Origin of the sequence: Methanohalophilus sp. RSK (assembly GCF_003722075.1) — an archaeon.
Taxonomy (GTDB): domain Archaea; phylum Halobacteriota; class Methanosarcinia; order Methanosarcinales; family Methanosarcinaceae; genus Methanohalophilus.
The window spans coordinates 114,024-169,388 of record NZ_RDSK01000009.1 but is presented as its reverse complement, the minus strand read 5'-3'; the positions used below and the strand labels follow the sequence as shown (position 1 = coordinate 169,388).

The following is a 55,365-nucleotide window of genomic DNA, read 5'->3' as shown; positions in this document are numbered from 1 at the left end:
CTTGACTGAAAAGGACAACTTTTCCACTGTTTTACCCAACATTTCTAGATTGGATCTTGTGGAACCCAACTTGTTGTTATAAACTGCTTGTATATGATTTCGTTCATCATTTAGCCATTTTACATCTTCAGATACTTTTTCATCTACATCATTTATAGATTGTTTAATTAAATCCATTAAAGATTTGTACTCATATTCAATCTCTTTTTTATGTTCATCAACATGTGTTTTAAATTCATCAGCTTTTGATCTTACTGATTCAATGGATGTTAGTTGATCATTTTTCATAAATATTCACTATTAATTTGAGATAATATTAATTAATATCTAATGTAATAATATAATACACGATATAAATTTATTGTGCCACTACTCCCGCACCCATCTAGACTAAACATAATGTTATTTGACATATTTAGAGTCAAAATGCGACTTTATAGTCAATAAACCAAGCGTAGCAAATGGATTTTCACCATGTGCCCTAACACAGAATCCGACTTCCGTATTTAAACAAATCGATAATTGTTAACATTTTTCACCAATCTGTACGTATCTATTGCTATCGAAAATATTACTTTATAGTCAAAGGGTGTACTTTATGGTCAAATAGCCGAGTTTGTGGTCAAGTGGACTTTAGAGGCAAACCCCTTTTTTACCACCCATGATTCTTAAATAGCTTCATTACAATATGACTACCGATACTGATATATCGAAATTTTTGATTGTAATTCAGGTGAAGCAATGTACTCAGACAGAATAAATGCACTACCACCGTATTTGTTTGCAACGATAGATGAAGCCAAAGCCAGGGTCAAGGAAAAAGGTGTGGATGTAATAGACCTTGGTGTGGGTGACCCTGATCAACCTACTCATCAGCATATCGTCGATTCCATGTGCGAGGCAGTCCGCGACCCCTCAACCCACAGGTACCCATCCTATTCTGGCATGCCGGATTTCAGGGAGGCAGCAGCCCGTTGGTGTAAGGAGACAAAGGGAATTGACATCGATCCGGCCACTGAAGCCCTCACAATGATCGGTTCCAAGGAAGGTGTAGCACACATCCCTCTTGCTTTCCTCAATCCGGGAGATGTAGCCCTTGTGCCTGATCCCGCATACCCGGTGTACAAGATAGGCACCCAATTTGCAGGTGGGGTACCTCATATTATGCCTCTGCTTGAGGAAAATAATTTCCTTCCGGATCTGGATTCGATTCCAAAGGATGTACTTGAGAAAACCAAACTCATGTTCATGAATTACCCCAACAATCCGACTTCAGCCACGGCAAGCCTCAAGTTCTTTGAAGAGGTTGTGGATTTTGCCCGGGAAAATGATGTTGTGATCGTCCATGATAATGCATATTCTGACATGGTGTATGACGGTTACAAGGCTCCCAGTTTCCTGAGTGTTGATGGTGCGATGGATGTTGGTGTTGAATTCTATTCCCTTTCCAAAACTTACAATATGACAGGCTGGAGGATTGCCTTTGCCGTGGGTAACAAAGATCTAATCACCGGTTTTGGAAAGGTCAAGTCCAATATAGACTCAGGCGCATTCGAGGCGGTCCAGAAGGCAGGAATTACTGCACTGGACAGTTCCCAGCAGTGTGTCACAGATATGAATAATGTCTACAAAGAAAGGCGGGATGCGCTCCTGAAAGGGCTTGATGCAATGGGTCTTGATGTGAATCCACCAAAGGCCACCTTCTACGTATGGGCTCGGGTTCCTGAGAAATACAGTTCAATTGACTTTTCTTCCCTCCTGCTTGAAGAACCCGGAATTGTCGCAACTCCGGGTGTAGGCTTTGGCGACTATGGTGAAGGCTATATCAGGTTTGCTCTTACCCAGACAGTTGAACGTATAGAAGAAGCCGTAGGAAGAATGGAAAAACTGGATTTTTAATCCTTTCCTTTCTTTTTCTTTTCTTTTTCATTTTCAGGCAGTATGCTATCCGGATCTATGCGGCCGCTCTGTATCATATGATCGGCCAGTACAATTGCCATCATGGCTTCGGCGACAGGTACCATTCTCGGCGGGATAGTCGGATCATGTCGCCCCTTAATTTCTATAATTTCTTCTTTTTTTGTCAACATATCTGCCGTATGCTGGGGTAATGAGATTGATGGGGTGGGTTTTACAGCACAGCGGCAAACTATTGGCATGCCTGTGGTAAGTCCTCCGAGCACCCCGCCTGCGTTGTTGGTAAGAGGCTTTATTGTTTCATTGTCAACTTCAAAGGCATCGTTCATCTCACTGCCCCTCATTCGGGCTGCCTTGAATCCTGCACCAAATTCAATCCCCTTGACTGCACCGATACCCATCATTGCAGCCGCAATATCTGCATCGATCTTATTGAATACCGGTTCACCAAGTCCTGCAGGTACACCTGTGGTAAGGATTTCCACGATTCCTCCGGTGCTTTCTCCGCGGCTGCGCATTTTCTCAACCATCTCAAGCATTTTTGTTGCAGCTGAAGGGTCTGCGCAGCGTACAGGATTTTTTTCGATTGCAGTTTTGATATCCGGCTCGATATTTTCTGCCCGGATTCCTCCGAGTTCGATTACATGTGCAACTACTTCGATACCGAATGCTACAAGTAATTTTTTTGCAATTGCGCCGGCTGCTACCCTGCCAAGGGTCTCACGGCCCGACGAGCGTCCTCCTCCCCTGTGGTCTCTGTGGCCGTATTTTTCCATATAGCCAAAATCCGCATGACCGGGTCTGGGTTTATTGCGTAATTTGTCATAGGAACTGGAATTTGCATCCTTGTTGTAAACTATCAGTGATATCGGGGTGCCTGTTGTAATACCTTCAAAAACTCCCGACAGAATTTCGACCCGATCCTTTTCTTTGCGGGGTGTTGCAGCGGCACTTTGCCCCGGTCGGCGGCGATCCAGTTCCTTCTGTATATCTGCTTCATCAAGGGGCAACCCCGCAGGCGTCCCGTCAACAACTGCTCCCAGGGCTTTTCCATGGGATTCTCCCCAGGTGGTTATCCTGAATGAATGGCCAAACGTGTTTCCTGCCATGCTAATATGTTACACACTCCGTTATTTATCAATTTGCTTCAATCCTGCTTTTCATGTGGCTCCATGTGTACAACCACATCCTTTACACCCTCTATACAATGTTTGATTTTATCGCCCACCTGATGGGATATGTCATGTGCCTGATCAACCGGCATTTTTGGGTCCACCTCTATATGCAGATCGATATAGTATTCTCCTTTTGTTCCTCTTGTGCGTATCCGGTGGCATTCCATGACCCCCTCTACTTCAAAAGCGATGTTACATACTGTATCCTCATCAAGTCTTGATTCGTCACATAGGGTTTTGCTGTTGCTTTTGAGTATATTTATAGCCGCACGTATTATGAACAGGGAAATAATGACAGCTATTACCGGATCGATAAGAGGGTATCCACCTTTTACAGCAAGCAGGCCTGCGATGACTGATACCGATACGTAGATATCACTTCTCGTATGCATGGAATCTGCAATCAGGATGTCACTTTTCAGTTTATCCCCTTCCCTTTTTTCGTATATTGTTACAAAGAGGTTGATTGCAATGGTAAGTAGCATTACAACAAAACTTAAAAAGGTGATTTCAGGAGTGGATGGTGAGAAAAAACGATCAACTGATTTGGAGATTATTTGCACCGCCACTATGAACAGCAATACTGCAATAAAAACCGAAGCCAAGGATTCATATTTTTGGTGTCCGTAAGGATGCTTGCGGTCAGGCGGCCTTGCTGCGATTTGGATTCCGAGAATACCTATTATGTTCGAAATACCATCAAAAAGGGAATGATAACCGTCGGATTCCATACTTAAGGTGTTAGTAAAACCACCATAGCCGATTTTAGCAAAGGATACTATCAGGTTAAGTACAAGTATCTTAACAAGTATCGATCTTATTATCCGGTATTTATCTGTAGGGGAATCCATCATAATAATTTAAATCCTGTTTGTTATATTTAGATACTACTTTAATGAAGGTGTATATTGGCTTTCCGTTATTTCGTTAACAGGGTGACTAAGATGTTCAAAGTTGCGATTACAGGCAAAGGCGGTGTGGGAAAAACCACCATTTCAGGTACAATTGCACGTTTGCTTGCCAGAGACGGGTATGATGTACTGGCAATAGATGCGGACCCGGACATGAATCTGGCTTCCTCACTGGGTATAACCGCTCCTCCCAAACCATTGACCGAATACAGGGAAATGATCGAGGAGCGTGCGGGGCAGACAGGTGGCATGTTCAAATACAATCCTAAAGTGGATGATGTAGTTGAGAAATACGGGGCAGTGGGTCCGGATAATGTAAAAATGCTTGTCATGGGTACGGTGGAAAGAGGTGGAAGTGGCTGTATGTGCCCTGCATCAGCATTTTTGCGCGCCCTGCTGCGACATGTGGTACTCAAGGACAGCAGTGCTGTCATAATGGATATGGAAGCCGGCATAGAACATCTGGGTAGGGGGACCACAAAGGGTATTGATTTAATGCTGATTGTTGTTGAGCCGGGCAGACGTTCCATTGAAACCGCATCACGCATAAAGAAACTTTCTGACGAGATAGGTATCAGGCATATTGCTGCGGTTATTAACAAGAGCAATGAAGCCGACATGTCCGCTGTGCTGGAGGACATCGATGTCCCGGTAATTGGCGAGATTCCTTTTTCATCGGATTTTATAGAAGCCGATCTGCAGGGTCTGTCACCCATTGATCTGGGTGGGGATGCATTGGAATCTATCAAAAATGTCAGGGACAATATGGTGGATATGATCTCATCTTTTCATGATGATTAAATGAAGTAAAGGATCACAGGCAGCAAAATCACTCCCATAAGATGGCTCCTCCGGACTTTCATGAAAGGCGGAAGCATGCCTATTGTGGTGGCTGTCAAAAAGAGCAGTATTCCGAAAATCCCCGTGAAAAGGGCTACCATTATAGTGAGTCCGGCTATGACAGCAAAACAGAGTTTCCTGTATTCTATTCGCTTCAGGACATGATGGACATTGTTTCCAATAGTGATGGTGGATAGGTAGGATAGCAGGGCTGCTGCAACGATTGCTATCAGGAAAAGAATTATTGAGCGGCTATCAATGGTTGCAGTATCAAGCAAACGGTTGACTGCTACCATAGCACCGCTTCTTGTTTTACCGATCATCGCCAGGGCAAAAAGGCCAAAAATAGAGTTTGCTGTATTAACTCCGGATATGGATACTATAAACTCCTTTGAATCTTCCAGTTCATCTTCAATATCATCCCTGTCAATTTCTTTTGGAATAGTAAATCTTGCAACCACTGTGGCAATTGAAGCCGAGATCCCGGGCAGCCACGCAACAATCGAGCCAGCAAAACTGCCGGATATTATGCCACGTAATATTCTCTTTGCTGAAAGTTGCATGCGGGATATATTTTCAGAAGGGATGTGCGAGTCTGACATCAGGCTGATTGCTAGTTGGGAGGCACCGAATAATCCGCTCAAAATAGGTAACAGGACGGAAGTTTCACCAAATTTTAAGATTGGTGTTGCCAGGTATTCCATTTCAAATGCAAAATATCCCAGCAATCCGCTTAGTATAAAGAGACAAAGAGCATAACCTTTGTATCTAAATGAAGCAAGTGATCCCTGTCCTGTTACATATTCTCCTTTCTCGGTCAGGATAAGTATGGCTGATATGGCTATGAGTATCCAGGCCATATTTTCCTGTATGGTATCATAGGCGTTTGTGAAGAAAAATACCAGGGGATATGCCATTATCAGGGCGAAGGCAACAGAACCTGCACTTCCCAGGGCAGAAAGTCTGACAGCTTCAGCCCCATACCCATCCAGGAGCAACCTGTGGCCGGGCAGGACTGCAAGGGCCATGTCATCGTTGGGTGCGCCCAGAAAGATGGCAGGTATTATATCATGAAAAGTGTGAGATATGGAGTTGGATAATACAATTATTGCTACATAAAGAGGTTCGATTCCCTGATTCAAAAGAATGGGACTTAATCCTACCAGTATCAGGGCAAAATTGTTTGTATGGATGCCCGGGATAAGGCCGGAAACAATACCCAGCAGAAAGCCTGCCAGGATTGACAACAGTATCAGGGATATTTCAACTGTCATGATTGCCCGTTATTCATTCATAACAATATTTATATTTTTGTTTATGATAATATATTGTTCGTTTGCTATTTTTATTTGTATTCAATGTGTAACGTAAGTATTTATACGAGATCAAATTGAATGTGGTCACATGCCCGAAGAAAAAACCAGGTGTATGAAATGCAATCATGAAGCTATCATTTACCAGCCATATTCCGGTATGCACCTGTGCAAAAAACATTTTACAGAAGATGTAGAGCGCAAGGTCAAGCTTACGATTCGCAAGAAGTACAATATAGGTAAAAACGAAAAGATTGCAGTTGCCTTGAGTGGTGGTAAGGATAGCTGTGTGGCCCTGTATATTTTGAACAAGATTTTTGGCAAACGTAGGGACCTGGAACTGGTTGCAATTACAGTAGATGAAGGTATTTCTGTTTACAGGGAACGCTCAATAGGCTATGCCAAAAAGCTGACTTCTGAGATTGGTGTAAAGCATCTGATCTACAGTTTTGGTGATGAATACGATACCTCACTTGATGAACTGGCAGCAAAGGAAAGGGTACATGGTGCATGCAGTTATTGTGGTGTGCTGCGCAAATCCCTGGTGAACAGGATAGCTCTTGAGATCGGGGCAAAACGACTTGTGACGGGGCATAACCTTGATGATGAAGCCCAGACGATAATGATGAATCATCTGGGGGGTGATGTGGAGCGGATGATACGTCTTTCTCCACCAAGAGAACTCGAAGGGCTGGTCCTGCGTGCCAAACCCTTACGCAAGATCCCTGAAAATGAAGTGGAATTGTATGCAAAGGTCAATGATATTCCTGTAGATATAAGCCTGTGTCCTTACAAACATGAGGCCCTGCGTAACGAAGTAAGACTGATGCTTGATGATTTTGAGCAAAAACATCCTGGTACGAAATATTCACTCCAGAAGGGTTTTGATAAAATGATAGGAATACTTGCAAAGGAATTGCCTCAGGCGGAACTTAAAAAGTGCACAATTTGCGGACAGGCCTGTACTGCCGATGTCTGTCAGGCCTGCCGGCTTCTTGGCAAGACCTAATCAACGCTGAAATTTCAGATAGTCATCAATATCATAAAATTGTGTGCTTTTACCGCTTAAATACATCCTTGTCCACCACAGTACTGTCAGGGGCTGGATTACTGCAAAGGACAGGACAAAATCTGCAAAGGACCAGAATGTGCTGAGTATTTCTATGGAACTGAGGACTTCCCCTGCTACTCCTGTGAGTATTGACAGGCCAATCAGAATCAGCCAGAGGACGACTGTATCAAGTTTATTGTTCATGAAAAAGGAGAACCCTTCATCCAGGGCTTCCAGGGGTTCCAGTCCACCAACAACCAGTGCATATTCTGCAAAAGTAAAGATCAGTTTGACCACAATAGCATAGAATATCCAGACAAATATTCCAAAAACAAGGATTAATGTTCCCGAGAGTGCTTCTTCAGGGTTTTGTATCAATATGCTCAGATCCCCGATTGCCAGTATTCCGGGTACCATGAAGATTATTCCTGCGAGGATAATCAGCATTACTATGAACCTGGTAAGGAAGAGGTTGATCAGGTTCTTTTTTCCGGATGTAAACATCTCATTGATGCTGGTGGATCCGTCTTCAAGTGCTTTTTTTGCCATTCCTATGGCTCCGCCGTAAAAATAGGAACTTATCAGGGTGGATACTACAAAGGCTGTGATAAACAGGAGTATGAACAATCCCATATTATCATAAAAGGCAGCTGTGAGGACTCCAAATGCCATTTCAGGATTGATATTTGTGGGGTCTGTTGTAATATCCTGCATTGCAGGCATAACAAATATTATGACCGCAACCATGAAAGTAACAAACATTGCAAATATGCCTGTAAATATGTTCAAAAAGAAGGGGATGCAAATATTGAGATTGTGTGTCCAGGTCTGAAAACCTTTTCTCAGAACCGTATTTATATTTTCCATTAAATATTATCTCCCGATTACCATGTCGTGATAGTTATATGGAAGTTTCCCTATGGATATAACTGCGTTCCCATAAGTCTTCTTATTGTATAAAGATTCTCATGCAGGTGATTCAATGGATGCCGAAAATGATAAAATCATGGTAGTTTCCCACTGTCTTCTCAACCCTGAGTCGCGTCTTGCAGGTATTAAAAAACCGGGAAAGTTTTCTCCTGGAAAAGATAATGTAATCCAACTCCCCTGTCCGGAACTGATATATTTTGGTTCAAGTCGCCGGGAAATTACCAGGGACCAGTTAATTCATTCGGCCTACAGGAAATTCTGCAGACAATTATTCACTCCTTTTGCAGATATGCTCGAGGAATTTTATCGTAGGGGTTTTTCAGTTGAATTTGTGGGGGTAGGAAAAAGCCCCTCCTGTGCTGCAGATCTCACAACAGTGAGTGGTCCTGCCGGCAGGGTGTCAAACTTTACACATGAACATATTGCTGGTAGGGGTGTTTTTTTTGAAGAGATCGAGATGGAACTTGTCAGGCGTGGAATATGCTATAGTATGCAGGATTGTCACAAACCGTAATTTATATATAATATGTAGTCATCACGGGGGTTGCTGACGGGTTGTCTTTCTTTTCCTAAAACCCCCACTCCCCAAATATTAAACCCCCCCCTTAAAACCCGTCAGCTTTTCCCCATTAGTAATTCTCAATAGGGTAATCTATATCCTTTGTGTATCAAATAGTTGTAGAATAGTTTATACTGTTTTGTCTTATAATAAAAAGAAAATGAAGGTCAAGAGACCTTCAGAATATTCCTCCCCCGATAAACAGGGAGGAGAACAGGATTGCAATCATGTTGACTACCTTAATAAGGGAGTTCAGTGCGGGTCCTGCTGTGTCCTTGTAGGGGTCACCGACAGTATCTCCTACAACTGCTGCTTTATGAGCTTCGGACCCCTTTCCGCCATGGTATCCATCCTCGATAAGTTTCTTGGCATTATCCCATGCTCCTCCGCCATTGTCCATTGTAAGGGCAAGGAGAAGTCCTGATATGATAATTCCTATGAGCAATCCTCCCAGGGCAAGTGGTCCGAGGATATAGCCTACAAGCAATGGAGTTGCGATTGCAAGAATGCCTGGAATTGCCATCTCGCGGATTGCAGCGGCAGTTACGATATCCACACATTTTCCATACTCGGGTTTGGTGGTACCTTCCATGATACCCGGAATTTCCCTGAACTGGCGCCTGACTTCATTGATGATGCCAAAAGCAGCTTTTCCGACTGCCTGCATTGTGACAGCACTGAAAATGAATGGCAGGAGGGCACCTATGAACAATCCGACAAGTACGACAGGGTTGTCCAGACTGAGTCCGCCGGTTTCAATGTTTACCTTGAGCCTGTAATCGGCAAAAAGGGCCAGTGCACCCAGTGCAGCGGATCCGATAGCGTATCCTTTTGTTACGGCTTTGGTGGTGTTACCTACAGCATCCAGGACATCTGTTATCTCACGCACTTCGGCGGGTAGGCCTGCCATCTCGGCTATTCCACCGGCATTATCTGTTATTGGTCCGTAAGAATCCAGGGTAACGATCATTCCTGTGGTAGAGAGCATTGCTGCTGCGGCAATTGCAATACCATATAACCCCATTGCAGGGCTTGCAGCCCCACCTGCAACGAAGAATGCGGCCAGGATTCCAATAACGATTGTTACAACAGGAAGGGCAGTACTTTCAAAGCCCATTGCAAGTCCTGAAATTACATTTGTACCGGCACCGGTCTCTGAAGCCTCTGCGACTTTCTTAACAGGTCTGTAACTCGTTGAAGTATAATACTCAGTGAAAACAACCATCAACACCATAATAGCAACACCTACCAGGGATGCATAATAAATGTTGATGTCTCCAATGAGTATGTCTGTTACGAAGTAGAAGGCAACAAGACACAATAATGCGGCTACAGCGACTCCCTTGTAAAGGGCTTTCATGATTTTGTTGTCGCTTCCGACGCGCACGAAGAAGATGGAGATGATAGAGGCAAAGATTGCCACGGCACCGAGGATTAATGGATAGATTATTGCATTGGGGTATGCCTCGAGAACCTGTGCACCAAGCAGCATTGCTGCAAGGACTGTTACTACATATGTCTCGAAAAGATCTGCACCCATACCCGCACAGTCGCCGACATTATCACCAACATTGTCAGCAATTACACCGGCATTTCTGGGGTCATCTTCGGGTATTCCAGCTTCAATTTTTCCTACGAGATCTGCTCCCACATCGGCTGCTTTGGTGTATATTCCACCACCAACCCTTGCGAAGAGACTGATTAGACTTGCACCGAATCCGAATCCTACTACCTGATCGACATTGCCGAATAATATGTAGAATATACTGGTACCCAGAAGGGCCAGTCCTACGACGGCAAGCCCGGTTACTGCTCCTCCGCGGACAGCGACCTGCATGGCTTCATGCAGTCCTCTGGATGCGGCGTTTGTTGTCCTGACATTTGCTCTTACAGATACATTCATTCCAATGTATCCGGCAATAGCTGAACTGGCTGCTCCTACTATGAATCCTATCGCTACTTTTCCGCTGTTTTCTCCCAGCAGGGCGTAGATTAAGAAAGCGAGGATTAAAGCAACTATGGCTATTGTCTTGTACTGTCGATTCAGATATGCCATGGCCCCTTCCTGTATCGCGGTGGCAATTTCCTGCATTTTTTCGTTACCGGTTCCTTCCTTGAGGATATGGGTTGCGAAAAATGCAGCAAATATCAGACTCACGATACCTGCCAGAGGGGCGAGGTATATTATATCCTGCATTATTGTTCTCCTAAATTTGTTTGATTTTTATGATAATGCTATGATGGTTTATCAGACAGATGGAAGTTCCAGCTGCCCTTTCCCTATAATTATTAATCTTTAGTGGTGCCACAAAGGCAGATTGAAATAGAACACACCTAATAATAAATTAACGTTTCAAAATTTTTAGATTGATGTGTGCCATGTTTGATTTGCCCTAACATATTTTTGTTAGTATTAATGTTTTACCTTTTATATACACCACAGATATGAATAGACATATTAATCATAGCGTATTATCCTATGCCAATGAGGATTTCAGGGCTTATACTCGTAATTTTGCTGCTTTCGTGCTCTGTAGCAGGGGCACTTGCGGCGGAGGATGGCGGGGATTATATACATATTTCAAGTATGCAGGTTCGATTTTCAGGTACTGATGCGACAGTTGATCTGTTCTATGATCTGGATTTTTTTGGGGACATGTATGTTTTTGCATTAGGCAGTCGCCATCTTAAACCTGAGTTTGAGGCCTTTTTTTATGATTTTGAAGAATTAAAGGTTGTAGAACTCGGAAGGGCCCATTCCAGATTCTTACTCAAGAATGTATCCCGGGAAAGTGATAATTTCTACCTTCATGATGAGAAGAAACTTGGCAGACAAGTTGATTCTCTTGTAGTTATTTATCCCGCAGGCCCTTCAAAGGCTATGGGTAGCGTGGATTCGATCCCCAATCTGTTTTATGAAAAACAATGACTCCTAAGTAATTAATTGTGTTTAATTTTGATGTCCGGTTTTACTTGTGTTTCGCATCCACTCTGGTCTGACAGTTAAATTTATATAGTTATGCATTATGATGCATTATTATGGTGCGTCCCAAGAAAAAGAGGATGGTGGGATACCGTCACAGGTGTCGGCGTTTCAGTCCTGATGATACGAATGAAAGTATGCCTGTTGTGGATGTCGGTGTGGATGAACTGGAATCCATGAGATTGAATATTTTAGAAAAATTGTCTCAGGAACAGGCAGCACAGAAAATGGGAGTCCATCAGTCTACATTTCAAAGAACCCTACGCAGGGGTCTTGAAAAAGTTACGGATGCACTGGTCAATGGAAAAAGTATCTTTTTAGAAGGAGGTGAACTCAATATGCCTGGAGGAGATGGCACAGGTCCGGATGGAAGTGGTCCGATGGGGACCAGGGGCCAGGGTCGCAAGGGTGGTGAAAATCGCCCGGGCCGAGGAGCTGCAGCTCCGCAGAATTGCAGGTGTCCTTCATGCGGACATCTTGAACCACACCAGCCGGGTGTACCCTGCAGTCAGGCCAAATGTCCTGAATGCGGTTCCCAGATGGTGCGTGGTTGAATTTATAGACTGAAAACAATGTATAAGAACAGAAAGGAGGTTGTATTAATGTGCCAGGTGGAGATAGAACCGGTCCCCGGGGAATGGGGCCTATGACAGGAAGAGGTGCAGGTTACTGCAGTGGAAATGAAGTGGCCGGATGGCAGAATAGTTTATTTGTTCATAATCCTGTCAGAGGAAGATTCCAGAGGTTTGGTGGTTTTTCGCGAGGCAGAGGTATGGGAAATTATGCTCGAAGACCTTCACACAACCCGTGTATGAATCCGGAACAAGTCCATCTTTAAAATTTGCATCTGCAAAAAGGAAACTTGAAAGTCTCTTGGGAAAGACAAGGAATGGATTTGTCAGCGCATAGAACAATTGAAAGAACATCTTACAGAAACAGGATCATTATCTGAGGATTAATGGTCCCTTTTTAATTTTTGATGGGATTTTAGATGACCAAACGCAAATCAAGGTTAATTTATGGACCAATCCTTTCACGAAGGTTGGGCAGATCATTGGGGATAGATGTCATAAGCAATCCTTCCAGTCGGAAAAACTGTAATTTTGATTGTATTTACTGTCAGCTGGGCTCTGTTGCAAACAAGATTCAATCTGTAGAGGATGTTGTTGGATGTGTCTCATCTCCTGAAATTGTTGAAGGGATAAAACATTATCATCGTAATATCGAAGATATTGACTACATTACCTTCTCGGGGACATGCGAACCGACACTTAATCCTGCACTGGGAAAAATGATCGAGGGTATCCGGCATATATCTTCTGTACCCATATGCGTGATAACCAATTCTTCTCTTGCGGGCAGGGATGATGTACGCCAAAGTCTTGCAAAGGCCGACCTTGTTGTTGCTACCCTGGTTTCAGGTTACGGTAAGACCTTTGAAAATATAAACAGGCCTGCTTCCGGTATACTGCTGGATGATATTATAGAAGGCCTTGCATCTCTTTCCCATATGGGCACTTGCAGGCTTTCCATTGAGGTCATGCTTGTTGACAGTGATAAATCTGGATACAACACATCGGATTCTGAAATCTCTCGTCTTGCTGACATTCTGGAATATATTAATCCGGATGAAGTCGAAGTACTTACCATAACCCGTCCGCCCGCTGAATCATCCTTAAGAGCTGTCGATGAAATAAGATTGAAGGAAATTGCCCGTTATTTTGACAGCAGGCTTGGCAGAGATAAAGTGCGCTTGGTACTGCGTGGTATCAGGAAGGGGCGCTCCACTATCAAGCATGAGAATATTGAAGAAGAGGTTTATGACTTAATCCTGCGTCGTCCCTGTACTACTGAGCAGGTGATTACCTCCCTTGGCCTTAATAGGGAAACCCTTATTCCTGTTCTTGAGAATATGGAATATGGGGGAAAGATTGAGTCGGTCCTGGAAGACAAAAACTGGTATTATAGAGTTTTGTGATTATTCTTTCCTGCGACCACTAAATTTATACATGAATAATCATTATAGATTCATGTGTATTTAGGGGATGGCATAACCTATGAAAGAAACAATAGAATCATCACTTGCAGAGGAACGTGTTTTTGAATCATCTGAAGATTTCAAATCCCAGGCCAATATGAATGACCCCGACATCTACAGGAAGGCTGAAGAGGATTTTGAAGGATTTTGGGCTTCAGTTGCAGAGGATATAGACTGGTTTGAAAAATGGGATAAAGTCTTAGAATGGAAACCTCCGCATAGCGAATGGTTCCTTAATGGCAGTCTTAACGCATCATATAATTGCCTGGACAGACATCTTTCTTCAAAGGGCGATAAGACAGCGATTATATGGGAAGGGGAAATGGGAAACAATCGCACCTTTACCTATAATGAACTCTTTTACTCCACATGTCGCTTTGCCAATGCATTGAAAGAATTGGGGGTGCAGAAAGGAGATATTGTAACAATCTATCTTCCGATGATACCTGAAGCTGTTATTGCCATGCTTGCCTGTGCCAGAATCGGTGCTCCTCACAGTGTGGTATTTGCCGGATTTTCCCAGGAAGCACTCGCCCAACGTGTTGAGGATGCAGGCAGCAATTTTGTAATTACCTGTGATGGTTACTATCACAAAGGTAAACTGGTTAACCAGAAGGAAAAAACCGATAATGCACTTGAAAAATCAGATGACATAGAACATGTGCTGGTTGTCAATCATGCGGCAAATTCTGTATTTTTCGCAGAGGGACGGGATGTGTGGTGGCATGACATTGAAAAACAGATGGATTATGAATGTCCGCCTGAACATATGGATTCTGAAGATACACTTTTCTTAATGTATACTAGCGGAACTACAGGCAAACCCAAGGGTGTGGTCCACAGCACCGGAGGTTATCTTGTCGGAACAGCGATCACTGCTAAATGGGTCTTTGATCTGAAAGATGATGATGTTTACTGGTGTACTGCAGATGTGGGCTGGATTACGGGTCATTCTTATATTACATATGGTCCCCTGCTGAACGGTGCAACTGTGCTGATGTATGAGGGAGCACCGGATTATCCAGAAAAGGACAGGTTCTGGAGTATAATTGAAAATTATGGAGTGACGATCTTTTATACTGCACCTACAGCTATTCGTACATTCATGAAATGGGGCGAACAATTACCTGCAAAGCATGACCTTTCCTCGTTGCGTCTTCTGGGAAGTGTCGGTGAACCCATCAACCCGAAAGCATGGCTCTGGTACTATGAGCACATCGGGGACAAGAAATGCCCGATAGTTGATACCTGGTGGCAGACAGAAACAGGTATGATAATGATCACGCCCCTGCCAGGCATTACTCCGATGAAACCCGGTAGTGCTGTCCGCCCGTTCCCGGGAATCGAGGTATCCATTCTCGATGAAGAAGGAAATGCGGTTCCAGAAGGGTATGGTGGATATCTTGCAATTGAAAAACCCTGGCCCAGCATGATCCGGACCATTTACGGGGATGAAGAACGCTTCATTGAAACTTACTGGAGTAAATGGGGTAATGATACCTATATGTCGGGGGATGGTGCCCGTACTGGCAGGGATGGTTATGTCTGGGTACTTGGAAGACTTGATGATGTGATCAAAGTCTCCGGTCACAGACTGGGTACAATGGAAATTGAAAGTTCCCTTGTATCCCATCCGGCCGTTGCAGAAGCTGCTGTTGAGGGGAAAGAGGATGAAATTAAAGGGGAGGTAATAGTTGGTTATGTTGTGCTTGAAGCCGATGTTCCTGTCAGTGATGAGCTGAAAGAGCAACTCAAGGGTCATGTTGTAGATGAAATCGGTCCGATAGCCCGTCCGGCGGCGATAGTTTTTGCAGAGGATCTGCCAAAGACACGTAGTGGAAAGATTATGCGTCGGGTCCTGCGCTCAATAACAAATAATACTGATCCCGGGGATGTGACTACTCTGCAGAATCCTGAAGTGGTTGAAGAGCTCAAAAGAAAAGTTAATCTATCAGATTAACATTCAAACTGCTAGAGGTTTAATTTTCATGGAAAGGAATACCGGCCTTATAGTTGCAATGGATGTTACGCGTATGGATCGCGCCGTCGAGATTGCCAGCGAAGTTGCTGAATGTGTGGATGCCATAAAGGTGGGCTATCCTCTGGTACTCTCAGAAGGTTTAAGTGTAATATCCCGACTTGCAGATTATGCTCCTGTCATTGCTGACTTTAAGGTTGCCGACATTCCAAATACGGATGAACTTATCTGTGAACAGGTATTCAAGGCAGGTGCCAGGGGTGTAATAGTACATGGTTTTACAGGTGAGGATAGCCTGCAAGCCTGTATAGGTGTGGCCCGACGTTATGATGGGGATATTTATGTAGTCTCTGAAATGAGCCACCCGGGTGGTGCGAAATATTTCCAGCCGATAGCCGATGAAATTGCTTCTATGGCGCATGAATTCGGTGCTACCGGTATTGTCGCACCTGCTACCCGGCCGGAAAGGGTAAAACACCTGCGTTCTATAATAGGTGATGGCCTTTCTATTATATCTCCCGGTGTAGGTGCACAGGGAGGTAAAGCATCTGATGTGATTGCAGCAGGTGCGAACTGGATTATTGTGGGTCGAAGTATTTATAATTCAGAAAACCCCAAAGAAACAGCCATGGAACTTGTAACCGGGATTGGTATCTAAGGAAAAAGCCAGTGATGATATACTCTTCTGAGATAGTGATGAGCCCTATGAGTTCTGAGGCTTTTACTTTTACATTCAGGTCCGGTGTTGATTTATATTCAGGAGAAGGTGCATGACCAAAAATGAGTTGACCGTAAATCGTCGGGATGGGGGTTGTGAACCTCTTCTTGAAACATCTGCCGGTGAAAAAGTTTTCAGGTCAGGCACAGATTCCGTTATAGTTACACTGCCAAAAGACAGGAGAATAATTTCCAATTCCTGGCTCAATGGGGGTATCCGTGATGATATCAATGTCCTTATCAATCAGCGGATAGCAAGACATGTTGGAAGTGAGGATGAGTTTAAGGAAGGAAGTGTTGAAGGCTATCTCGCCCATGTGGTGGAGCAACTTGGCTATTCTGCATCAAATGCAGCTGCATTGCTAACTGCTGCAAGTATGGAGAATGTTGCTTTTGTCACGCACTCTTTCCGTGGTCTTGAAGTAACAGCAATTGCAACCGCAGGCGTAGAAGTAAATGCATGCAGTCCTGCAGACCCTGCTTCCTATTATCAGGAAAATGGTAAATGGCAATCTCTTGGCGGAACAATAAATATGATTCTTCTAATAGATGCAAATTTGCCGTCATATGCTCTTACCAGGGCCTGGATGACTGCTACTGAAGCCAAATCAGCAGTTCTGCGTCAATTAATGATTCCAAGTCGTTTTTCAGAAGAATTGGCTACCGGAACCGGGACTGATATGATGGCAATTGTGTCCAATGATTCTGCTTATCTGCAATTGACTGACGCAGGTCCTCATTCCAAACTTGGTGAGCTGATATGCAAATGTATAAACCAGGTCCTTTTAAAAGCCCTGGATCAGCAATCAGGTATATCCGCTGTTTCCCAGCGGGATATGCTCGTAAGGCTTGATAGGTTTGGAATTGATGAAAAATACTTCTGGAAAGTTTCTACATCCCTTGAGGGAGATAACAAAAAAGGTCCATTTTATGACAATCTCAGGAATATTTCACATAATCCTGCTATGGTTGCATTGATTTCTTCTATTCTCCATCTTGTCGATGAAGTGAGATGGGGTCTGATCCCTGAAAACAGTGCAAAGAAAGTAGCTTTTTCCCAGATGGGTCAACTGGACAACGTTTTGAATTTGAGTGTAGATATCCCTTACGATTATTTGCTGGAGCCGAAAGAATCAATAATTGATAACTGGGTAAGAGTTACTTCCTGGATTGTAAAAAGAAATGTTTAATTCCTTCACTATAATATTAATATAAAAACGGTGTTTACCATGAATCTGAGAAATTATATAGCCACTTATTGTACCGATTCTAAGAAAAAGCCAACAGGTGTCATAGTTCATAGTGCAGAAATAGGAGACGAACTTCCTGAATTGCCGGATCGCTTTTTCTACATGGCCGAGTGGTCGGATGTGCCTTCCAGGCGTATATGGAAAAGTGAGCCTTATCAGTCAGTATTGATCCATGAAAATGGTCAACTCATCATACACGAACATCTCAGGAAAGCCAACTTCCGGATCCATCTGCTGGAGCTTGAAGAGAAATACGAGACCTCTTCACGAGCAGGGCATTACGTTCTCTCAGTACCTGAAGCTTTCGAGTTTGCCTATAATGCACACCGGGATACAGCAAGGCGATTTTCCAGGACGCCCTATATCTCTCATCCAATGGACGTTGCATCAATCCTCTTGAAGAACAGTGCCCCTGATATAGTTGTAATTGCAGGTTTGTTGAATTCGATCAAAAAAGAGTCTAAAATAGATATGGTTGAAGTGGAGAATCAGTTTGGTGAGACGGTTGTAAATTTTGTAAGAGCAGTATCTGAACTGGACCAAACAGATGATCCCTCCCTGTTATCTGTTGATAAAAATATGTGGAAGGAGCGCAATGAAGCCTGCCTGAAGGCACTTGAAGATGTTGGAAGGGATGTCAAACTCCTCTTCTGTGCAGACAAACTTGCCAGCATCAGGGATATGCGGGATGAGGAAAATATTCATGGTAATATAATATGGAACCATTTTATAGTAGGAAAAGAATCTCATAAATGGTATTATGGCCGATTGCTAAAGTCATTTGAATCCCAGCCTCACAGTATTATCGATAGCCCAATGTATAAACAATTGAAGGGATGTGTCGAACAGTTCTTCAGTGATACCTGATTTTTTTATTTTGTGGTACTAATATGGGTGTGTCTATAGTCGAGCTTGTATGTCGCTCGGAAAAACGGAAAAACTTGCTTGTCTATCTAAAAGATGGCTCCCGGAATCTGGCCGCTATCAAAAAGGCTCTTGATGTCACATCAACCGGTGTGCTTCCTCAGATAAAACTTCTTAAAGATAATGATATTCTTGTGCAGAAAGATGGTGAATATGAACTGTCTATTTTTGGTAATATTGTAGTGCAGAATATATTGCCGATTTTTAAACTGACCAATACGCTTGAAAAGAACCCTGTATACTGGTTTTCCAGGGATATTTCCGCTCTTCCAATGCAATTTATGGAACGGCTGGGTGATCTGGGTGATTCAAAGGTCATTGAACCGGATATCAATTCTCTATTTGATCCGCCTCAGGAATTAATAGACCATCTGCTTGTAAGTCGCCATGTTATAGCCATCACTTCTTATTTCCATCCTTATTATGTCAGGCATTTTTTGGAATTGGCTAGAAAAGGTGTGGAGATAAACCTGATTTTCACCAATGATGTCTATGAACGTATTGTTGAAGATCATGGGGAAGATGCAGAGGTTTTTTTTGGAATGGATAACACCAACATATATATCCACGAGGGTAATTTGCCGGTAGTTACTATGGTCTGTGCGGACGGGTTTTTCCTGTTGTCCCTCCTTAACCAGAAAGGAATATATGATCACACTAAACTTATCAGTACCAGTGAAGCAGCTATAAAATGGGGACATGATCTGTTTGAATACTGTTGCCTTGAGTCACAAAAGAAGGAATAATTACTATTGTCCTGCGTTCATTATTAATACATGAAACGAAATAGTATTTATATGATAACGGTGGACTTTAAGTTTGAAGAGTGGTGACTCGATGCCCAAAACCCTCGACATTGCAGAATTCAGGAATATGGTAGAAAAAACAAAAAAGTTGCACGAAGACCTTTCTTCCCTATCCCATAAGATGGATAATATGGATGATGAGGTGAAATGCAATAGGGATTATGGTTTGTCCCGACACTCTTCTGAATTATACTATGAATCTGATTTACTTTCTGCCGATAAACGCAAGGGTAAATAATCCTTGCTCATGTGCGGCTTTATGGCCAAATATCTCTAAGTGACAAGTATTTATTTATTTATGGAACGGGTCAATATGGCAGATAAAAAGAAAGGAAACAATCCGTCTGGTAGTGATGATTCTTTCAGTGATATTACTGATATGATCGAACAGATGATGCAGAGATTCGGAGTAGGTATAGAAGAATTCTCTGATGAGCCTTTCATTTATGGTTTTTCTATTACACAACGTGCTAATGAGGATCCTGAAATCAGGGAATTTGGCAATATCCCATCTGATTATAATGATTTTGAAGAAGAAATTGATCCTTTGGATGGTCCCATATCCATAGATGGGAAAAAGCCTCTGATAGACGTTCTTGAAATAGACGGGGAAGTGTATGTTACCGCAGAAATTTCAGGTATGTCCAGAGATGATATTTCTGTCTGTGCAACAGACCAGTACCTGGAGATCAATGCTTCCAATAAATATTATACATATTCCGAAACTCTCGAAATGCCTCTAAAAGTAGATCCTAATAGTGCAAAAGCAACTTTCCATAATGGTGTCCTTGAGGTAATATTTTCTGTTAGGGAAGAAGCCGGGAAAGTGGATATTAAAATCAATTGACTTTTCTCATTAATTTATTTTTGGGGTATATAGGATGGGTAGTTTTGGGAAGAAAGTACTTGTAGTGGATGACGAAGCACATTTACGTGACCTTCTTCAAAGTTTGTTGGAATTGAATAATATTTCTACATCGTGTGCTTCCAGCGGGGAAGAATGTCTTTTGATGCTTGAATCATCCCTGCCGGATCTTGTCCTTCTTGATGTTATGATGCCGGGCATGGATGGGTGGGAAGTTTTTCACCGCATTAAAGAAAAGTACGAACATTTGCCAGTTGTTCTTCTGACTGCCAGGAATCATGATTTTGACAAAATGATGGGATTGGATATTCTCAAAGCTGAAGATTATATTACCAAACCCTTTGGCAACGATGAACTCATAGAATGTGTTTGTAGCCTTCTGGATTAATCTTTTTCAACAAGTGGCTGGCATATAATCGCAGAATTGTCAGTAATATAGAGATGAATTGCTTTATCGCCATTTAATCCGTCTTCTATGCGATTACGGAAATTCCAGTAATCGTCAGGGTCAATTTTTCCTCTTATCAATGCATTTTTGGCATTTAGTTCTTTAAGTTTACTATTGATATCTTCAACAGATACCTTTGTCTCTGCCAGCACAACATACTGATTTTTAAGCAAGGGGGAATTCAATTTTTCATCAGATGTCATTAATGCCCTTTTCGAATCAATTCGGAACAAATATGTTTTATTATCTCTCTTGCTCATTTTTTCTGCAAGTTCGGGCAGAATATCTGCTTTCACAACAGATGGTTCAGGTTCATATGCAAATTTTTTCATTATTTCTGATTCGGGGATTTCTCCTTTCCCGCTGCCACACAGTGATTCTTCGGAAGGCAGTGTAGTAGCGGACCTGTTACATTTTTTGAGATGGTTTAAGTATAATGTAAGGCGATTTATTTTACCATTTAGTGACAGGTATTCCATTTCACAATCAAAGGGGATCCTTTCTGGAGTTAACTGGGGAGGCACTTCAAAGGCGAATCCTTTAGTCCGGGATGAATAAGCATTAATCATATCTTCTATGGATGGTGTAATGCTGGAAAGTAGGCGCCTCTCCTCTTTTTGGGGCCTTGCAGGATCAGAAAACACGACATCGAGTTCAGGAAGTTTATGTATTATTTCGTGGTCAAGGGCGTCACCACAGATAAATTCGACATTGTCCACTCCATATAAATGACAGTTCTTTTTGGCATGTTCTATCTTTACAGGGTCTATCTCTATGGCATAGACTTTTTTGCACTCCTTTGCAAAGAAAATGGTCTGTCCGCCGATACCACAACTTATATCCGCCAGAACGTCACATTTAAGTCTCCTGGCCCGGTACTTTGCTACAATTTCAGGAGTAGCAAAGCGCAAGCCATCATGGTCAGAACTTATCGGTTTGGTGAATTTGTCTTTGTTTTTCATTGCATTCCAATGGTTGATTGGTGCTTTTAAAGGTGTTGTTTCCTGCATCACTGTTTTTGTTCCAAAGCATTTATATACCTAATATGACATCATACAGCCCAAGCTGAGAATATAGTATGTAGATGATACATACTTCGCAGGTAGGCAAAAAGTGTGGAAATGTAGGATTTAACATAGACCATCAGTGGGCCAATTCAATGAAAGCCCCCATGCATGCGCGTTGTGTATGTGTGGATGGTAGATGTGTAAATCTTTTTGTGATGATGTTGCAGTATTGCTGCTCCTATCCGCATAACGTAGAATATCCATGTTGAGCTCAAACCTTGATAGGTAGCCCAACACACTCTTTTGTTAATTCAACCTGCGTAAGCGATTGAACATAAAAAAATTCAAGGAGAATACAAGTGCCAACAATACACAGACCAAGGCGAGGTTCTCTAGCGTTCAGTCCACGCAAAAGAGCAAAGAGCCACATCCCAAGGTTCAGGTCATGGCCTGAGGCTGAAGGTGAGCCAAAATTGCAGGGATTTGCAGGTTACAAGGTCGGAATGACCCATGTAATTATGATTGACGACGCCAAAAACAGTTTGACTGAAGGCGCTGAGATTGCCGTACCTGTTACTGTTATCGAAACACCGCAGATTGGTATTGCAGCAATACGTGCCTATAAGGACACTCCTTATGGAGAAAAAACAATTTCAGAGGCATGGTCAGCAAATCTGGATGGCGACATTGGACGCAGGATAAAGACTCCCAAAAATTACGATACGGAAAAATCACTTGAAAATATGGCTTCCATTGTGGAAGAAGGGAAAGTTTCCGAGATTCGTGTGATCACATATACAATCCCGTCTTCAGTAAATGGGATTCCAAAGAAGAAAGCGGATATTATGGAAACTGCAATTAGCGGTTTTGATGTAAAAGCCAAGTTTGAGTATGCAAAGTATATACTTGGAAGCAAGGTTGGAATCTCTGATATCTTCTCGGAAGGCAATATCATCGATGTGGCCGCTATCACAAGAGGCTACGGTACTGAAGGGCCTGTAAAAAGATGGGGTATCCAGCTGGCAAAGAACAAACACTCTCGTCAGAGCAGTTTGCGTCAGGTAGGTACTCTTGGGCCATGGAATCCGCCACATGTAAGCTGGAGAGTTCCACAAATGGGCCAGGCCGGTTACCATCAGCGTACCGAGTATAACAAACGTATCCTGAAAGTATCTTCTGATGGTGACGAAGTAAATCCTGCAGGAGGATTTGTTAACTACGGCCTTGTCGGTGGAGATTATATCCTTGTAAAGGGTACTGTCCCCGGTCCATCCAAGAGACTTATCAGGCTCAGGGAACCAACCAGGCCAAAGACATCTGCTGTTGGAGAACCTCAGCTTATGCATATAAACACACAGTCCAGGCAGGGGTGAGATAAATGGTCACAGCAAATATTCTTGATATTTCAGGTAATTCCAAAGGTGAAATAACCTTGCCCGATGTTTTCGAAGAGGTTTACAGGCCGGATCTTATCAAAAGGACCGTGCTTTCTTCCCAGTCTAAAAGGTACCAGCCCTATGGTCCCAGGATGTATGCCGGAATGGAAACTTCTGCAGTCTCCTGGGGGTCCGGTAGAGGTGTTGCTCAGATTCCAAGGCTTGTCAACGGAAGCCGGGTTGCAAGAGTTCCCCAGGCAGTAGGCGGAAGGCGTACCCATCCACCAAAACCTGAAGCTGACAGGACAGAGAAGGTTAACAAAAAAGAGAAACGTCTTGCAGTTCGCTCTGCAATAGCAACTACAATTAATGCAGAACTCGTGAAAGGACGAGGTCATGTATGTGACGCTACCCTGCCTCTTGTAGCAGAAGATGCCCTGCAGGATGTTGAGAAAACAGCAGAAGTTATTAAATTCCTCGAAGCAGCAGGTGCTTATGATGATGTCCTGCGTGCCAAAAACAGCCGCTCCATCAGGGCCGGTAAAGGTAAGATGAGAGGAAGGAAATACAAAAACAAAAAGAGTGTTCTGATCGTTGCCGGTTCAGAAAGTCCAATATTCCGCTCGGCACGTAATCTGCCAGGTGTGGATGTTACAACAGTAGATTCACTTTATACTGAATTACTTGCACCCGGTGCAAAGGCAGGACGACTGACGGTATGGACAGAATCCGCAATATCCAGTCTGGAGGACATGTTCATATGAGCGCTATTAAATTCCCGTTCATCACCGAAAAAGCTATGACGCATATGGAGGATAACAAACTTCAGTTTGTTGTCGATACCCGTGCCAACAAGAGCCAGATCAAGGAAGATGTGATAAAGATCTACGGTTTCCCCGTAAAGTCCGTTTGCATAACGACAACGATGAAGGGAGAAAAAAAGGCTCTTGTCACATTTGATGAAGTAGATGCAGCACACGAGATTGCTACACGTATTGGTTTGATGTGAGGTGTTGATTTATGGCAAGACGAATTATATCACAGAACAGGGGTCGTGGCACACCTACATACAGGGCACCTTCACATCGCTATAAAGCTGCTCTTAAGCATCCTTCAGTTGAAGAAGGCAGCACAATTTTTGCCGATGTGGTGGAAATTGTCCATGATCCAGCAAGATCCGCCCCTATAGCAAGGGTTTCCTTTGAAAGTGGCGAAGAACGTTTAATTCTCGTTCCGGAAAGTATCGGTATAGGGGATCGCATTGAATGCGGTATCTCTGCAGAGATCAAACAGGGTAACATCCTCCCGCTGGCTGAGATCCCGGAAGGTGTACCACTTTGCAACATAGAATCCAAACCAAACGATGGTGGAGCTTTTGCTCGTTCATCAGGTGCCTATGCTACCCTTGTGGGTCATGAAAGGAATAGGACAGTTGTCCAGCTTCCTTCAGGTGAAATGAAATGGCTGAATCCAAAATGCAGGGCCTCTATCGGGGTTGTTGCTGGTGGCGGGCGTGCCGAGAAACCATTCCTGAAGGCCGGTAAGAAGTATCACAAGTTAAGATCCAGGGCAGCCAAGTATCCGAGAGTTTCCGGTATTGCAATGAATGTTATTGACCACCCATTCGGTGGAGGTAACAGGCAACATCCAGGCAAACCAACTACCGTAGGCAGGAACGCCCCACCTGGCAGGAAGGTAGGACAGATTGCAGCCCGGAGGACCGGAAAGCGTTAAATGAGGTGTATATATGGCTAAAAAATCTTCATCAAGGTTACCAAAGAGGAAAGGAGAATATACCTATCGGGGCAAATCTGTGGATGAGCTCAAGGAATTGAGTATTGAGCAATTCGCCGAACTTCTTCCCGCAAGGGAAAGGAGGACCATTCGCCGTGGGCTTCCCGATGGGCATAAAAAAGTCCTGGAGAAATTCAGGGCTGGAAAGGATAGTGTGCGAACCCACCACAGGTCAATGATAATTTTCCCTGAAATGGTAGGTAAGCAAATTGCAGTTTACAACGGTAAAGAATTCGTAAGTGTAGATGTACAGCCTGAGATGGTAGGTCACAGGTTTGGAGAATTCGCACAGACAAGAGGCAGAGTTTCCCACGGAAGCGCTGGTGTTGGTGCAACCCGTTCCAGTAAATTCGTACCACTTAAGTAAGGTGATTGTTAATGGCAAGAATTGATTATTCAACGGAACTTGAGCCAGCAACAAGTGCCAGAGCTATGGGTTCAGAGCTACATATATCTCCCAAGAAATCACGTGAACTCTGTCGCGAGCTTAAAGGAATGCGTACGACATCTGCAAAGAATTATCTTGGAGAGGTAATTGATTTCAAAAGGGCTGTACCATTCAGGAGGCACAATGACAGTCTTGGGCACAAGAAAGGTCCAATGGCAGCAGGTCGTTATCCTGTAAAAGTGGCTGCAGAAGTTCTCAAACTTTTAGAGAATGCTGAGAGCAATGCAGAATACAAGGGTCTTGATCCTTCTCAAATGTACATAAACCATGTTTCTACAAAGAAAGGCCGGGTTATCCATGGAATGCGCCCCAGGGCTCGTGGAAGGGCTACCCCCAAGAATACGGAAACCGTAAATATCGAAATTATTCTGAGCGAGGTGCGCTAAAATGGCAGTAGAGAAGAAATTTGTTGAGGACGGCTATGTGAAAGCCTCACTTGACGAATATTTCGCAAACCAGCTGAGTCGGGCCGGTTATGGTGGCATGGAGATCAATCGAACCCCTATGGGGACACAGATTGTTGTTTATTCCGAAAAACCCGGTATGGTTATAGGGAAGGCCGGAAAGGTAATCCGCCGGCTCACAAGAGATGTCGGGCGCCTTTATAATCTTGATAACCCTCAGATTGATGCACAGGAAGTAAAGAGGCCAGAACTGAATGCCCAGATGATGGCAACACGGCTTGCCTCTTCCATTGAACGTGGCTGGTATTTCAGGAAAGCAGGTCACAATGCAATGCGTGCCATTATGAATTCCGGTGCTCTTGGGTGTGAAATCATCCTCTCCGGGAAGGTTACGGGTGCAAGGTCAAGGGTCGAGAAAATGGTAAATGGCTATATCAAACATGCAGGAAAACCTGTTGATGATATTGTGGACGAAGGGTTCGCGGTAGCCGTTAAAAAACTCGGTACAATTGGCTGTAAAGTGAGAATTATCCATCCGGGTGCTGTGTTGCCAGATTCCTACCACCTGAAAGAGGTTGTGGAAGAGGCAGTTGCAGAAGTTGTTCCTGAAGAAGCTGAAAGTGCGGGTGTTGAAGAACTTGTGGAAGCAGAAGCAACCGGTGAAGTTGCAGAAGCTGAGGATATTGAATCCACAGAAGAAGCAACAGAAGCAAAAGCTGCTGAAGAAGTACCTGAAGCAGAACCGGAAGTTAAAGCAGAATCCGAAGAAGTTGAATCAACCGAAGGCTCCGAAGAAAATGTCCCGGAACCAGAAGATGAACAACTCCCAGGTGAACAGCGCAGGCTTGTTGAAGGTGTATGGCAGCACAAGCATGAAGAACATGATTACTGGCATCCCATGGCACGTGTTCATAGGGGGGATAACTGATGGCAATCCTTCGTGTAAAGGAAATCAGGGATATGTCTCCCAATGAAAAAGTGGATGAACTTGAAAAACTCATGAATGAGCTTATCAAGGAACGTGCCCTTTCCTCTGCAGGTGGCGCGCCTGAAAATCCCGGTCGTATAAAGGAACTCAGAAGGACGATTGCGAGAATAAAAACCATCCAGAGGGAAATGAAGGAGATATAAATTGGATATATCACCCCAAAACCTGATCTATCACGAATTGATAGGACTGATGGTTGAGGTGGTTGATTCTACCAATCAATATCTTGCAGGCATTAATGGAAAAGTAGTTGATGAGACACGGAACATATTGGTAATCGAGGTCGAGGATATGTACGAAAAACAAGTACCAAAAAAAGGTTCCACATTTGTGTTTCATCTTCCAGTTGGTTCTGGATGTTCCCCGGCTACATCAGTAGAGGTCGGGGGCACCCTCTTGCTCTCACAACCCGAAAACAGGACCAAGAATATCAGGAAATTACGCATGAGGTAATAATCATGGCACGAAACATTGGATTGGATGTTCCTGAGCCTTCCGAAGAATGTGACGACGTAAATTGTCCTTTCCATGGCACTCTTCCCGTAAGGGGACAGGTGTTGTCTGGAAAGGTAGTCAGTGACAGTATGGACAGGACAGTTGTAATCCAGCGAAAATATGATAAATTCATCAATAAGTACCAGAGGTACGAGAAACGTCAGTCAAAGATACATGCTCATAATCCTCCTTGCATTGATGCAAAGGAAGGGGACATTGTAACAATAGCAGAATGCCGTCCCCTGAGCAAGACCAAAGCTTATGTAGTTGTTAAGGCGGAGGCACAGGTATGAAAGGAATGCGTTCCAGTGTCCCCAAATGCCTTAATGCCGGTGCACGTATCGACTGTGTCGACAATACCGGTGCAAGGACTGTGGAAATTATTTCTGTCAAGAAATACCGTGGTGTGAAAAACCGTCAGCCAAAAGCAGGTCTAGGCGATATGTGTGTTGTCTCTGTCAAGAAAGGAACTCCTGAAATGAGAAGACAGATCCTCCACGCAGTAGTTGTCAGGCAGAGAAAAGAATTCCGCAGGCCGGATGGAACCCGGGTTAGCTTTGAGGATAACGCAGTGGTAATTACAGATCTCACCGGTTTCCCCAAAGGAACAGACATTAAGGGCCCTATTGCCAGGGAAGTCGCAGAACGTTTTCCCAAGATAGGGACTACAGCATCAATGATTGTGTGAGGTAATCAATATGGTGTCAAAACAGCCAAGAAAACAGAGAAAGGCACGTGGCACTGCCCCTCTCCACGTCAAACAAAAATACATGAAGGCTCCTCTTTCCAAGGACCTGCGTTCCAAGTATGGACGCAACGCAACTGTAGCGGTAGGCGATACCGTACAGGTAATGCGTGGTGACCATGTAGGAACAAAAGGATTGGTAGAAGGTGCTTCTCTAAAAAGTGGAATGATTGTGATGGAGGGTGTCTACGTCACCAAGGCAGATGGGACTGAAGTACCCAGGCCACTTTATCCTTCAAATGTAATGATTACATCACTGGATTTGAAAGATAAGCAGAGAGAATCAAGATTACTAAAGAGCAGGTGATAGTGTGGGCAAACATCAAAAGAGAATATCTGTCCCGAAGAGCTGGCAGATATCCAAGAAATCTAGAAAATGGATAACCTCTACCAGGCCAGGCCCTCACAGCAAAGACCAGAGCGTACCTCTTGCCATAGTGCTGCGTGATATGCTTGGCATAGTGGATAACAGGGCAGAGGCAAAAAGAGTCCTTTCCGAAGGGAAAATTCTGGTTGACGGTGTAGTAAGGAAAGATGTTCGTTTCCCCGTAGGGATAATGGATATTATTACCATACCTTCCGATAACACTTCATACAGGGTTTTGCTTGACAGAATGGGAAGGCTTTCCCTCCAGAAAATGGACGGTATTGAGGAAAAGAAACTTTGCAGAATTGACGGAAAGACCTGCATAAAAGGTGGCAAGTTACAGCTTAATCTGGACGACGGGTCCAATGTGCTTGGATCAAACGATTACAACAGGAAGGATTCTGTAGTGATGTCCATTCCAGGCAAAGAGATCCTCAAGCACATCGAATACAAAGAAGGTAATCTTGCCCTTATTGTAGGCGGTAGCCACACCGGAGAGGTCGGCAAGATCGCTGAGATAAACACCGTTCTCAGTTCCAAGAAGAATACGGTCTCCATTTCAGGAGAAACCAATTTCGAAACAATTGAGGATTATGTTTTTGTAATTGGCGAAAACGAACCTGAAATAACAATGGGTGGTGAGCTGATTGACTAATCCCATGAAAAATCCCAGAGTTGACAAAGTAGTTGTCCATATGGGTGTAGGAGAGAGTGGTCAGCATCTTGTGGATGCAGAAGGAATATTGTCAACTATTACCGGACAGGGAGTTGTCAGATGTTATTCCAGAAGAACCATGCCTTCCTTTGGTATCAAAAAACATGAACCAATAGGATGTAAAGTAACCCTCAGGGGAAAGAATGCAGAAGATTTTCTTTCAACGTCGATTAACATTATTGAGAAAAAACTTTCTGTTTCCCAGTTTGATAATGATGGAAACGTGGCTTTCGGAATCGAGGAGCACACTGATTTCCCTGGAATGAGATACGATCCGAATATCGGTATTTTTGGAATGGACATAAATGTCATAGTAAATCGTCCGGGTTACAGGGTCAAGAAAAGGCGTGCTTCAAAACATAAAATCTCCAGTTCACATAAAATAACAAAGGATGATTCAATTTCATTCTTCAAGGAGAAATATGCGGTGGAGGTCGTATAATGGTACAAACCAAGAAAAGTTTTGGACGTGGTGCCAGCGAGTGCAGAAGATGTGGTCGTAAGCAGGGATTGATCCGTAAATACGGCATCTACCTTTGCAGGCATTGTTTCAGGGAAGTAGCCCATGAAATGGGTTTTGAAAAATATACATGAGGTGATTGATTATGGTATTATTAGATCCTCTTGCAGATGCTCTGTCGGTAATTAAGAATGCAGAATCCGTAGGTAAACAGGAATGTACCGTCAAACCTGCATCAAAACTGATTGGCAACGTCCTGAAAGTAATGAAAGAATCCGGATATATCGGTGAATTTGAGTTTGAAGATGACGGCAAAGCTGGTCTCTATAAGGTTGAACTTGCCGGAAGGATAAACAAATGTGGTGCTATCAAACCCAGACATTCAGTAGGTGCTGAAGACCTCGAAAAATGGGAAAAGCAATTTCTTCCTGCAAGAAACTTCGGTACATTAATTCTCACGACCCCTGCTGGGGTAATTTCCCAGTACCAGGCACGTGAGCAAAATGTCGGAGGTCAGCTCCTTTCGTTTGTCTACTGAAGATAAGGGGAAGTTGATATGGTTAAAGAAACGAAAAAGGCAATCCCAATCCCTGAAGGTGTGACAGTTTCCTATGAAAATAAGGTATTCACCGCCTCAGGAGAAAAAGGAACCAATACAAAGCGTCTCTGGTATCCCGGGATCACTATTACCGTTGATGAATCTGAAGTAACTGTGGATTGTCAGTCCGTAAGGAAAAGGCAAAAAGCAATGGTCGGAACCTATGCTTCTCACATAAGCAATCTTATGGATGGTGTTGTCAATGGTTTTGAGTATAAGATGAAAGTCGTTTACTCTCACTTTCCAATGCAGCTTAAAGTGGAAGGAGATAAATTGCTTATCAATAATTTCCTTGGTGAGAAAAGAGCAAGGGTTTCCAGGATAATTGGTGAAACCAAAGTCAAAACCAGCTCTGATGAAGTGACGATTACTGGCATCAACAGGGAAGATGTAGGACAAACTGCTTCCAATATGGAACAGATTACCCGCATCAAAACTTTTGATCCCCGTGTATTCCAGGACGGATTATATCTTATTGAGAAGAGTTGAGATAGGTGGTCTTAATGGAAGAGAATACTGATTTAAAATGTGGGCTTTTCGAAGATGCTGAATGTAAAAGGCTTTTTAAGGCACGCAGAATCCAGAAAAGTAAAAAACCCACTTTCAAAAGAGCGGGTTCCCACAAATTCAAGCGTCTTGATTCCAACTGGAGACGTCCCAGAGGTTTACAGGGCAAACTGCGTAGACATTATGTTGCCAAGGGTGCTATTGCACAGGCAGGTTATGGAAGTCCCAAAACAGTAAAGGGATTACATCCATCCGGCTTTGTAGAGGTGCTTGTGCACAACCCGGCTGATGTGGAAGATATCAATGCCTCCATACAGGCAATCCGTATATCTGGTAAAGTCGGCGGCAGGAAAAGAGCTCTTATTGAATCCAAAGCGGATGAAATGGGTATAAAGATATTCAATCGCAAAGGGGGTCAGTGAGATGACAAACCTCACCAACCAGCGCAGGATTGCATCTAAAGTCTTAGGATGCGGCTTAAACCGTGTCTGGCTTGACCCCGAAGCATCGGAGGATATCGCTGCTGCGATCACAAGGGAAGATATTCGTGAACTTGTTGAAAGTGGTAATATTAAGTCTGCACCGGTAAAAGGTGTAAGTCGCGGCAGGGCTCGTGCCAGAGATGCCAAGAGGAAATATGGCCACAGAAAGGGTCATGGATCCAGAAAAGGTAAGAAAGGTGCAAGAAACCCTCGTAAAGAGCAATGGATGAAAAAGATCCGTGCACTTCGTCGCAGGCTCAAAGAACTTCGTGATGATGGTACACTCGACAGATCCACCTATTGTAAGGTTTACAGGAAAGCCAAAGGTGGGGAATACAGAAGTGTTGCTCATCTTGAAGCTCACCTCGATATCGGAAAAGATGAATGAGTATTGATTAAAATGAATTTACATATTATATGTTGGAGGATAAATCATGGCAACAGGCCCCCGTTATAAAGTTCCTTTCAGAAGACGAAGGGAAGGGCGTACTGATTATCACCAACGTCTGAGACTGCTCCTTTCAAAAGAAAATCGTCTTGTTGTTAGGAAAAGTATTAGGAATGTCAGGATACAGCTGGTAATTCCAAATAATGAAGGAGACGAAACTCTTGTCTCCGCAATTTCAGGCGAATTGGGCAAATACGGTTATGAGGGATCTACCAGCAACACCACCGCGGCTTATCTTACAGGCTTGCTTTTTGGAAATAAAGCGCTTGCTGAAGGCTATGAAACAGGTGTTCTGGATATTGGATTGCAATCTCCCTCTGCCGGTTGTAAAGTCTATGCAGCTCTTAAAGGTGTAGTGGATTCCGGAATGGATATCCCGCACAATCCTGCTGTATTCCCATCAGATGAGCGCATAAGTGGAGAACATGTGGCAGAATATCTTGAAGGATCAAATCTGCCAGAGGTTTTCGAGGCGACAAAAGAAAAGATCCTTTCGGATTTCAATTAAGGTGGTTATATGGCATATCAATATGAAGAAGATTGGGTTCCCCTCACAAGACTTGGCAGTCTGGTATCTGAAGGACAGATAACTTCCATGGATGAAGCTATTGAGTCAGGTTTACCAATCAGGGAATCTAATATTGTAGATATACTGTTACCCGGTCTTGAAGATGAAGTACTTGATATTAACATGGTTCAGAGGATGACTGACTCTGGAAGACGTGTAAAGTTCAGGGCAACAGTTATTGTAGGAAATGGTGACGGGTATGTGGGTCTTGGTCAGGCCAAAGACGGACAGGTTGGACCTGCTATCCGCAAGGCAATTCGCAATGCCAAGATGAACATTACCCGTGTAAAACGTGGATGTGGTTCCTGGGAATGTGGTTGTGGACTTCCACACACTGTTCCTTCAGAGGTGCATGGCAAAGCAGGCAGTGTTAATGTAGAACTCAAACCAGCTCCCAGGGGTCTTGGTCTTGCTGCAGGGGACACTGCAAGGAAAGTGCTTGAAAAGGCTGGTATCAAGGATGTCTGGACAAGGACCGAAGGTCAGACCAGAACTACCCTGAATTTTGCCAAAGCAACTTACAATGCTCTCAAGCATACCGGTACAATTAGGGAACCTCTCAAAATGGAATGTAAGGAGGCCTGAAAATGTATGCGGTTATAAGAATGCGTGGAAATGTTAATGTCAGGAAAACAATTGCTGATACATTAACCATGCTTCGCCTGAATCGTATAAATCACTGTGTGATACTCGATGAGACACCCAATAACAGTGGTATGATCCAGAAAGTGAAGGACTACGTGGCTTATGGTAAGATTGATGCACAAACCCTTGCCCAGATTCTTGCCAATCGTGGTAAAATCGAAGGTGGGATCTCCCTTACCGATGAATACATTGCTGAAAATACAGATTTTGATTCGATTGCTTCTTTTGCAGAAGCTGTTTCCGAAGGCAAAGCCAGTTTTTCCGCAGTTCCGGGTCTGAAACCCGTATTCAGGTTGCATCCTCCAAGGAAAGGTCATTCAGGTATCAAGAGACCTACCCAGAATGGTGGGGTACTTGGTAACCATGATGAAAACATCAATGTTCTTCTTAACAAGATGAGGTGAAATCATGGGTAAAAATCAAACAAAGAAGTATAGGGGTTCCAGAACCTGTGGGGGCGGTACTACCAAAAACAGGCGTGGTGCCGGAAATCGCGGTGGGCGTGGCAGATGTGGTGAAGTCAATCACCACTTTGTCCTTGCACTCCAGGGTGGTTACACCCACGGGAAGTATGGATTCAAACGTCCTTTAAAATCAATTCATGAAGTTTCCATTGTTAATGTGGGTGAACTTGATGAACTTGCAGACCAGCTTGTAGTAGATGGTCTTGCAAATGTTGCGGATGGTGTCTATAAAATCAATCTTGCAGACCTGGAAATTGAAAAAGTTCTGGGTTCAGGAAAGGTTAACAAAAAAATGGAAATTACAGCATCCAGTTTTTCCGGATCTGCTCGATCAAAGATCGAGGAAGCCGGCGGATCATGTGTTGCTATAGAAGAGTAATGTCTAAATGACATTACTCTTATTAACCTGTCCGATATATTTACATTTATATATTACAATATTGGAACTCGGCAAAAGGTGTAATTGATGAGCTTTAAGGAAAGTTTAGAACCGTTTTTTAACAGATTACCTGCTGTGGCAAGTCCGGAAGGGCATGTTCACTTCAAGAATAAACTGCTGTGGACTCTGGGGATCCTCATGCTGTACTTTGCTCTTGCAAATGTACCTCTGTTTGGGCTTTCCCCGCAATCCATTGACCTATTCGAACAATACAGAGCTTTCTTTGCTGGAGCTTCTGGTTCTTTGATGCTTCTTGGTATTGGGCCTATTGTTACTGCATCCATTGTTCTTCAGCTTCTCACCGGTGCAGATATTATCAAACTTGACATGTCTGACCCAGGGGATCAAGCCTTTTTCCAGGGTGCACAAAAATTCCTGGTATTTGTTATGATAGTTCTGGAGGCGTTGCCTCAGATTCTTGGAGGTTACATTCAGCCCGATGCTGGTATTGCTGCGTCACTGGGAGTGGGTCTGGGAGCAGTTACGTTCCTGATATTCCTCCAGATATGTGTGGGTGGAGTATTGATCCTCTTTATGGACGAAATTGTTTCCAAGTGGGGTATTGGATCAGGTGTAGGACTTTTCATTGTTGCGGGTGTTTCGCAGCAGATTGTGACCGGTTTAATTAACTGGGTGCCTGGTTCATCCGGTTTACCTGCCGGTATCATTCCCAAATGGCTTTATATCATTCAGAATGTAGGGGCAGATTACCTTTTCTCGGGTGATGGTTTCATGTTCATCCTGATACAGGGAGGTATCCTGGCACTAATCAGTACAGTTGCAATCTTCTTTTTGGTTGTATATGCAGAAAGTACCCGTATTGAAATTCCTCTTGCACATAGTTCCGTAAAAGGGGCAAGGGGTCGTTTCCCTGTGAAACTGATCTATGCTTCAGTTCTGCCGATGATCCTTGTCAGGGCTCTTCAGGCAAACATACAACTTATCGGTCTTGTGCTTGCAGGTCGTGGTATTACGTTCCTCGGAGAATATTCAGGTTCAAATCCCATAAATGGCGTAATGTATTATCTGGCACCTATACACAGTCCCTATCAGTGGATTCCTTCTCTTGTACAGGAAAGGTTTACAGGTTATGGTGTGGCTGCCCCTGCACTCTGGCAAATAGGTCTTCATGTGTTTATAGATGCATCTTTCCTGATTGCTGGTGGTATTATCTTTGCACTGTTCTGGATAGAGACTACAGGAATGGGTGCCAAACCAACAGCAAGGAAGGTATTCAACTCGGGTATGCAGATTCCTGGCTTCAGGAGAAATATCGGCAGCATCGAGAAAGTGATGAATCGTTACATACCAAAGGTAACCATAATAGGTGGTGCATTCATCGGTGTCCTGACACTGGTTGCCAGTTTGCTTGGTACCATTGGTGGAACAAGTGGTACAGGGCTTCTGTTGACTGTGAGTATTGTCTACAGGTTGTATGAAGATATTGCTTCCGAACAGATGATGGAAATGCATCCTATGATGCGGTCTTTCTTCGGACAGGAATAATTACAGGAAGGAAAAATATGAATGTGGTTTTATTTGGGCCACCGGGTGCCGGAAAAGGTACCCAGGCCAAAGAACTTTCCAGGTACTATGATATTCCCCATATATCCACGGGGGATATCCTCAGGGCCAATGTAAATCAAGGAACCGAACTGGGCAAAAAAGCGGAGCATTACATGAACCGCGGAGAACTTGTGCCTGATGAAGTTCTGATTGGTATTATTAAAAATCGTTTGGCTGAACCTGATTGCAAGAAAGGTTACCTGTTAGATGGTTATCCTCGTACGATACCACAGGCTGATGCCCTGGATGGTATTCTTGATGAAATAGGAATGCCATTGGATGTCGTGCTGAATATTGATGTTCCTGATGAAGAACTTGTAGGACGTCTTTCTGGTCGCTACATGTGTAAATGTGGTGAAAGTTATCATATTAAGTTCAATCCCCCAAAAGCTGAAGGTATCTGTGATTCTTGTGGAGGACAACTGTATCAGCGTGATGATGATAAGGAAGAGGTAATTCGTCAGCGTTTGGAATCCTATAAAAATAAGACACAGCTATTGATAGATTATTATGCTAACAAGAATTTAGTGGTGCACATCAATGGCGAAAAGGGCATAAAGGATGTATTTGATGATATTCGTGATGTCCTTGATAAATATGTGAATTGAATTAAATGAAAAATGTCGGTGATGGTTGCCTTGGAAAATGCAAAATTAAAACAGCTGCTTGAAAGATTTGTCCTAGCTGTAGGTATATCTCTTATGCTTGGGATCGTTCTGGTTGGACAGGAAGGTAGGCAAATAATCGGGTCCGTTGTCGGAATTATTATGCACCCAATTATTATGCTGGTTGGTGAGGGTAATTTCCATGTTATGCTGTTTATAATGGCTTCCATTACTGCTCTCTATGCTTCTCTTATCCAGAAATATACCATTGACTGGGAACTGATGCGCAATACCCAGGAGCGTATGAAAGCTTTCCAGAAGGAGTATCGTGAAGCGCAGTTGGCCCAGAACAATTACATGATCAATAAGCTGGATGAGCAGCGTAAGGATATGATGTCTGATCAGATGGAAATGTCCAAGCAGCAGTTCAAACCAATGGCCTATATTAGTATCATATCTATTCCACTGTTCATGTGGGCCTATTACTACATAAGTCAGCATGGGAATGCTGTTCTTACATTTCCTTTCATGGGTGAGACCCTTTTGACAAATACCATAATCGGACCTATCCAGTACTGGATATTCTGGTATTTTATCGCTTCTCTGGCTATCAGCCAGGTTATACGAAAGGCTCTGGATATCGGTGGCGTGTGAATGCTTGTTACGATAAGCGGTCTTCCGGGCAGTGGAACCACCACCGTATCCCGGATGCTCGCCTCACATTACGACATCGAAATGATTTCAGCAGGTGACGTTTTCCGCACTCTTGCAAAAGAACATTCTATGAGTCTGGGGGAATTTGGAAAACTTGCCGAATCCGATCCTGCAATAGACAGGATGATTGATGAGAGGCAGCAAGATATTGCTTTAAGCCGGGATAACATTATTCTGGAAGGCAGGCTGGCCGGTCATATGGCAGGCGATGAAGCACTGTGTATATGGCTTAAAGCATCCCGAAAGGTCCGTGTTGAACGTATCGTTGGGCGTGAAGGTTCTTCTTTTGAAGCAAAACTCAACGAAACAATAGAAAGGGAATCTTCCGAAGCTTTGAGATATCGCGAAATTTATGATATAGATATAAATGACCTTTCAATCTATGATCTGGTGATCGAGTCAACCCGTTGGAACCAATACCAGATATGTGATCTATTAAAGACTGCAATTGATAATCTGGGTGGGTTTTTTAATGAATAATATTAATTTTGATTACGATTTAACCCGACAAAGGGAATATATTCTCAAAGGAGATGCTCATACAGATCCGTCATATGGTTATCCTCCTCTTAAGCGTCCTCTCTCTTTTTACATCAGGATGGGAGTGGTAAACCTTGACAAACCCGCCGGGCCTACAAGTCATGAGGTCACTGCGTGGGTCAGGGATATGCTTGAACTTCCCAGGGCAGGCCATTCAGGTTCACTGGATCCACGGGTGACAGGGGTCTTGCCCATTATGCTGGGTAAGGCAACAAAAGCTGTCTCCGCACTTCGCCTTTCAGCCAAGGAATATATCTGTCTTATGCGCCTCCATGAAAATGTTCCTGAAGAACGTGTGCGGAAGGTCTGCGATGAATTTACCGGTCCTATATACCAGACCCCTCCTGTAGTTTCGGCAGTCAAGCGTGCTATCAGGACACGCAATATCTATTCCCTGGATGTGCTGGAAGTTGAAGACAATCTTGTCCTTTTCAGGGTTAGATGTGAGGCAGGAACCTATATACGCAAACTCTGTCATGATATCGGGCTTGTGATTGGTTGTGGGGCCCATATGCAACAGCTCAGAAGGGTTGGCACAGGACCATTTGATGAGTCATCGCTTGTCACTCTGCATGACCTGAAAGACGCTTTTGTATTCTGGCAGGAAAATGGTGATGAAGAGCACTTGCGTCGTATTATCAGGCCAATGGAGGAAGCTCTTGTACACCTGCCACACATCACAATCCGTGATTCCGCCGTGAGTGCGATTTGTCATGGGGCAGCACTTACCGTACCGGGTATTGTCGGTTTAGATTCGGATGTCCAAAAAAAGGCTGATGTTGCCGTTTTTAGTTTGAAAGGTGAAGTTGTTGCTCTTGCAAAAGCATCAATGGACTCCTCTGAAATCCTGGCTTTATCCAGCGGAATTGCTGCTATCACCGAAAGAGTAATAATGGATGCAGATGTTTATCCGAGTCGCTGGAATACAAAACGTATGCAGCGTACATGAAATCATATTTGCTGAGGTAGTCTAGCGGTACGGCGCAAGCCTGGAAAGCTTGTGGGGCTTGACCCCTCGGGAGTTCGAATCTCCCCCTCAGCGTCTCTATTTTTTAACTAAGTGTAAAAGTTAATAGGAATTACCTGCAGAAAGTTACCTTTGGTTTATGTATCTGTTTTTAGCTTCTTTTATTACATTGATTGCTTTTTCCAGACTTTTCCATCCTATTATCTCCACATCTTTATTTTCTAAGTTTTTATACGTCTCAAAAAAATGAGTAATTTCCTTTAAAAGATGGGGTGGTACTTGATCTATCGTTTCTATGTGTATCCACAAGGGGTCACTTTCCGGAACACATAGTATCTTTTCATCTCTGCCTTTATCGTCCATCATATCAAACAATGCGACAGGGTGCACGTCTATCAAACAACCGGGGAAGGTAGGTTCCCATGTCAATACCAGTGCATCTAAGGGATCCCCGTCAAGGGCGAGAGTGTCGGGAAAGAAACCATAATCACAGGGATAAACCATTGAAGAGAAAAGCATCCTGTCAAACTTTATCATTTCTTTTTCCTTGTCATACTCATATTTATTTCGACTTCCCTTTGGAATTTCTATAAGTACACTTTCAACTTGTCTTTCAGCCATCTTCACACCCTGTTTGATTATATTTGTCCCTATTCTATTTCACCGTGGTGCATAATTTCAGTTATTTATATACATATTGGTACATGTCTCAATGTTACACCTGTTATTCAGATGGAGGTTCGTGGGGGGTGTTAGTCCAATCACAAAAACTTTAACTCCATAATTCCCTTCTTTTTTTATGAATGGGGAGGTTAAGTGGTATCGTGTTAATACAGAGGAGACCTTTTCTCTCCTTGAAAGCAATAAGGAAGGCTTAAGTGAAGATGAAGCATCTTTCCGCTTATCTACCTACGGGTACAATGAAGTTGAGGCAAAAAAGAAACATGGTCCACTGTATCTTTTTGCCAGACAATTTGCAAGCCCATTGATCTATGTGTTGATCGCTGCTGCAATAGTCACGTTCTTCTTAAGGGAATATGCAGATACTGCTGTGATTGCCGGAGTGGTGCTGGCTAATGCAATAATTGGTTTTGTGCAGGAAAAAAAGGCTGAAAACGCTCTGGAATCCCTTGCCCGGATGATGCGTCCCGAAGCTACTGTACTGCGCAACGGACAGCGCAAAGTCATCCCCAGTCGAGAACTGGTGGTAGGGGATGCGGTGCTCTTTGATGCCGGTGCAAGAGTGCCTGCCGATGTCAGGCTTTTCCAGGCCAAGAACCTGCGTATCGATGAATCAGCTCTTACCGGCGAATCCATGGCGGTTGAAAAGAAAACCACAGCCATTTCCGGTGAGGACGTACCACTTGCAGACCAGAAAAATATGGCTTTCTCAGCCACTCTTGTAACGCAGGGTGTTGGCTATGGTGTGGTGGTGGCAACCGGGCCCCGTACTGAGATAGGCAAGATCTCAGAACTCCTCAAGGAATCGGAAAGTATTTCCACTCCCCTGATACGCACTATCAATCACCTGAGCAAATTACTGTTTGTTGTCATAATTTTTGTTTCAGTCCTGACATTTATTATTGGGCGTCTGCAAGGCTTTGAGTATCTGGAAATCTTCCTGGCCTCAGTCAGTCTTGCAGTTGCAGCCATACCCCAGGGTCTGCCTGCTCTTATCACCATATCACTGGCTATAGGGGTAAAATCCATGGCCTCAATGAATGCTATCATAAGAAACCTGCCCTCCGTGGAAACACTGGGAGCAGCTACTGCCATATGCTCCGATAAGACAGGCACGCTGACTATGAATCAAATGACCGTAACAACCATATACACCTCTGAAGGCTGGTTTGATGTTACAGGTGAAGGTTATTCGCCCCAAGGGATCTTTGCCAGCGAAGGAGTGCAAGTTTCCCCTCATGATTATGGTTCCCTGATGGAGACTCTTAAGGCAGGTTCCCTGTGTAACGATGCGTATCTGCGTGAAGAAGGAGGTGTGGTTGGTGACCCCACAGAAGGGGCGCTGCTGGTATCTGCTTTGAAAGCATCATCTTTCCATTTACCCAGTATTGATTCCCTACCCTTTGAATCCGAAAACCGATTTATGGCCACCCTTCACGAAAAGGATGAAAAATCCAATATAATTTTTGTAAAAGGCTCACCTGAAACAATAATCAGGATGTGCTCCTCAACGTACGGAGATGATGAGGTTTTTGATCCGACCGAAATACTTGAAGTTGCTTCAAATATGGCATCTAAAAGCTTGCGGGTTATTGCAATGGCATACCGGGAAGTGGGATCTGACAGGAAAGAAGTAAAGGAAGAGGATATTGCTGATCTTGTTTTCCTGGGGCTGCAGGGAATGCGTGATCCTCCCCGGGAAGAGGTCAGGGATGCTATCAAAAAATGCAAAACAGCCGGTATCCGTGTAATTATGATAACGGGGGATCATGGCCTCACAGCTCAGAGTATCGCAAATCAACTCGGAATAACCACAGAAGGTGTACTTACAGGTTCAGAACTTGACAGCATGTCGGATGAGCACCTGCATGAAAAATTAAAAAATGTTTCTGTCTTTGCGCGTACTTCTCCGGACGATAAATCCCGTATTGTCAGGTTGCTGCAGGAGCAGGGAGAGGTTGTGGCCGTCACGGGAGACGGAATAAATGATGCACCAGCCCTCAAAAGGGCAGATATAGGAGTTGCAATGGGTAAATCCGGTACAGAGGTTGCCAAGGAAGCCTCGGACATGGTACTTGCAGATGATAATTTTGCTTCCATTGTAAATGCTGTGGAGGAAGGCAGAGATGTTTACGACAAAATCCAGAAGGTAATTTTATGGGTATTGCCCACCAATGCCGCCGAGGGACTTGCTGTTATGGCTGCAGTGCTGCTGGGAATTACCACTCCTCCTCTCTTGCCTTTACATATATTGTGGATTAATACTGTAACAGCAATCGGTCTGGGTGTACCCATCGTCTTTGAACCGAAGGAATCTCTGTTATTGAGAAGACATCCACGTCCGCCTGAAGAGCCGCTTTTACTGCCGGTAATAAAGCAGAGGATAGTCCTGGTTGCTCTGTTGATGGTCACGGCAGCATTCGTTTTGTTCTTCTTTGAGATTAATGACCAGAAAACCCCGGTAGCTACAGCACAGACCATTGCGTTGAATACCATTGTATTCTTTGAGATCTTCTATCTTTTCAGTTCAAAATCCATTTATGAAAATACATTTGGCCGTCTATTCTCCAACATGACAATGTTGGCCGGGGTGATTGTGGTAATCCTGCTACAGTTGTTGATAACCTATAACCCATTGATTAATGGTATCCTTGACACAGCACCTTTAAGGTTGGTTGACTGGGTAATTATAGTAGTAATCGCCAGTTCTGTGTTCTTTGTGATCGAAACCGAAAAGATGCTGCGTAAGCGCCAGAAAAGCAAGATTACCCGTTAAGGAAAGAATCAAGTCTTTCCATTCCTTTTTCTATATTTCCTAAACTGTTGGCATACGAGAATCTCACATGGCCTTCTCCACCGGACCCAAAGTCGATTCCAGGTGTGATGGCCACTCCGGTTTCTTCCAGAACCTGCCTGCTGAATTCAAGTGAATTCCTGGTAAATTTACCTGCATCAGCCAGAATATAGAAGGCACTATTTGGAGTATAATTAACGCCAAACCCGATACTTTTGAGTTTTTCCAGCATGTAAACACGACGTTTGTCATAGGTCTCAACCATTGATTTCACATGGTCCTGTGGACCTGTGAGCGCTGCCACACCGGCGTGCTGGACAAAATTGTTGGCGCATATGAAGAAATTCTGCTGCATTTTCTGGATCAATCGAATCATGTTAGGAGGCACGATCATGTAACCCAGTCTCCAGCCTGTCATGCAGTATTTTTTGGAAAAACCATTTAATACGATTGCATTATCCGTATATTCCAGTATGCTGTGGTCTTCTGCATTGCCGTACACAAGTCCCTGGTAAACCTCATCGGAAATTATCGGGATATCTCCTGCCAGATCCGCAATTGACTCCATCTCTTTTGGAGGCATCAGATAACCTGCAGGGTTGGAGGGACTATTCATAAGAATAGCAGCTGTATCAGCACCAATATTTGTAGAGAGGTTATCAGAATTCAGGCAATAGCCTTCTTCCTCTTTTGTAGGAACCAGAACTGCCTTGCCCCCAATGCCTTTGACGAAATTGGGATAACATGCATAATGAGGATTGGACATCGCTACCTTCATCCCTTCATCAACAAGCGCCATGAAACTCAACATAAGGGCCGGACTGGTGCCAGAAGTGACAACTACCTGTGATGGGTCGATATCAAGGTTAAAACGTGTGTTGTAGTCTTCAGCGATTGCCTCTCTTAGTTCGGGTATCCCCTGACTATGTGTGTAGGTTGTATTGCAGCCATCCAGGGCATTACGGGCAGCTTCACATATATGAGGGGCAGTGGGAAAATCCGGTTCCCCAATCTCCAGATGAATAATACTCCTGCCCTGTGCCTCAAGTTGCTGTGCTCTTTCCAGCACTTCCATCACATAAAAGGGTGGTATATCTGCTACTTTCCGGGATATCATGGTAATGATATGCGCTGTATTTGTTATTTAAACCTGACTTTTCAATCTATAATCTAATTCTCAAAAAACATTACCATTAAATTCCCTGGCATCCTCGCGTGCTGCATAACATATTTGTTCCCTGAGATCAGGTATTGCGGAGAGCACCCTTGTCCAGGCTGGCAACAGCATATCATGGGGTTTGTCAAGGTATTCTTCCCCGGATTTCATGATTACCTTTGAGAACATATCCACATAGGTTTCCTCTTCGTGACGGTTAAAGTTGAGGCCATTGAAAAGGGCATCAGTATAATATTTCCTTATAAGGTCCTGCCCTCTTCTCTTATATTTCACCTGTACACTATGTAAAAAGGAATGGGATATAGGAGTGGTTGATGATTCTGTGATTATACGCAAAAATGTTGAAAAAATATCGCCGGTCATCTTGCAGAGCCCTTCAGTGCGGTCTTGGCCAAGTTCTTTGTGTTTGTGATCATAAAACCCAAGATCTGTCTGGCATACTCTTTTGAAAGTGGCATTGCGGTAGACTTCTGCAAGCAATCCGACTTCAAGCCCCCAATCGGCCGGAATCCTTATGTTGAGTGCAAGATCGCTTGTCATTGCAAATTCGCCGGAGAGGGTGTAGCGGAAAGACCTGAAATAGTCCAGAATTTCTGAATCACATTGCAGTTCCTTGTGCAGGGTATCCATCAAGGGATGGACAAAGAGACGATAAACACGTCCATGCATAGTTTTTTTGTCCAGGTTCACCCTTGCATAATAACCTTTGTTGAAAAAGAAATTCAGATCGCGACTGACTATAGGATAAAGAAGTTTTAACGGAATGGCAGATGTGTAATTGACAATATCCGCGTCATGCAGGGCAATTGCATAAGAATTCAGGCTGGCAACGCCCAGTCCCAACCAGGCATCCATACCTTTACCCCTGAACCCTGTAAGGTCAAGATCAATCTCTTTCATATCATCAATGATCTTTTGAATCCTTTTACCGTTACACCATATCAACATGTGATCGGGTTTTAGTTGCTTGAAAAATTCCGCAGCCTTCCTGTACTGCTCAGGGTTGTCCGCTGCCATTGGAATAATTATCTGTTTAACACAGTCGCATCTGTTTAATGCCTCCACGATTTGTTGGAGGGGTCGTTTTTCGACTTCCTCGTATAATATCGGTATAATCAGGCAAGCAGGTCGTTTTTTTTCAAGTTGCTTGATCTTTTCTTCAAGTTTATTGACATCAATGCAAAAATCATGTATTGTAGCAATATCCTCCTGATGGAAATCCATTTAATACCCCCCGTTTATGGATGATGTTTGGTCCTATAAACCTATGAATATGCTTTTTGTTATCCTGATTCTTCCCCCCATAAAGTCGAATCAGTGATTGGAAGCCTATCCATAATTCCATTTTCGCTCTATATAATGGAGCCAAAAAATTTATAGCTTTCTATTTGCCTACAATCCCCATAGGAAAGTCGCACAATATAAATTTGCCAGTTACATCACGTCAGTATTTCAGAAAAGTATGATTAAAGACTGCAATTAATATATGTTTCACTAATTATTATGTCTGTAAATTCTACAAAATTGAATTATATGCTGTCCTTTTTGGGGTGATATAGGATAGATAATAAGTATTTTATACTTCCAGTTACCTTATATTTGTACTTATATTTTATATCTGGCATGGTCAGGAGCATACTATATATGGAAGGAATGGCGGCAGAAAAATGGTTTCAGCTTGGTTTTCATGCCGAATATCCTGAAGACAAGATTCGTTGCTACTCGCGCGTTCTCGAAGTGGAAAAAGATTCCCTGATATGGGATAACGAAGCGATTGCCCTTGTATGGACAAATAAAGGTATTGCCCACAGTGACCTGACAGAATATCAGGAAGCCATCCGTTGTTTTGATAATGCTCTTGAACTTGATGGAAATAATCCTGATATCTGGTACAATAGAGGTATAGTCTATTCCTAGTTGAAATAGCCAGAAAAAGCGATTGAGTGCTTTGACAGGTCCACCGGGATCGATCCAGATTATGATAATGCATGGCTGAATAAAGGCATGATGTTCTGTACTATGGAAAGATATGAAGAAGCCCTTGTGTGTTATGAACATATAAACGTCAGGGAAACGGATTCTGCTGAAAAGAAAACCATTTTGTGGAACTGTCGGGGCATATCACATTTCTTAAAAGGGGCATATGATGAAGCGACACGATGCTTTTCTAATGTACTAAATCTTGATCCGGAATGTGAAGAAGCAAAAAATTACCTGAAAAAAGCAATATCCATGCTTAATCAGCAAAAAAAACAAGCATCCAATTACTAAGTACCCATTATTTGTGTTTAATTTTATATATGTGAAATCCCAATATCTCTACGATCATACTACCAATTTATGAAGAGGGATGGAAATACTTGGTAATTTAAAAAACTCCATACGTCATTCTGTATTGCCATTTGCGTCCAGAATCCCCCTCTCTCCCGATGCCATCACATATATTGGGCTTTTTGTAAGTTTTCTGGCAGCTTTTGAATTCGCAAAAGGCGATCTTTTATACGGTGCCCTTTTTTTAATTCTTGGAGGGGTACTTGATGTTTTGGACGGGGCCGTTGCACGTGCCAGTGGCACAACATCGGCTTTTGGAGGGGTACTTGATTCGGTATGCGATCGTTATGCAGATGCTATTGTTTTTGCAGGTTTGATTTATGGTTTTGTAAACAACACAATTCAGGGGACCGGATTTTTTATAGAGGGCTGGATTTGGTGTATCTTTGCAATGATCGGCTCATATCTTGTAAGTTACACACGCGCACGTGCCGAAGCAGCAGGTGCACCCAAACTTGACATAGGGGTGGCAGAAAGATCAGAAAGAATTATAATTCTTATCATCGGCGCCCTTTCAGGTTTCCTCCTGCAAGCGCTTGCACTTATTGCAATCTTGACCCATATTACTTTTATACAACGGGTAATGGGGGCAAAACAGCGCCTATAGAAGAGATTATATAACAAATCATTTATGTCTAGGATTGGATTACTTTACAATCACAGCTGAGGATTAATATGCTATATGAGGCAGAAGTCACCATCAATCTAAAGGCCGGTATGCTGGACCCTGAAGGAACTACTATAAAACGTGCTCTGGGACACCTGGGCTATAATGCAGAGAGCGTTAAAAGCACCAAAAGGTATGTCATTGAACTTAAGGCAGAATCTGAAGAAAATGCCCGTGACCTTGTTGACCAAATGTGCCAGAAGCTGATTGCAAATCCTATAATTCATGATTACTCGATTGACCTGAGGGAAATAGAATGACTGTTGCCATCATACAGTTCGGTGGAAGCAATTGTGATAATGATGTCCTGCACGTCTTGCAGGATGTCCTTGGAATTGATGCCGAACTTGTCTGGTATAAAGAAGAAAAACTTGATGACTATGAGGCCGCTGTAATCCCGGGTGGTTTTTCATATGGTGACTATCTGAGATCAGGTGCTATTGCTTCAAGGACACCTATAATGGATGCTGTGAGAAAAATGGCCGACAATGGCAAGCCAGTGATGGGAATATGCAACGGTTTCCAGATACTTACTGAATCAGGTCTGCTGGAAGGAGCCCTTACAACAAACAGTTATCCCAAGTTCAAATGTGAATGGTCTTACCTGAGGGTGGAAAATACGAATACCCCCTTTACTTCAATGTATGAAAAGGGTCAGGTAATCCGCATCCCTATTGCACATAAGGATGGCAAATACTACCATGATGATCCGTCCCTGCAACAGCTGGAGGATAATAATCAGGTTGTATTTAGGTATGTAGATGAAAACGGCAACCCTACCGAAGCTGTCAACCCAAACGGTTCACGTCATAACATCGCAGGTATCACAAATAAAACCGGCAATGTACTGGGTATGATGCCACATCCCGAACGAGCATCGGAGACAATTATGGGTGCTGATGATGGTCTTTTGATGTTTAAGTCGATGATTGAATCTGGCCGGAAATAATCATCTGCTTCCTTTTAGTTTTGCAGCGGTTTTCCAGGAATGCCTGACAAAATCGGGTAAATTCCCATTTTTATCTATCCACTCCTGAAGGAATTTTTTAGTTTTTGGGTCTGATGGATAACCGCTTCCAAAATCTTTATTGATAGATGTTTTAATATTTCCGATAAGCTCATCTCTTCTGACTTTTGCAATAATGGATGCAGCAGATACTATCGGATATATATCATCGGCACGATGCTCGGATACGATTTCCGGCTTTTTTTCTCCTTCATGTTTTTTTTCATATGCAGCAAGAAGTCTCTTGCCGAACCTTTCTGCATTTACATCCGCAGCATCCACATATGCTATATCAGGTTTCAGGTTTTCGAGGACACTTGAAAAACCCCTTACCATGATATCATTCATGCTCATTATGTTGCGTAGTTCATCTATCTGGCAGGCTTCTATTTCCTGAATAAATATCCCATCTGCATATTTACGTATTTGGCGGGCGAGATTTTCCCTTTTTTTAGGAGATAGTTTTTTTGAGTCTGCCACACCCAGGTTCTTCAGGGCATTTATATTTGATTCATCCATAATAACACCGGCAACACACATTGGCCCGATTACCGGTCCTTTGCCAGCTTCATCGATTCCCGCAATTTTCATAGTTGTCCTCATCTTCAGATAAATAAGGTAAAGATAACGTAAGCAATTGTCATCATCACTATTGAATGTTTCAATCCGGCAAGGACTTTTCCTTCACCCATTGCTCCTGCCATCAGGCCGGAACTCAGTCCCTGTATCAGACAGGCATGTTTGAACAATCTAGTATACTCATCCAGGTTAAAACTCGAAAGGAAACTTCCCTGTGTTCCGGAAGCAGCCATTTTTGCACCCGCATTTGCCATTTCTGTCAGGAATGTAGTGGATATTACATAGATCACCCCTACAAAAACAAGAAAAGCAATGTAGATAATTACTATATAAATCATCATGCTCATTGAACGTTCCCGCTTCATATCCTGTTCTGATGATGCATCACGGGATGCTACAAGTAAAACCTGGCCTATATCTCCACTGGATTCATTGGCCTTGGTAATAAGGGTAAATGACCTTGCCACAACCTGGGTCCTCAGTCGATTTGCAAACCTGACAAGACTGTCATTTATGTTTACTCCCCAGGAAATATCCCTCCATACCTTTTTTATTTCCTGGCTGAGAGTATCAGTTTCCTTTCTTGACATAAGCTTTATTGAATCCTGTAATGTCATCCCGGTTTCGTTAGTGCTGGCCAGTTTTTTCAACAGATCAGGAATATTTTGTTCCAGTTTCTTCTTGCGCCGATTTTTCTTTTCATAGAATATTGTCAGGGGGACAACTGTTGCAAAAAATCCAAATACAAGATAATCATCAATAAAATCAATTATATCAGAAGGTAATCCACCATTATTCATATTGAGCAGGAGGGGAATTATTATTATACATGCCCCAATCGGGCCCGTTATAAACAGTGTATATTCGGGCTTTTCAAGCATTGGTTTTAAAGGATTCCTTATATACTTCTTATATTGAAGTTGCTTTTTTGATTTGATGAAACTTTCAAAATATCCACGTTTGTTTACCTTGTCCTCGTTTTCTTCTATAACTTCCCCGTTTTCGTCATAAACCGGCTGGAGGTGTAGAGGCACTTCGGGGATTCCATGATCATATGTAGCATTGGTCTTGAGTAACTTTGGTTCCCCTATCTCGCCAGGTGTTATTATGCTGATCATAACAACAAACATGAGGGAACCGATGGGGAGGACGGCATATATGATTGCATATACCATTGATTTTGAGCCGGAACCCATAATAATCATCATAACTCCCATTATTATTATAAACAGTGGACCGGCCACAAATGCGGTTACATATGATTCAGAAAGCAATGCCAGTGTTTCCAGGAAACCTTTCTGGTCTACCATACTTTTTTGCAAATACTGGTCTGATTTATCCTGGAAATATTTTGCTATGTCTCCTCCACTATCTATTATTGTAACAAGATTGTATATTAAATCCTGAAACCTGTCTGAAGGGGTAGTACTGGATATATTTGTCAGTGCTGTTCTGATATCATGCCCAAAATATTCCATATCCTTCACAATGGTATCGACTTCGACAGCCACTTCCCCATAGGTATCTTCTGCTTTTGCAAGGGATTTGAATACATCCAGGATATTCATCCCACCTCGCGTTAGTGCGTACATAAAAGTTACTGCATAGGGGAGCTGTTGATCGATATTATTTTTCCTCTCACCAGCCTGGAATGCCGGATAAAACATGAAAAGAACATAAGTTATACCTCCCAGCACAAGGGTCAGGAAAACTACAATAAAAAAGCCTATTATAATATCCCTGTAAGCCAGCAACCATGCAAACGATGAATTAATCTGGATGCCGGTGAGTTGATCGGGTAATCCTATGATGGTGAAAATAAGATAAGCAAATAAAAGTCCCAGCAAAGCCCCGAATATCCCTGCAACAACAGAATAAAATATCCCTGCTGATACATACATCTCATAAGACACAGGAATTCGGGCCTGTTTGAGCTGGAGCTGGAGATTTGAATACCTGTCACCTTTTTCTTTAACCCTTTCTCCCAGCAGGGCAAAAGGGATCTTTTTGGCAAGGTCAAAAAGAATTTGACCATACTCTTTCTCTGAGTTGCTTCTACCATTTAATTTGAAACGTGTTTTCAGATGTCTGGAAGAGTTTTTTATTTTTTGTTTGAACGACATTTTTTTGGTTTTGGCAGGGTGGGATATTTTGTTGACAGGATCCGTAGATTCATCGATTGCACCAGTCTCAACTGTAGTTTCATTTTCTTCAGTTTGTGATCCATCCAAGTTTATCCCACCATTTTATTGATCCATTCCAAATCTGGTAAGGGTCTTTTCGGGTGTTGCCTGGTACTCTTTAATGATGGCAGCAATCTCTTTGAAATCCCGGATGCCATTGTCCAACATATATTCAAGTATATTTTGCCGGGTTTGCAGTTCTCGCTTTATATCTTCTTCTTTCCAGCCCCTTTGTAGCTTTATATCGTCCAATGCTTTGGATTTACCAGTATGCCTGAAGGAATCAGTAGATGAATTCCATGTAAATATGTCATTGGTTCGAATATTGCGGGTATTTGGATCTATATCGGTGATCTCCACAAGCTTCAGGTTCCTCCTGACACGTTTACCTGCTGAAAATGTCTGTGCCTGAATACTCATTATGTCAAGGGCCTGGATCATGTTCCTGGGTACACTTATTGGAGGATTCTCCAGCCTGTGGATTGCCGATGGCACAGAATCAGCATGCATCGTGGAAAATGTGGTATGGCCTGTAGACATTGCCTGGAACAATGTCAATGCTTCTTTACCCCTGACTTCACCTACCAGCAGGTATTCGGGTCTCTGTCTCAACGCCGCTTTCAGCAGGTCGTACATATCAACGGCTCCCCTTTCGTCTGCTGTAAATGAATCCCTGGTAACTCCCGGTATCCAATTAATATGCGGCAATTTAAGTTCCCTTGTATCTTCAAGGGAAATGATTTTTGCTTTCTCAGGAATGAACAGGGAGACTGCATTCAATGATGAAGTCTTACCTGAAGCCGTACCTCCTGCATATATAAGGCTCTTATTATTTTCAATACACAGCCACAGATACGCCATTCCTGCCGAAGAGAAGGTGCCCCATTCAAGAAGGTCAATTGGTGTAATAGGGGTTTCACTGAATTTACGAATTGTGAAGGTACTGCCGTGAGTGGTTACAGTTGTACCCAGAGTCATCTGGATACGGGACCCATCTGGCATTGTAGCATCTATCATTGGCTCGGCTACAGATATATGTTTACCACTTTTTTGAGCAAGCTGGATTATAAAAGAATTGAGTTCATCTTCTTCAAAGTAGATATTGGTGGAAATATTGCTGTATTTTTTGTGATAGAGAAATACAGGCTTATCGTGTCCGTTACCTGATATATCTTCTATCCCTTCGTCATACATCAGTGGATCAATTTTTCCCAGCCTGACAAAATCCCTTTTTACATAGTAAATGATTTTTCCCAACATCAGGGGGGTAAATTTTATAGCATAATCCTTAAGGATGATCAGTATCTTGTCTTCCAGTATCTTTTCTTTATCCGCCAGTCTGTCAATATTTTCCACGAGTAAAACATCACGCAAACGATCTTTAATCTCTGTCAGGAAGATTTCCTCAAATTCATCTAATTTTGGTTCAACTATCTGGTACAGATAATCATTGAGGAGTTCATTATAAAGAATGACTACAAAACAAAATGGCTCCACAAGCCAATATCTCTCAATTTCTTCATAATTTGCTATCCCTTCAAAATATGTAATGGGGCCATGGATAGCAGGGTCATACTGTTCTATTGGTTCCATTTCCCTTTCAAGGAGATTACGTATTTTCTGAATGAAATTAATATTTTTGAAACTTGTTTTTATTTTAGTCTGTGAATCAGTCTCTTCGCCTGATTCTTTATCGTCCTCTTCCAGTTCATCCACCGATAAATTTTCCGTGTTATCAGTGGCAGTAGGAACTTGAGATAAGGAAGTCTTCATCATACTGCTGTTATTTAGTTCTTCAGAGTCATCGACTTCAGTTATTTTTTCCTGCATCTCTTTAATATTTATGTCAGCAGTTTCGTTTTCTGGGGGTGGGGTGAATATATTTGGCAAATCCTCGTTAGAATCGGAAGTATTTGATTCTCCGCCGAATAGTTTTCTTTGTTCCTCATTGTTTTCATTTGAAGGTGGATTTTTTCTACGTATGGTTTTTTCATCTTTGGAAGGTGTGAAAATAATTTCATCTTTTTTTTCTTTAATAAACAAGTTATCTTTTTGAGAAGATTCTTCTTTTTTATGGAAGGAGCCGGGTTTGAAACGTTTTGGTTCCATTAATCCCGACTCTTCTTGCTTGCCAGTGGATGAGTTTTTATTGTTCTTTGAAAGTTCTCCCCTGTTTGAATAATCCATACCCCTTTTTACGGAATCTTCATCACTCATTTTGTCACCGGAAATTAATTATTATTTATGGGTATTATGAGCCTAAACGCAGCGTAGATGTATATAAGTAATAATATTATAATCATTATTATAGTTATGGATAATATTCTCCTTTGACCTATCCATGAAAAACATTAAATCTTAGATACCCATTACTTTCCAAGCATACAGACCAACTTAACGGAAGATCCCCATGCCCATTATAACACTGGATTATGAAGACCTTGAGAAACTTACAGGTACTGACCGGGATAGCATAATAGATAGGGTTCCCATGATCGGAGCAGATATCGAACGTCTTGAAGAGAATTCCATTGATATCGAATTCTTCCCCGATCGTCCCGATCTATATAGTGTTGAAGGTGTTTCCAGGGCAATGCGGGGATTTATGGATATTGAAACAGGCCCTGTAAAATATGATATTAATGATTCAGATGTTGAAATATCTCTGGACGATGATATAAAGAATATCCGTCCTGTGCTTGGTTGTGCGATTGTCCGAGGGGTCAAATTTACTGAGTCTTCAATAAAATCCCTGATGGACCTGCAGGAATCCCTGCATTGGGGATTGGGGAGGAACCGCAAGAAAGTGTCAATCGGGGTTCATGACCTCTCCGGGATCAAACCACCTTTTAAGTATATAGGTGCCGATCCATCGGTGGAATTTGTTCCTCTCGATTTTACCGAACCCATGAACCTGGCAGAAATTCTTGAAAAACATCCAAAAGGTACACGTTTTGCCCATCTTCTTGAAGGCTATTCAAAATATCCCCTTATACTTGATGCTAATGATCAGGTGCTTTCTTTCCCACCTATCATAAACGGAACACTAACCATGGTGGACAAAAACACCACCGATCTTTTTATAGATGTAACCGGCCTGAGTGGCGAAGTTTACACAGCCCTCAACATTGTTGTGGCTGCACTTGCCGATCGTGGAGGCAGGATTGAATCTGTTAAGATCAATTATCCCGGCGGGGAATCAAAGATAACTCCTGATCTCTCACCGGAAAAACGTATTATTTCAATGGATGAAGTAAAATCTCTTGTTGGTATGGATTTGACATCAGAGGAAGTAGCAGGCCATTTGAGAAAAATGCGTTATGCAGCATCACCTGCAGACACCAATGCAGTAGAGATAGAAATTCCTCCCTACAGGGCAGATATCCTGCATAATTATGACATTATTGAAGACATTGCAATTTCAGTAGGTTTTGACAATATTGAGGCAATATTCCCGTCCACTTCCACTACCGGTGAGGCACACCCCCTTTCCCTGATGCAGGATAATATCAGGGAGATTATGATTGGATTGGGATATTCTGAAGTGATGCCATTTACCCTTACCAGTGAAAAGGTGCACTTTGATAATATGAGGAGGCCCCATACAGAAGATGTGACGCCTGTAATGCATCCCATCAGTGAAGACCAGACAATGATACGTACAACCCTCCTACCCAACCAGCTGGAAATTCTTTCCCTGAACCAGCACCATGAGCTGCCTCAGCGCATATTTGAGGTAGGTGAGGCTATCGTAGATTGTACAAATAAACTGCATCTGGCAGCTACGTCCATTCATGCGCTGGCAAATTTCGAGGAGATAAGAGAAATTGTTGATTCAATGATGATGGAGCGAAATGTTCCCTATTCAGCCAAGGCATCAGAAGACCCTGCATTTATTGAAGGCAGGAGAGCAGATATTCTGGTAAATGGTATAAAAGTGGGTGTGATGGGAGAAATTCATCCGCAAGTCATACTCAATTTCGGGCTTGGACAACCGGTTGTAGGATTTGAAATAAACCTGGATGAATAAGTACCTGACATTCGATTATAATTAGAAAAGAACGGGCCCGCCGCGATTCGAACACGAGTCAATGGGTATCTTCGCACCTTTCTAGGTAACATCGAAGCCCATCAGGATATCCTGGCTACCCCACGGGCCCGCAGGGAGCAGCTTTATCATAGTGATAACGTCTATTAAACTTTTCTATAGGGCATTTAAAAACTGATACGATATTGCAACAATACAGCAACTACTATAAGCATCAATCCGAAAATTTTTTTGAAATATTTTCTGGAAAGGGTTTCAAGATTCCATTTTGAAGTATACATAATCCGGGAGCCAAACTGGCTTCCAATCAGTGAGGCAGTTGCAAATAGAATCATTGTAGTACCAGAAATTTCTATATTGTTGAGATGGGAGATAAGGCCAGACAGTGAAGAGATCATTACAATTAGCGATGACGTGGCAGGTGCCTCCCTTATCCCATATCCAAGACCAAGGAGCAGAGGTACCACGAAAGTTCCGCCCCCGATACCCAGCATCCCCGCAGTTATTCCGACCCCCACTCCCACAAGCGACCCCAAAAGCAGTCTCCTTTTGGTTGCTGGTTCTGCTATGTATGTTTGTTTTTTGCCATTAATGAGCATGCTTAATCCGACAAGAACTATTACAACACTGAAAATAAAGAGAATTGTCTCCTCAGAAACTCTCATGCCAATATGTGTTCCAATTGGTGCTCCGATTACTGAAAAAATAAGGAAAGGAATTGCAGTATGAAAATCTATCACTTTCTTTTTCAGGTATGTAAATGAAGATGAACCGGCTGTGGTCACATTGAGTAGAAGGGCAAGCGGGATTGCTATTCTCAGGTCAATACCAATCCAGTAAAAAAGGGGTACATAGATTACTGCCCCTCCGATTCCCAATAATGCAAAAATGGAGGAAAGTCCCAGGATTAGTATTGTAAGAAGAAAGGGGTCTAAAGCCATTATATCTTACTTATCCTTTACATCTTTGTATCTTTCTTTGAAGCGGGCAATATCCTCGCGTGTGCCTACAACAGATATGACATCTCCCTTTTCAAGGACTACATCATCCAGTTCTTCTATCTTTTTCGTATCTCCTTGCATATAGCCGATTACACGACACCCGATAGTACTATACAGATCAAGTTCGCCGATTGTCTTTCTTCCCATGCTCTTACCCACGACATGACGCTCAATTTCAATTCCCTCATAAAGCATTATATCTTCTATCGGGCAGTATCCTCCGCCCCCATAAAAAACAGAAGTGATTTTTGCCAGCATCTGGCCGGCAACTATAGAAAGGGAAGCAACATAATCGGCTCCTGCTTTGTATATTTTGTCAATGGATTCGACTGAATTTGCTCTGGAAAATATTGTGGACTCCGGATTTAATCCTCTGGAGATAAGAGTGGCAAAGATAACATCCGTATCGTGATTCAGACAAATTATAACCGTAGAGGCATTCTCGATACCCGCATTTTTGAGTACTTCTTCTTCCGTACCATTACCCACTATATATTCAAAATCCGGTCTCAGGAAAAGGTCTTCTTTTGAATCAACAATGACAAAAGGGATATCGTTCTCGTCAAGTACTTCTGCAATCCTTTTTCCTACATCCCCATATCCAAGAACGATTATATGGCCCATTTGCATTCCAGGTCACCTGTCATTTTGTAAGATCCTTTAATTCACTCAAATGTTCCATTGTACCGGTTGCAAGCAGTACAGTATTTTCTTTAATTATTTCTTCATCCTCAACTTTCAGGAGCAATTTACCTTCTTTTCTTAATCCTATTATATTTGCTCCTGTTTTCTTGTGGATATTAGCTTCGTTGAATGGTTTGCCAATAAGCTGGCTTGCAGGGTATACGGGA

At 43.0% G+C, this 55,365-nt stretch carries 67 protein-coding genes and 2 tRNA genes (2 of these 69 running past the window's edge); 52 read left to right on the top strand and 17 right to left on the bottom strand.

Features of this window, described 5'->3' with window-relative positions:
• Nucleotides 1-288: the start of a hypothetical protein gene (locus EFE42_RS03855; protein WP_123135994.1), read on the bottom strand. It extends 2,337 nt beyond the left edge of the window; the window shows 288 of its 2,625 coding nt (coding positions 1-288); its start codon is at nt 286-288; the stop codon falls past the left edge of the window.
• Between the two features lie 453 nt (nt 289-741).
• On the opposite strand from EFE42_RS03855, the gene EFE42_RS03850 reads away from it, so the two are divergent.
• Complete coding sequence (locus EFE42_RS03850) at nt 742-1,899, top strand: LL-diaminopimelate aminotransferase (protein WP_123135993.1); 1,158 nt, start codon at nt 742-744, stop codon at nt 1,897-1,899.
• Here the strand turns inward: EFE42_RS03850 and aroC are convergent.
• Nucleotides 1,896-3,026 carry a chorismate synthase gene (gene aroC / locus EFE42_RS03845; RefSeq protein ID WP_123135992.1) on the bottom strand — a complete coding sequence of 377 codons (1,131 nt, stop codon included), beginning with the start codon at nt 3,024-3,026 and terminating at the stop codon, nt 1,896-1,898. The genes EFE42_RS03850 and aroC overlap by 4 nt on opposite strands.
• A gap of 38 nt (nt 3,027-3,064) precedes the next feature.
• Complete coding sequence (locus tag EFE42_RS03840; protein WP_123135991.1) at nt 3,065-3,946, bottom strand: cation diffusion facilitator family transporter; 882 nt, start codon at nt 3,944-3,946, stop codon at nt 3,065-3,067.
• A 90-nt stretch (nt 3,947-4,036) separates the two neighbouring features.
• Between EFE42_RS03840 and EFE42_RS03835 the strand changes: the two genes are divergently transcribed.
• Nucleotides 4,037-4,804: an AAA family ATPase gene (locus tag EFE42_RS03835; RefSeq protein WP_123135990.1), complete on the top strand. Its 768-nt coding sequence runs from the start codon at nt 4,037-4,039 to the stop codon at nt 4,802-4,804.
• Here the strand turns inward: EFE42_RS03835 and EFE42_RS03830 are convergent.
• On the bottom strand, nt 4,801-6,117 hold the full coding sequence (locus EFE42_RS03830) for a tripartite tricarboxylate transporter permease (RefSeq protein ID WP_199724078.1): 1,317 nt from the start codon (nt 6,115-6,117) through the stop codon (nt 4,801-4,803). The two genes, EFE42_RS03835 and EFE42_RS03830, sit on opposite strands and share 4 nt — an antisense overlap.
• A gap of 130 nt (nt 6,118-6,247) precedes the next feature.
• Between EFE42_RS03830 and EFE42_RS03825 the strand changes: the two genes are divergently transcribed.
• The gene (locus EFE42_RS03825) at nt 6,248-7,165 is read left to right on the top strand and encodes a TIGR00269 family protein (RefSeq protein ID WP_123135988.1); all 918 of its coding nucleotides are present in this window, start codon (nt 6,248-6,250) and stop codon (nt 7,163-7,165) included.
• Here the strand turns inward: EFE42_RS03825 and EFE42_RS03820 are convergent, their stop codons facing one another.
• A complete protein-coding gene (locus tag EFE42_RS03820; RefSeq protein ID WP_123135987.1) occupies nt 7,166-8,074 on the bottom strand; it encodes a hypothetical protein in 909 nt (302 codons plus the stop codon).
• Nucleotides 8,075-8,189: 115 nt separating this feature from the next.
• Between EFE42_RS03820 and EFE42_RS03815 the strand changes: the two genes are divergently transcribed.
• Nucleotides 8,190-8,651: a DUF523 domain-containing protein gene (locus EFE42_RS03815; RefSeq protein ID WP_123135986.1), complete on the top strand. Its 462-nt coding sequence runs from the start codon at nt 8,190-8,192 to the stop codon at nt 8,649-8,651.
• Nucleotides 8,652-8,874: 223 nt separating this feature from the next.
• On the opposite strand, the gene EFE42_RS03810 is transcribed toward EFE42_RS03815, so the two are convergent.
• Entirely contained in the window at nt 8,875-10,893 is a 2,019-nt protein-coding gene (locus EFE42_RS03810) for a sodium-translocating pyrophosphatase (RefSeq protein ID WP_123135985.1), read from the bottom strand.
• A gap of 288 nt (nt 10,894-11,181) precedes the next feature.
• On the opposite strand from EFE42_RS03810, the gene EFE42_RS03805 reads away from it, so the two are divergent.
• The 12 genes from EFE42_RS03805 (at nt 11,182) to EFE42_RS03750 (ending at nt 20,645) form a co-directional block, all read left to right on the top strand.
• The gene (locus tag EFE42_RS03805; protein ID WP_158599185.1) at nt 11,182-11,625 is read left to right on the top strand and encodes a hypothetical protein; all 444 of its coding nucleotides are present in this window, start codon (nt 11,182-11,184) and stop codon (nt 11,623-11,625) included.
• 110 nt (nt 11,626-11,735) lie between these two features.
• Nucleotides 11,736-12,233 (top strand): DUF134 domain-containing protein, encoded by a 498-nt coding sequence (locus EFE42_RS03800; protein ID WP_123135983.1) that lies wholly within the window; start codon nt 11,736-11,738, stop codon nt 12,231-12,233.
• Between the two features lie 83 nt (nt 12,234-12,316).
• Nucleotides 12,317-12,517: a DUF5320 domain-containing protein gene (locus EFE42_RS03795; RefSeq protein WP_370448660.1), complete on the top strand. Its 201-nt coding sequence runs from the start codon at nt 12,317-12,319 to the stop codon at nt 12,515-12,517.
• A gap of 153 nt (nt 12,518-12,670) precedes the next feature.
• Nucleotides 12,671-13,657, top strand: coding sequence for a radical SAM protein (locus EFE42_RS03790; protein WP_123135981.1), 987 nt, complete (start codon nt 12,671-12,673; stop codon nt 13,655-13,657).
• 79 nt (nt 13,658-13,736) lie between these two features.
• Nucleotides 13,737-15,677, top strand: coding sequence for an acetate--CoA ligase (acs, locus tag EFE42_RS03785; RefSeq protein ID WP_123135980.1), 1,941 nt, complete (start codon nt 13,737-13,739; stop codon nt 15,675-15,677).
• A gap of 28 nt (nt 15,678-15,705) precedes the next feature.
• Entirely contained in the window at nt 15,706-16,353 is a 648-nt protein-coding gene (gene pyrF, locus EFE42_RS03780; protein WP_123135979.1) for an orotidine-5'-phosphate decarboxylase, read from the top strand.
• A gap of 112 nt (nt 16,354-16,465) precedes the next feature.
• Entirely contained in the window at nt 16,466-17,602 is a 1,137-nt protein-coding gene (locus tag EFE42_RS03775; protein WP_123135978.1) for an adenosylcobinamide amidohydrolase, read from the top strand.
• 39 nt (nt 17,603-17,641) lie between these two features.
• A complete protein-coding gene (locus tag EFE42_RS03770) occupies nt 17,642-18,529 on the top strand; it encodes an HD domain-containing protein (protein WP_123135977.1) in 888 nt (295 codons plus the stop codon).
• Nucleotides 18,530-18,552: 23 nt separating this feature from the next.
• Nucleotides 18,553-19,332, top strand: a complete 780-nt coding sequence (locus EFE42_RS03765) for a winged helix-turn-helix domain-containing protein (RefSeq protein WP_123135976.1) — start codon at nt 18,553-18,555, stop codon at nt 19,330-19,332.
• A 91-nt stretch (nt 19,333-19,423) separates the two neighbouring features.
• Nucleotides 19,424-19,630 (top strand): hypothetical protein, encoded by a 207-nt coding sequence (locus tag EFE42_RS03760; protein WP_123135975.1) that lies wholly within the window; start codon nt 19,424-19,426, stop codon nt 19,628-19,630.
• 75 nt (nt 19,631-19,705) lie between these two features.
• The gene (locus EFE42_RS03755) at nt 19,706-20,239 is read left to right on the top strand and encodes an Hsp20/alpha crystallin family protein (RefSeq protein WP_123135974.1); all 534 of its coding nucleotides are present in this window, start codon (nt 19,706-19,708) and stop codon (nt 20,237-20,239) included.
• Nucleotides 20,240-20,273: 34 nt separating this feature from the next.
• Nucleotides 20,274-20,645 carry a response regulator transcription factor gene (locus EFE42_RS03750; RefSeq protein ID WP_123135973.1) on the top strand — a complete coding sequence of 124 codons (372 nt, stop codon included), beginning with the start codon at nt 20,274-20,276 and terminating at the stop codon, nt 20,643-20,645.
• Here the strand turns inward: EFE42_RS03750 and EFE42_RS03745 are convergent.
• Nucleotides 20,642-21,667, bottom strand: a complete 1,026-nt coding sequence (locus EFE42_RS03745; protein WP_123136134.1) for a methyltransferase domain-containing protein — start codon at nt 21,665-21,667, stop codon at nt 20,642-20,644. The genes EFE42_RS03750 and EFE42_RS03745 overlap by 4 nt on opposite strands.
• Before the next feature lie 404 nt (nt 21,668-22,071).
• Here EFE42_RS03745 and EFE42_RS03740 point away from each other — a divergent pair, with 404 nt between their 5' ends.
• The 29 genes from EFE42_RS03740 (at nt 22,072) to EFE42_RS03600 (ending at nt 38,122) form a co-directional block, all read left to right on the top strand.
• Entirely contained in the window at nt 22,072-23,085 is a 1,014-nt protein-coding gene (locus tag EFE42_RS03740) for a 50S ribosomal protein L3 (protein ID WP_123135972.1), read from the top strand.
• Between the two features lie 5 nt (nt 23,086-23,090).
• On the top strand, nt 23,091-23,852 hold the full coding sequence (rpl4p, locus tag EFE42_RS03735) for a 50S ribosomal protein L4 (RefSeq protein WP_123135971.1): 762 nt from the start codon (nt 23,091-23,093) through the stop codon (nt 23,850-23,852).
• A complete protein-coding gene (locus tag EFE42_RS03730; protein ID WP_123135970.1) occupies nt 23,849-24,097 on the top strand; it encodes a 50S ribosomal protein L23 in 249 nt (82 codons plus the stop codon). The genes rpl4p and EFE42_RS03730 overlap by 4 nt, the downstream gene beginning before the upstream one ends.
• Nucleotides 24,098-24,108: 11 nt before the next feature.
• Nucleotides 24,109-24,822, top strand: coding sequence for a 50S ribosomal protein L2 (locus tag EFE42_RS03725; protein ID WP_072360003.1), 714 nt, complete (start codon nt 24,109-24,111; stop codon nt 24,820-24,822).
• A 13-nt stretch (nt 24,823-24,835) separates the two neighbouring features.
• Nucleotides 24,836-25,249: a 30S ribosomal protein S19 gene (locus EFE42_RS03720; RefSeq protein WP_072360001.1), complete on the top strand. Its 414-nt coding sequence runs from the start codon at nt 24,836-24,838 to the stop codon at nt 25,247-25,249.
• 11 nt (nt 25,250-25,260) lie between these two features.
• The gene (locus tag EFE42_RS03715; RefSeq protein WP_072359999.1) at nt 25,261-25,716 is read left to right on the top strand and encodes a 50S ribosomal protein L22; all 456 of its coding nucleotides are present in this window, start codon (nt 25,261-25,263) and stop codon (nt 25,714-25,716) included.
• A gap of 1 nt (nt 25,717) precedes the next feature.
• Nucleotides 25,718-26,662, top strand: coding sequence for a 30S ribosomal protein S3 (locus tag EFE42_RS03710; RefSeq protein WP_123135969.1), 945 nt, complete (start codon nt 25,718-25,720; stop codon nt 26,660-26,662).
• A complete protein-coding gene (gene rpmC, locus EFE42_RS03705; RefSeq protein WP_072359995.1) occupies nt 26,662-26,865 on the top strand; it encodes a 50S ribosomal protein L29 in 204 nt (67 codons plus the stop codon). The genes EFE42_RS03710 and rpmC overlap by 1 nt, the downstream gene beginning before the upstream one ends.
• Before the next feature lies 1 nt (nt 26,866).
• Complete coding sequence (gene rnp1, locus EFE42_RS03700; protein WP_123135968.1) at nt 26,867-27,175, top strand: ribonuclease P protein component 1; 309 nt, start codon at nt 26,867-26,869, stop codon at nt 27,173-27,175.
• Between the two features lie 5 nt (nt 27,176-27,180).
• A complete protein-coding gene (locus EFE42_RS03695) occupies nt 27,181-27,510 on the top strand; it encodes a 30S ribosomal protein S17 (RefSeq protein ID WP_072359991.1) in 330 nt (109 codons plus the stop codon).
• Nucleotides 27,507-27,905 carry a 50S ribosomal protein L14 gene (locus EFE42_RS03690; protein WP_123135967.1) on the top strand — a complete coding sequence of 133 codons (399 nt, stop codon included), beginning with the start codon at nt 27,507-27,509 and terminating at the stop codon, nt 27,903-27,905. Before EFE42_RS03695 ends, EFE42_RS03690 begins: the two co-directional genes overlap by 4 nt.
• A 10-nt stretch (nt 27,906-27,915) precedes the next feature.
• The gene (rplX, locus tag EFE42_RS03685; RefSeq protein WP_123135966.1) at nt 27,916-28,269 is read left to right on the top strand and encodes a 50S ribosomal protein L24; all 354 of its coding nucleotides are present in this window, start codon (nt 27,916-27,918) and stop codon (nt 28,267-28,269) included.
• Between the two features lie 4 nt (nt 28,270-28,273).
• Nucleotides 28,274-28,984 (top strand): 30S ribosomal protein S4e, encoded by a 711-nt coding sequence (locus EFE42_RS03680; RefSeq protein ID WP_123135965.1) that lies wholly within the window; start codon nt 28,274-28,276, stop codon nt 28,982-28,984.
• A gap of 4 nt (nt 28,985-28,988) precedes the next feature.
• Nucleotides 28,989-29,486 carry a 50S ribosomal protein L5 gene (locus tag EFE42_RS03675; protein WP_123136133.1) on the top strand — a complete coding sequence of 166 codons (498 nt, stop codon included), beginning with the start codon at nt 28,989-28,991 and terminating at the stop codon, nt 29,484-29,486.
• Complete coding sequence (locus EFE42_RS03670; protein ID WP_013037793.1) at nt 29,486-29,638, top strand: 30S ribosomal protein S14; 153 nt, start codon at nt 29,486-29,488, stop codon at nt 29,636-29,638. The genes EFE42_RS03675 and EFE42_RS03670 overlap by 1 nt, the downstream gene beginning before the upstream one ends.
• A gap of 11 nt (nt 29,639-29,649) precedes the next feature.
• Nucleotides 29,650-30,042, top strand: a complete 393-nt coding sequence (locus EFE42_RS03665) for a 30S ribosomal protein S8 (RefSeq protein ID WP_072359986.1) — start codon at nt 29,650-29,652, stop codon at nt 30,040-30,042.
• An 18-nt stretch (nt 30,043-30,060) separates the two neighbouring features.
• Nucleotides 30,061-30,591: a 50S ribosomal protein L6 gene (rpl6p, locus tag EFE42_RS03660; protein WP_123135964.1), complete on the top strand. Its 531-nt coding sequence runs from the start codon at nt 30,061-30,063 to the stop codon at nt 30,589-30,591.
• 14 nt (nt 30,592-30,605) lie between these two features.
• The gene (locus tag EFE42_RS03655) at nt 30,606-31,031 is read left to right on the top strand and encodes a 50S ribosomal protein L32e (protein WP_123135963.1); all 426 of its coding nucleotides are present in this window, start codon (nt 30,606-30,608) and stop codon (nt 31,029-31,031) included.
• 1 nt (nt 31,032) lies between these two features.
• Nucleotides 31,033-31,479 (top strand): 50S ribosomal protein L19e, encoded by a 447-nt coding sequence (locus tag EFE42_RS03650; protein WP_123135962.1) that lies wholly within the window; start codon nt 31,033-31,035, stop codon nt 31,477-31,479.
• A gap of 46 nt (nt 31,480-31,525) precedes the next feature.
• Nucleotides 31,526-32,047 carry a 50S ribosomal protein L18 gene (locus tag EFE42_RS03645; RefSeq protein ID WP_072561679.1) on the top strand — a complete coding sequence of 174 codons (522 nt, stop codon included), beginning with the start codon at nt 31,526-31,528 and terminating at the stop codon, nt 32,045-32,047.
• Between the two features lie 9 nt (nt 32,048-32,056).
• Nucleotides 32,057-32,692, top strand: coding sequence for a 30S ribosomal protein S5 (locus EFE42_RS03640; protein WP_123135961.1), 636 nt, complete (start codon nt 32,057-32,059; stop codon nt 32,690-32,692).
• A 2-nt stretch (nt 32,693-32,694) separates the two neighbouring features.
• Entirely contained in the window at nt 32,695-33,156 is a 462-nt protein-coding gene (locus EFE42_RS03635; protein ID WP_123135960.1) for a 50S ribosomal protein L30, read from the top strand.
• 4 nt (nt 33,157-33,160) lie between these two features.
• Nucleotides 33,161-33,595, top strand: a complete 435-nt coding sequence (locus EFE42_RS03630) for an uL15m family ribosomal protein (protein WP_123135959.1) — start codon at nt 33,161-33,163, stop codon at nt 33,593-33,595.
• Between the two features lie 87 nt (nt 33,596-33,682).
• The gene (gene secY / locus EFE42_RS03625; protein WP_123135958.1) at nt 33,683-35,161 is read left to right on the top strand and encodes a preprotein translocase subunit SecY; all 1,479 of its coding nucleotides are present in this window, start codon (nt 33,683-33,685) and stop codon (nt 35,159-35,161) included.
• A gap of 17 nt (nt 35,162-35,178) precedes the next feature.
• Nucleotides 35,179-35,829 carry an adenylate kinase gene (locus EFE42_RS03620; protein WP_123135957.1) on the top strand — a complete coding sequence of 217 codons (651 nt, stop codon included), beginning with the start codon at nt 35,179-35,181 and terminating at the stop codon, nt 35,827-35,829.
• Between the two features lie 21 nt (nt 35,830-35,850).
• Nucleotides 35,851-36,480 carry a DUF106 domain-containing protein gene (locus EFE42_RS03615; RefSeq protein WP_233564707.1) on the top strand — a complete coding sequence of 210 codons (630 nt, stop codon included), beginning with the start codon at nt 35,851-35,853 and terminating at the stop codon, nt 36,478-36,480.
• Nucleotides 36,481-37,020 (top strand): (d)CMP kinase, encoded by a 540-nt coding sequence (cmk, locus tag EFE42_RS03610; RefSeq protein ID WP_123135955.1) that lies wholly within the window; start codon nt 36,481-36,483, stop codon nt 37,018-37,020.
• The gene (locus EFE42_RS03605) at nt 37,013-38,029 is read left to right on the top strand and encodes an RNA-guided pseudouridylation complex pseudouridine synthase subunit Cbf5 (RefSeq protein WP_233564706.1); all 1,017 of its coding nucleotides are present in this window, start codon (nt 37,013-37,015) and stop codon (nt 38,027-38,029) included. Before cmk ends, EFE42_RS03605 begins: the two co-directional genes overlap by 8 nt.
• A 10-nt stretch (nt 38,030-38,039) precedes the next feature.
• Nucleotides 38,040-38,122 (top strand) — tRNA-Ser (locus tag EFE42_RS03600).
• A 51-nt stretch (nt 38,123-38,173) separates the two neighbouring features.
• Here the strand turns inward: EFE42_RS03600 and EFE42_RS03595 are convergent.
• Nucleotides 38,174-38,668, bottom strand: a complete 495-nt coding sequence (locus EFE42_RS03595) for an inorganic diphosphatase (protein ID WP_123135954.1) — start codon at nt 38,666-38,668, stop codon at nt 38,174-38,176.
• A gap of 178 nt (nt 38,669-38,846) precedes the next feature.
• On the opposite strand from EFE42_RS03595, the gene EFE42_RS03590 reads away from it, so the two are divergent.
• Nucleotides 38,847-41,504, top strand: coding sequence for an HAD-IC family P-type ATPase (locus EFE42_RS03590; RefSeq protein ID WP_123135953.1), 2,658 nt, complete (start codon nt 38,847-38,849; stop codon nt 41,502-41,504).
• Here EFE42_RS03590 and EFE42_RS03585 read toward each other — a convergent pair.
• The gene (locus EFE42_RS03585; RefSeq protein ID WP_123135952.1) at nt 41,494-42,639 is read right to left on the bottom strand and encodes a pyridoxal phosphate-dependent aminotransferase; all 1,146 of its coding nucleotides are present in this window, start codon (nt 42,637-42,639) and stop codon (nt 41,494-41,496) included. The genes EFE42_RS03590 and EFE42_RS03585 overlap by 11 nt on opposite strands.
• Nucleotides 42,640-42,699: 60 nt before the next feature.
• Nucleotides 42,700-43,923, bottom strand: coding sequence for a glucosyl-3-phosphoglycerate synthase (gene gpgS, locus EFE42_RS03580; protein WP_123135951.1), 1,224 nt, complete (start codon nt 43,921-43,923; stop codon nt 42,700-42,702).
• A gap of 420 nt (nt 43,924-44,343) precedes the next feature.
• On the opposite strand from gpgS, the gene EFE42_RS03575 reads away from it, so the two are divergent.
• From EFE42_RS03575 to purQ, 5 genes are all read left to right on the top strand, one after another.
• Nucleotides 44,344-44,616 (top strand): tetratricopeptide repeat protein, encoded by a 273-nt coding sequence (locus EFE42_RS03575; protein ID WP_158599184.1) that lies wholly within the window; start codon nt 44,344-44,346, stop codon nt 44,614-44,616.
• A gap of 87 nt (nt 44,617-44,703) precedes the next feature.
• Entirely contained in the window at nt 44,704-44,970 is a 267-nt protein-coding gene (locus tag EFE42_RS03570; RefSeq protein WP_123135949.1) for a tetratricopeptide repeat protein, read from the top strand.
• Nucleotides 44,971-45,049: 79 nt separating this feature from the next.
• Nucleotides 45,050-45,637: a CDP-alcohol phosphatidyltransferase family protein gene (locus EFE42_RS03565; RefSeq protein WP_199724077.1), complete on the top strand. Its 588-nt coding sequence runs from the start codon at nt 45,050-45,052 to the stop codon at nt 45,635-45,637.
• Nucleotides 45,638-45,705: 68 nt separating this feature from the next.
• Nucleotides 45,706-45,957 carry a phosphoribosylformylglycinamidine synthase subunit PurS gene (gene purS, locus EFE42_RS03560; protein ID WP_123135948.1) on the top strand — a complete coding sequence of 84 codons (252 nt, stop codon included), beginning with the start codon at nt 45,706-45,708 and terminating at the stop codon, nt 45,955-45,957.
• Nucleotides 45,954-46,646 (top strand): phosphoribosylformylglycinamidine synthase I, encoded by a 693-nt coding sequence (gene purQ, locus EFE42_RS03555; RefSeq protein WP_123135947.1) that lies wholly within the window; start codon nt 45,954-45,956, stop codon nt 46,644-46,646. The genes purS and purQ overlap by 4 nt, the downstream gene beginning before the upstream one ends.
• Here the strand turns inward: purQ and rnhB are convergent, their stop codons facing one another.
• Genes rnhB through EFE42_RS03540 form a run of 3 tightly spaced genes read right to left on the bottom strand, consistent with a single transcriptional unit; the run spans nt 46,647 to nt 51,682 of the window.
• Nucleotides 46,647-47,294 carry a ribonuclease HII gene (gene rnhB / locus EFE42_RS03550; RefSeq protein WP_123135946.1) on the bottom strand — a complete coding sequence of 216 codons (648 nt, stop codon included), beginning with the start codon at nt 47,292-47,294 and terminating at the stop codon, nt 46,647-46,649. It lies immediately after the preceding gene.
• A gap of 14 nt (nt 47,295-47,308) precedes the next feature.
• Complete coding sequence (locus EFE42_RS03545) at nt 47,309-49,513, bottom strand: type II secretion system F family protein (RefSeq protein ID WP_233564705.1); 2,205 nt, start codon at nt 49,511-49,513, stop codon at nt 47,309-47,311.
• A 15-nt stretch (nt 49,514-49,528) separates the two neighbouring features.
• On the bottom strand, nt 49,529-51,682 hold the full coding sequence (locus EFE42_RS03540; RefSeq protein ID WP_123135944.1) for an ATPase, T2SS/T4P/T4SS family: 2,154 nt from the start codon (nt 51,680-51,682) through the stop codon (nt 49,529-49,531).
• Between the two features lie 193 nt (nt 51,683-51,875).
• On the opposite strand from EFE42_RS03540, the gene pheT reads away from it, so the two are divergent.
• Nucleotides 51,876-53,495: a phenylalanine--tRNA ligase subunit beta gene (gene pheT, locus EFE42_RS03535; protein WP_123135943.1), complete on the top strand. Its 1,620-nt coding sequence runs from the start codon at nt 51,876-51,878 to the stop codon at nt 53,493-53,495.
• 32 nt (nt 53,496-53,527) lie between these two features.
• On the opposite strand, the gene EFE42_RS03530 is transcribed toward pheT, so the two are convergent.
• From EFE42_RS03530 to EFE42_RS03515, 4 genes are all read right to left on the bottom strand, one after another.
• Nucleotides 53,528-53,625 (bottom strand) — tRNA-Arg (locus tag EFE42_RS03530).
• A gap of 55 nt (nt 53,626-53,680) precedes the next feature.
• Nucleotides 53,681-54,454 (bottom strand): sulfite exporter TauE/SafE family protein, encoded by a 774-nt coding sequence (locus EFE42_RS03525; RefSeq protein WP_123135942.1) that lies wholly within the window; start codon nt 54,452-54,454, stop codon nt 53,681-53,683.
• A gap of 6 nt (nt 54,455-54,460) precedes the next feature.
• Nucleotides 54,461-55,144, bottom strand: a complete 684-nt coding sequence (locus EFE42_RS03520) for a TrkA family potassium uptake protein (protein ID WP_123135941.1) — start codon at nt 55,142-55,144, stop codon at nt 54,461-54,463.
• Nucleotides 55,145-55,157: 13 nt separating this feature from the next.
• Nucleotides 55,158-55,365, bottom strand: partial view of a TrkA family potassium uptake protein gene (locus EFE42_RS03515; RefSeq protein WP_123136130.1) — the 3' end only. It continues 797 nt past the right edge of the window; 208 of the gene's 1,005 nt are visible here — the last part of the coding sequence; the start codon falls outside the window, past its right edge — the gene reads right to left on this strand; it ends in the stop codon at nt 55,158-55,160.

What these genes read in the sequence shown, in the direction of transcription:
- EFE42_RS03850 (WP_123135993.1), top strand. Translation starts at nt 742, where the DNA reads ATGTACTCAGACAGAATAAATGCACTACCACCGTATTTGTTTGCAACG.
- aroC (WP_123135992.1), bottom strand. Translation starts at nt 3,026, where the DNA reads ATGGCAGGAAACACGTTTGGCCATTCATTCAGGATAACCACCTGGGGA.
- EFE42_RS03840 (WP_123135991.1), bottom strand. Translation starts at nt 3,946, where the DNA reads ATGATGGATTCCCCTACAGATAAATACCGGATAATAAGATCGATACTT.
- EFE42_RS03835 (WP_123135990.1), top strand. Translation starts at nt 4,037, where the DNA reads ATGTTCAAAGTTGCGATTACAGGCAAAGGCGGTGTGGGAAAAACCACC.
- EFE42_RS03830 (WP_199724078.1), bottom strand. Translation starts at nt 6,117, where the DNA reads ATGACAGTTGAAATATCCCTGATACTGTTGTCAATCCTGGCAGGCTTT.
- EFE42_RS03825 (WP_123135988.1), top strand. Translation starts at nt 6,248, where the DNA reads ATGCCCGAAGAAAAAACCAGGTGTATGAAATGCAATCATGAAGCTATC.
- EFE42_RS03820 (WP_123135987.1), bottom strand. Translation starts at nt 8,074, where the DNA reads ATGGAAAATATAAATACGGTTCTGAGAAAAGGTTTTCAGACCTGGACA.
- EFE42_RS03815 (WP_123135986.1), top strand. Translation starts at nt 8,190, where the DNA reads ATGGATGCCGAAAATGATAAAATCATGGTAGTTTCCCACTGTCTTCTC.
- EFE42_RS03810 (WP_123135985.1), bottom strand. Translation starts at nt 10,893, where the DNA reads ATGCAGGATATAATATACCTCGCCCCTCTGGCAGGTATCGTGAGTCTG.
- EFE42_RS03805 (WP_158599185.1), top strand. Translation starts at nt 11,182, where the DNA reads ATGAGGATTTCAGGGCTTATACTCGTAATTTTGCTGCTTTCGTGCTCT.
- EFE42_RS03800 (WP_123135983.1), top strand. Translation starts at nt 11,736, where the DNA reads ATGGTGCGTCCCAAGAAAAAGAGGATGGTGGGATACCGTCACAGGTGT.
- EFE42_RS03795 (WP_370448660.1), top strand. Translation starts at nt 12,317, where the DNA reads ATGGGGCCTATGACAGGAAGAGGTGCAGGTTACTGCAGTGGAAATGAA.
- EFE42_RS03790 (WP_123135981.1), top strand. Translation starts at nt 12,671, where the DNA reads ATGACCAAACGCAAATCAAGGTTAATTTATGGACCAATCCTTTCACGA.
- acs (WP_123135980.1), top strand. Translation starts at nt 13,737, where the DNA reads ATGAAAGAAACAATAGAATCATCACTTGCAGAGGAACGTGTTTTTGAA.
- pyrF (WP_123135979.1), top strand. Translation starts at nt 15,706, where the DNA reads ATGGAAAGGAATACCGGCCTTATAGTTGCAATGGATGTTACGCGTATG.
- EFE42_RS03775 (WP_123135978.1), top strand. Translation starts at nt 16,466, where the DNA reads ATGACCAAAAATGAGTTGACCGTAAATCGTCGGGATGGGGGTTGTGAA.
- EFE42_RS03770 (WP_123135977.1), top strand. Translation starts at nt 17,642, where the DNA reads ATGAATCTGAGAAATTATATAGCCACTTATTGTACCGATTCTAAGAAA.
- EFE42_RS03765 (WP_123135976.1), top strand. Translation starts at nt 18,553, where the DNA reads ATGGGTGTGTCTATAGTCGAGCTTGTATGTCGCTCGGAAAAACGGAAA.
- EFE42_RS03760 (WP_123135975.1), top strand. Translation starts at nt 19,424, where the DNA reads ATGCCCAAAACCCTCGACATTGCAGAATTCAGGAATATGGTAGAAAAA.
- EFE42_RS03755 (WP_123135974.1), top strand. Translation starts at nt 19,706, where the DNA reads ATGGCAGATAAAAAGAAAGGAAACAATCCGTCTGGTAGTGATGATTCT.
- EFE42_RS03750 (WP_123135973.1), top strand. Translation starts at nt 20,274, where the DNA reads ATGGGTAGTTTTGGGAAGAAAGTACTTGTAGTGGATGACGAAGCACAT.
- EFE42_RS03745 (WP_123136134.1), bottom strand. Translation starts at nt 21,667, where the DNA reads ATGAAAAACAAAGACAAATTCACCAAACCGATAAGTTCTGACCATGAT.
- rpl4p (WP_123135971.1), top strand. Translation starts at nt 23,091, where the DNA reads ATGGTCACAGCAAATATTCTTGATATTTCAGGTAATTCCAAAGGTGAA.
- EFE42_RS03730 (WP_123135970.1), top strand. Translation starts at nt 23,849, where the DNA reads ATGAGCGCTATTAAATTCCCGTTCATCACCGAAAAAGCTATGACGCAT.
- EFE42_RS03725 (WP_072360003.1), top strand. Translation starts at nt 24,109, where the DNA reads ATGGCAAGACGAATTATATCACAGAACAGGGGTCGTGGCACACCTACA.
- EFE42_RS03720 (WP_072360001.1), top strand. Translation starts at nt 24,836, where the DNA reads ATGGCTAAAAAATCTTCATCAAGGTTACCAAAGAGGAAAGGAGAATAT.
- EFE42_RS03715 (WP_072359999.1), top strand. Translation starts at nt 25,261, where the DNA reads ATGGCAAGAATTGATTATTCAACGGAACTTGAGCCAGCAACAAGTGCC.
- EFE42_RS03710 (WP_123135969.1), top strand. Translation starts at nt 25,718, where the DNA reads ATGGCAGTAGAGAAGAAATTTGTTGAGGACGGCTATGTGAAAGCCTCA.
- rpmC (WP_072359995.1), top strand. Translation starts at nt 26,662, where the DNA reads ATGGCAATCCTTCGTGTAAAGGAAATCAGGGATATGTCTCCCAATGAA.
- EFE42_RS03695 (WP_072359991.1), top strand. Translation starts at nt 27,181, where the DNA reads ATGGCACGAAACATTGGATTGGATGTTCCTGAGCCTTCCGAAGAATGT.
- EFE42_RS03690 (WP_123135967.1), top strand. Translation starts at nt 27,507, where the DNA reads ATGAAAGGAATGCGTTCCAGTGTCCCCAAATGCCTTAATGCCGGTGCA.
- rplX (WP_123135966.1), top strand. Translation starts at nt 27,916, where the DNA reads ATGGTGTCAAAACAGCCAAGAAAACAGAGAAAGGCACGTGGCACTGCC.
- EFE42_RS03675 (WP_123136133.1), top strand. Translation starts at nt 28,989, where the DNA reads ATGAAAAATCCCAGAGTTGACAAAGTAGTTGTCCATATGGGTGTAGGA.
- EFE42_RS03670 (WP_013037793.1), top strand. Translation starts at nt 29,486, where the DNA reads ATGGTACAAACCAAGAAAAGTTTTGGACGTGGTGCCAGCGAGTGCAGA.
- EFE42_RS03665 (WP_072359986.1), top strand. Translation starts at nt 29,650, where the DNA reads ATGGTATTATTAGATCCTCTTGCAGATGCTCTGTCGGTAATTAAGAAT.
- rpl6p (WP_123135964.1), top strand. Translation starts at nt 30,061, where the DNA reads ATGGTTAAAGAAACGAAAAAGGCAATCCCAATCCCTGAAGGTGTGACA.
- EFE42_RS03655 (WP_123135963.1), top strand. Translation starts at nt 30,606, where the DNA reads ATGGAAGAGAATACTGATTTAAAATGTGGGCTTTTCGAAGATGCTGAA.
- EFE42_RS03650 (WP_123135962.1), top strand. Translation starts at nt 31,033, where the DNA reads ATGACAAACCTCACCAACCAGCGCAGGATTGCATCTAAAGTCTTAGGA.
- EFE42_RS03645 (WP_072561679.1), top strand. Translation starts at nt 31,526, where the DNA reads ATGGCAACAGGCCCCCGTTATAAAGTTCCTTTCAGAAGACGAAGGGAA.
- EFE42_RS03640 (WP_123135961.1), top strand. Translation starts at nt 32,057, where the DNA reads ATGGCATATCAATATGAAGAAGATTGGGTTCCCCTCACAAGACTTGGC.
- EFE42_RS03635 (WP_123135960.1), top strand. Translation starts at nt 32,695, where the DNA reads ATGTATGCGGTTATAAGAATGCGTGGAAATGTTAATGTCAGGAAAACA.
- EFE42_RS03630 (WP_123135959.1), top strand. Translation starts at nt 33,161, where the DNA reads ATGGGTAAAAATCAAACAAAGAAGTATAGGGGTTCCAGAACCTGTGGG.
- secY (WP_123135958.1), top strand. Translation starts at nt 33,683, where the DNA reads ATGAGCTTTAAGGAAAGTTTAGAACCGTTTTTTAACAGATTACCTGCT.
- EFE42_RS03620 (WP_123135957.1), top strand. Translation starts at nt 35,179, where the DNA reads ATGAATGTGGTTTTATTTGGGCCACCGGGTGCCGGAAAAGGTACCCAG.
- EFE42_RS03615 (WP_233564707.1), top strand. Translation starts at nt 35,851, where the DNA reads ATGGTTGCCTTGGAAAATGCAAAATTAAAACAGCTGCTTGAAAGATTT.
- cmk (WP_123135955.1), top strand. Translation starts at nt 36,481, where the DNA reads ATGCTTGTTACGATAAGCGGTCTTCCGGGCAGTGGAACCACCACCGTA.
- EFE42_RS03605 (WP_233564706.1), top strand. Translation starts at nt 37,013, where the DNA reads ATGAATAATATTAATTTTGATTACGATTTAACCCGACAAAGGGAATAT.
- EFE42_RS03595 (WP_123135954.1), bottom strand. Translation starts at nt 38,668, where the DNA reads ATGGCTGAAAGACAAGTTGAAAGTGTACTTATAGAAATTCCAAAGGGA.
- EFE42_RS03590 (WP_123135953.1), top strand. Translation starts at nt 38,847, where the DNA reads ATGAATGGGGAGGTTAAGTGGTATCGTGTTAATACAGAGGAGACCTTT.
- EFE42_RS03585 (WP_123135952.1), bottom strand. Translation starts at nt 42,639, where the DNA reads ATGATATCCCGGAAAGTAGCAGATATACCACCCTTTTATGTGATGGAA.
- gpgS (WP_123135951.1), bottom strand. Translation starts at nt 43,923, where the DNA reads ATGGATTTCCATCAGGAGGATATTGCTACAATACATGATTTTTGCATT.
- EFE42_RS03575 (WP_158599184.1), top strand. Translation starts at nt 44,344, where the DNA reads ATGGAAGGAATGGCGGCAGAAAAATGGTTTCAGCTTGGTTTTCATGCC.
- EFE42_RS03570 (WP_123135949.1), top strand. Translation starts at nt 44,704, where the DNA reads ATGATGTTCTGTACTATGGAAAGATATGAAGAAGCCCTTGTGTGTTAT.
- EFE42_RS03565 (WP_199724077.1), top strand. Translation starts at nt 45,050, where the DNA reads ATGGAAATACTTGGTAATTTAAAAAACTCCATACGTCATTCTGTATTG.
- purS (WP_123135948.1), top strand. Translation starts at nt 45,706, where the DNA reads ATGCTATATGAGGCAGAAGTCACCATCAATCTAAAGGCCGGTATGCTG.
- purQ (WP_123135947.1), top strand. Translation starts at nt 45,954, where the DNA reads ATGACTGTTGCCATCATACAGTTCGGTGGAAGCAATTGTGATAATGAT.
- rnhB (WP_123135946.1), bottom strand. Translation starts at nt 47,294, where the DNA reads ATGAAAATTGCGGGAATCGATGAAGCTGGCAAAGGACCGGTAATCGGG.
- EFE42_RS03540 (WP_123135944.1), bottom strand. Translation starts at nt 51,682, where the DNA reads ATGAGTGATGAAGATTCCGTAAAAAGGGGTATGGATTATTCAAACAGG.
- pheT (WP_123135943.1), top strand. Translation starts at nt 51,876, where the DNA reads ATGCCCATTATAACACTGGATTATGAAGACCTTGAGAAACTTACAGGT.
- EFE42_RS03525 (WP_123135942.1), bottom strand. Translation starts at nt 54,454, where the DNA reads ATGGCTTTAGACCCCTTTCTTCTTACAATACTAATCCTGGGACTTTCC.
- EFE42_RS03520 (WP_123135941.1), bottom strand. Translation starts at nt 55,144, where the DNA reads ATGCAAATGGGCCATATAATCGTTCTTGGATATGGGGATGTAGGAAAA.